This window comes from Burkholderia sp. BCC1988 (genome assembly GCF_905339895.1).
GTDB lineage: Bacteria > Pseudomonadota > Gammaproteobacteria > Burkholderiales > Burkholderiaceae > Burkholderia.
On record NZ_CAJPHA010000002.1, the window covers coordinates 338,574 to 393,691 of the forward strand.

The window sequence follows — 55,118 nt, forward strand, 5'->3', positions numbered from 1 at the left end:
GCGCAACTGGTAGTGCGGCGCGTGCGCGCCGTCGGGCAGTGCGGCGAGCGCGGCCGGCACGAGCGTGGCCGCGAGTGAAGGCGTGGCCGCGATGCGCACGGGTTCGGCGGTTTCTTCGCCGAGTGCGCGCGCCCGCGCTTCGATCGCGCGCAGGCCGACGAGCGAGCGTTCGACTTCCTCGTAGAGCAGGAATGCACGGCGCGTCGGCGTGACGCGCGGGCCGTGCCGGTCGAACAGCGCATAGCCGAGATCGGCTTCGAGCTCCTGGATCTGCCGCGTGACGGCCGGCTGCGAGCGGCCGAGCAGTTCGCCCGCGCCGGTCACGCTGCCGGCCGACATGACCGCGGAAAAGGCTTCGAGTTGATGCAACTCCATGACGCGTTCCGATGATGCGATTTGCGCATTGTAGGAGTGCGAGCATGCACGATTCATATAATGATTTTTGCTATCGACAGTGCCAAACATGCGAAGCGCACGCGCGCCGGGACGACGCGCCGTGCATGCATGCGCGTCGGCCGGCAGCGATGCTCAACGGCAAACGTCAATCGAATCAATGCGCTGCAACGCATGCCGATGCGTCGCGCGAGGCGCGCCGTGCAGGAGACCGTGGCAGTGACGTTGCGCTTCGCGTCGCGCACGATATCGATATGCGCAAAACTTCGTTGGAACGCCCTGAACCGGATGGTTACATGCCCTCACTCTTTTCGACTGACTGAAGCTGGGGGGACGCATGAACGTTTCGGGGAACGACGCACGCGGCGCATGGCGGCGCGTGCTGGGCACGGTGGCGGCACTGGCTGCCGCATGGGGCTTGTCGACGGGCGGCGCGCTCGCGGCGGGCGTGTCCGGCGAGCCGGTGGTGATCGGCGTGAGCGGGCCGCTCACCGGGCAGGACGCGCAATACGGCGAACAATGGAAGCGCGGCTTCGATCTCGCGCTCGACGAGATCAACGGCGGCGGCGGCATCCATGGCCGGCCGCTCGCGGTCGACTTCCAGGACAGCCGCAGCGATCCGCGTCAGGCGGTGGCGATCGCGCAGAAATTCGTCGCGGACCCGCGCATCGTGATCGAGCTCGGCGACTTTTCCAGCGCGACGTCGATGGCCGCGTCGCCGATCTACCAGCGCGGGCAGCTGATCCAGTTCGGCTTCACGAACTCCCATCCGGATTTCACGAAGGGCGGCGACTACCTGTGGAGCACCGCGCTGAGCCAGGCCGAGGAGCAGCCGCTGCTCGCGCGCTACGCGGTGAAGGAACTCGGCTTCAAGCGGATCGCGGTGCTGTACCTGAACACCGACTGGGGCCGCACCAGCAAGGACATCTTCGCGAAGGCGGTGACGGGGCTCGGCGCGCAGGTCGTCGCGGCCGAAGGCTACCAGCCGGCGGAGAAGGATTTCCGCTCGACGCTCGTGCGGATCGGCGCGTCGAAGCCCGATTCCATCGTGCTGATTTCCTACTACGCGGACGGCGCGCAGATCGTGCGGCAGGCGCGCACGTCGGGGCTCACGCTGCCGATCGCGGCGGTCGGCTCCGTGTATTCGCCGAAGTTCCTCGAACTCGGCGGCACGGCCGTCGAAGGCGTCTATACGGAATCGAACTTCTTCCCGGCCGAACCGCGCCCGGAGGTGCAGGCGTTCGTGCAGCGCTATCGCGCGAAATTCCATGCTGATCCCGATTCGTTCGTCGCGCGTGCATACGATGCGCTGATCCTGTCGGCCGAGGTGCTGCGCCGCTACGGCGTGACGCGCCAGGCCGCGCACGACGGCTTCGAGAAAGTGAGCGACGTGCCGAGCGTGATCTTCGGCAAGGTGCGTTTCGATCCGCAGACGCGCCGCGTCGCGGGCGCACGCACCGTGTATCTCGTCGTGAAGCAGGGGCAGTGGGCGCTGTGGGACGGCGCGAAGCCGCAGCTCGCGGCGCGCTGACCCCGATCCGGAACCGCATGCAAATGACGGACGCATCGTGATGGCTTCCTGGCTCGACTACACGCTCAACGGCCTCATCGTCGGCAACATCTACGCGCTGCTCGCGGTGGGGCTCGCGCTGATCTTCGGCGTGTCGCACCTGATCAACTTCGCGCACGGCTCGGTCTACATGGTCGGCGCCTTCATCGGCTGGCTGTGCCTGACGCGCTTCGGCTTGCCGCTGCCGGCCGCGCTCGCGGCGGTCGTCGTCGGCTGCGGCGCGCTCGGCATCGCGATCGAGCGGGTCGGGCTGCGGCCGTTGCGCCACGCCGCGCGCATCGCGCCGCTGCTCGCGACGATCGGCATCAGCTTCATCCTCGACCAGCTCGCGCAACTCGCGTTCGGCGCGGACCCGCGTGCGGTGCCGACGCCGCTGCCCGACTGGCACCTGCGGATCGCCGGCGCGACGCTCGGTGCGCTCGACCTGCTGATCGCCGGCATCGGCCTCGCGGCGGCCGCGCTGCTGTACGGCTTCCTGCGCTTCACGCGGCTCGGCTGGGCCGTGCGCGCGACCGCGCAGGATCGCGACGCGGCGCTGCAGATGGGCGTCGACGTCGACCGCGTGAACCAGACGGTGTTCGCGATCGCGTGCGCGCTCGGCGGTGTCAGCGGACTGCTGGTCGGCATGTACTACAACAGCATCGATCCGGCGATGGGCTTCCAGGCGACGCTGAAGGGCGTCGTCGCGCTGCTGATCGGCGGGCTCGGCAACGTGCCCGGCGCGATCGCCGGCAGCCTGCTGCTCGGCCTCGTCGAAAGCTACGGCGTCGCGCTGTTCGGCACCAGCTATCGCGACCTGTTCGCGTTCGGGCTGCTGATCGTGTTCCTCGTGTGGCGGCCGAACGGCCTGTTCAGCGGGAAGCGCGCGCTGCCGCCGGAGCCGATGACGGGCACCTTCCTCGCGGCCGCGAAAGCCGTGCGCGTGCCACGCCCGGTGCTCGTCGTGCTGATCGTGGCGGCGGCCGTGCTGCCGTGGTTCGGTGCATCGCCTTATGTGCTGCAGACGCTGACCAACGCGTGGCTGTACGGGCTGCTCGCGCTGAGCCTCACGCTCGTCGCGGGCACGGTCGGGCAGATCTCGCTCGGCCACGCCGCGCTGCTCGTGATCGGTGCGTATGCGTCGGCGCTGCTGTCGTCGGATCTCGGCTGGTCGCCGGCCGTGACGATTCCGTGCGCGGGCGCGATCACCGCCGTGCTCGGCACGTTGCTCGTCTATCCGGCGTTCCGGCTGCGCGGGCACTACGTATCGATCGCGACACTCGGGATCGGCGAAGTGGTGAGCCTCGTGATCCTGAACTGGGACGGCCTCACGCGCGGCCCGCTCGGCATCACCGGCATCGCGCCGCTGCCGTGGGCGACGACCGCGCGCGCCGCGTACTGGTTCACGCTCGCCGTGCTCGTCGCGTTCGCGCTCGTGCAGGTGCGGCTGCTGCGCTCGCATCTCGGCCGCACGCTGCGCGCGGTGCGCGAGGACGACGTCGCCGCGCGCGCGCACGGCATCGCGCCGAACCGCTACAAGGCGATCGCGTTCGCGGTCGGCGGCGTCGCGGCCGGCGTGAGCGGCGGCATCGCCGCGCACCTGTACAGCTACATCAATCACCAGACCTTCGATTCGCAGGTGTCGATCCTCGCGCTGACGATGGTGATCCTCGGCGGGCTCGGCAACGTGCTCGGCGGCGTCGTCGGCGCGATCGCGCTGATCGGGCTGCCCGAGCTGTTCCGCTGGGCGGCCGACTACCGGATGCTGATCTACGGCCTCGTGCTGCTGCTGCTCGTCCGGTTCCGGCCGCAGGGCCTGCTCGGTACGGTATGAGGAGGATTGCGATGACCACCACTCGACCCTTGCTCGACGTACGGGGTTTGACGCGCCGCTTCGACGGCGTGACCGCGCTCGACGCGGCAAGCCTGACGCTCGCCGACGGCGAGCTGCTGAGCGTGATCGGCCCGAACGGCGCGGGCAAGTCGACGCTGTTCAACCTGATCGCGGGCGCGGACCGCCCCGATGCCGGCAGCGTGACGTTCGACGGCCGCGACATCACCGGCACGCCGCCGGAACGGCTCGCGGCGCTCGGCATCGCGCGCACGTTCCAGCACGGCCGCGTGTTCGGCAACCTGAGCGTGCTCGACAACGTGCTGATCGGCGCGCACGCGCGGTTGCGCGCGGCGCGGCCGGGCTGGCCGGCGCTCGGCGCGGCGGCCGAGGTGTGGCGCGCGCTCGTGCGGCCCGCGTCGGTGCGGCGCGAGGAAGCGGCGCTGCGTGACGAGGCGCGCGACATCATCGCCGGGTTCGGCGAGCGGCTCACGCCGCGCATCGATCATCCGGCGCACAGCCTGTCGTATGCGAACCGGCGGCGCGTGGAGATCGGCCGCGCGCTCGCGCTGCATCCGCGCCTGCTGCTGCTCGACGAGCCGACCGCCGGGATGAACGAGACCGAGACCGCCGAGATGCTGCAACTGATCCAGTCGCTGAAGACGCGCGGCCTGACGATCCTGCTGATCGAGCACAAGCTCGAACTCGTGATGCGCGTGTCCGACCGCGTGATGGTGCTCGACAACGGCGTGAAGATCGCCGAAGGCGCGCCACGCGACGTGCGGCACGATCCGCGCGTGATCGAGGCTTATCTCGGTCGCCGCCATGCAGGCGGCACGACGGCCGAGCGCACCGTGCAGGCGGCCGCATGAGCGCACCTTCTTCCGGACCCGACACGACCATGACCGACGCGCTGCTGAAACTCGAACACCTCGACACGTTCTACGGCCCGGTGCAGGTGCATTTCGACGTGAACGTCGAAGTCGGCCGCGGGCAGATCGTCAGCCTGCTCGGCGGCAACGCGAGCGGCAAGTCCACGACGATGAAGCTGATTCTCGGGCTGATGCGGCCGCGTCGCGGCGTCGTGCGTTTCGATGGCGACGACGTGACCGCGCTCGCGACGCCGCAGCGCGTGCGGCGCGGGATCGCGGCCGTGCCCGAGGCGCGGCGGCTGTTCGGCGACATGAGCGTGCGCGAGAACCTGCTGATGGGCGCCTATACGCGCGGCGATCGTGCGGCAGTAGCCGACGACTACGCGCGCGTGCTCGAACTGTTTCCGCGCGTGCGCGAGCGGCTCGCGCAGCGCGCGGGCACGCTGTCGGGCGGCGAGCAGCAGATGCTCGCGATGGCGCGCGCGCTGATGGCGCGGCCGAAGCTGATCTGCATGGACGAGCCGACGATGGGGTTGTCGCCGCTCTACGTCGACAAGGTGCTGGAACTGATCGACACGATCAACCGGCAGGGCGTGACGGTGTTCATGGTCGAGCAGAACGCGAGCCTCGCGCTGGAGATCGCGCATTACGGATACGTGCTGCAGACGGGGCGCGTCGTGCTCGAAGGGCCCGCGAAAACGCTGCTCGACGACGAACGCGTGCGTGATGCGTATCTCGGCGGGGAGGCGGTCGCGGCGTAGTCGACGGAAGGGGCGCCGCGTCCCGCCGATTCATGCGTGACCGGCGTGCGCCGTTGCCGGCCGCGGAAACGTCAGCACCACCGCAAACCCGCCCGCATCGGGAAATGCGAACCCGACGCGCCCGCCGTGCGCCTTCATCACTTCCTGCACGATCGCGAGCCCGAGCCCCGACCCGGTGCGGCGTTCGCTGCCGTCCGGCGCGATCCGCACGAACGGCTGCAAGGCTGCGTCCCAATGCTCGCGCGGAATGCCGCGCCCGTTGTCGGTGACGGTCAGCGTCACCGCCCGATCCGCGTTGCCCGCGGTGGCGACCGACACGACGATATCGTCCGCATGCCCGTGCAGCAGCGCGTTGTGCAGCACGTTCGACAATGCCTCCTGCAGACTGATTGCATCGCCGTCGATCCACGCATGCGGCGCGTCGCTCGCGAACGCGACGGCCACGTCGCGCGCGTCCGCAAGCGGAATCGTGCGGCCGAGCACGTCCTTCGCGAGCGCGACGAGATCGACGGGCTGCAGCGGCACGACCTCGGTGCGATGAATCACCATCGCATGATTGAGCAACTGCCCGGTGAGCCGCCCGACGTCCGAGCAGGTCGCGCGCAACGCATCGAGCCGCGCCGCATGACGCGCGGGATCGGCTTCGCCGTCGAGCAGTTCGATCTGCGCGTCGAGCCGCGCGAGCGGCGTGCGCATCTGGTGCGCGGCGTCGGCGATGAAACGCTGCATCGCGTTGATCCGCTCGGCGAGCCGCCGCATCAGCCCGTTGATCGACCCGATGATCGCGTCGATCTCGCTCGGCGTGTCGACGGCCACCGGCCGCAGGTCGGCCGGGTCGCGCGCGGCGATGATCGTGCCGATCTGCGCGAGCGGGCGCAGCCCGCGCCGGATCGCGAGGCCGCTCGCGCCGATCGCGAGCACGCTCATCAGCAGGATCAGCGTCCACACCTTGATGCTCATGTCGTTCGTCAGCTGTTGCCGCGCATTGGTTGTCTGCGCAACCGTCACGAGCGCCCAGCCCGGCGTGCTTTCCTCCGGCATGTAGCGCGCGATGGTCGCGGTGCGGATCCGGTGCCCCTGGTAGACGGCGTTCGCGAACGACGGGCCCTGTTTCGCGGCCGCGAGCGTCGCGGGGCTCGCGAGATCGTTGTAGCCGGCCACGACGACGCCGCGCGAATCGACCACCTTGTAGTAGACGAGGTCGTAGCGCGACAGCGTCGACAGCGCGGCGACGGGCGGGTTCAGCGCGAGCACGCCGCCTTGCACGTACAGGTTCTCCGCGACCTGGATCGACGCGCCGGCGAGCAGCTGGTCGTACGCGCGCTCGGCCGCGACGCCCGCGTAATAGCGCGCGATCGCGGCCAGCGCGAGCGCGCCGGTCGCGACGACGAGCGCGATGAACAGCAGCGTGCGCCCGAACAGCGTCTTCGGAAACCAGTCAGTGCGCGGCAATCTGATACCCCATCCCGCGTGCGGTGCGAATCTCGACCGAGCTGCCCTGCAGCTTCCTGCGCACGCGCGTCACGTATTGCTCGACCGCGTTCGCGGTCGGCTCGTTGCCGAAGCTGAACAGCTGGTTCAGCAGTTCGTCCTTCGAGAAGATCCGCTGCGGACGGCTCGCGAGGATCTCCAGCAGCGCGAATTCCTGGCGCGACAGCGACAGCGGCCGGCCGTCGAGTTCGGCAAGCCGGCTGCTGCGGTCGATCACGAGACCGCCGAGCGTCAGCACGTCGTTCGCATGGCCGCTGTTGCGGCGCAGCAGCGCCTGGACGCGCGCATCGAGCTCGCGGTAGTCGAACGGCTTCACGAGATAGTCGTCGGCGCCGAGGCCGAGGCCGCTCACGCGGTCGTCGATCGCCGAGCGCGCGGTGACGAGCAGCACCGGCGTCGTGCTGCCCGACGCGCGCAGGTTGCGCAGCACCGCGAAGCCGTCGAGGCCGGGCAGGTTCGCATCGAGCACGACGAGGTCGAAGCGCTCGACGCGCAGCAGGCCGTTCGCGGTCGAGCCGTCGGTTTCGAGATCGACGGCATGCCCGAGCCGCGCGAGGCGGCTGCGGATCGCCGCGCCGATTTCGGCATCGTCCTCCACGACGAGAATGCGCATGGTGCCGTTTGCAGGGTGAGGGGTTAGGGGTTTTCCCGGGGGCGGGATGTCAGTATTTTCTCAGACTCGCTCGATAACCTGTGTTCAGCCGGAGCAAGCGACGACGGCATTAATACCAGAGGAGACGGCAACATGCAGCATGTCACGGGCACGACGAAGGCACGGCCGGATGCACGGCGTAGCCTGACGCCGGCTGCCGCGTTGCCGCTGGTCGCGCGCCGCATGGAGGCATGCGCATGAAGACGTCGCCGCGCCGCCGCGCGTTGCTCGCCGCCGGCCTCGGCATGCTTGCCGCACCGTCGCTGGTGCGCGCGAAGCCGCGCACGGTGCGGATCTCGAAAGGCTATGGCGTGTTGTACCTGCCGCTGCTCGTGATGGAGAAGCAGCGCCTGTTCGAGCGGCATGCGGCGCGGCATGGCCTGCGCGACGTCGCGGTCGACTGGGTGCTGCTCGACGGCGGCAATTCCGTCAACGACGCGATGATGGCCGGCACGCTCGATTTCGCGGGTGCCGGCGCGCCGGGCTTCATCGAGCTGTGGGCGCGGGCGCGCGGGATTCCGAACGTCGAGGTGATCGGCATCAGCGGATTGTCCACGACATCGCTGTCGCTCAATGCGAACCGTCCGGGCCTGACGTCGCTGCGCGACTTCACGCCGTCCGACCGGATCGCGGTGCCGGGCATCCGCACGTCGCTGTCGGCGGTCGTGCTGCAGATGGTCGCGAGCCGGCAGCTCGGCGCGCGGCATTTCGCGCAGCTCGACTCGATCACCGTGAACCTGCCGCATCCGCAGGCGATGCAGGCGCTGATCCGCCGCGAGAACGGCGTCACCGCGCACTTCACGTCGCCGCCGTTCTCGACCCTCGAATTGCGGCAACCGGGCATTCATCGCGTCGTGAATTCGGTCGACGTGCTCGGCCCGCTGACGCTCGACGTCGTGTTCGCGCCGAAGCGGCTCGTCGATACGGAGCCCGCGCTGGCCGCGGCGTTTCTCGGCGCGCTCGACGAAGCGAACCGCCTGATCGCGCAGGACCCGCGCGCGGCGGCCGCGCTGTATGCGGCGTCGTCGGGCGTCGCCGTGTCGCACGACGATGTGATGCAGATGCTCGCCGCGCCTGACACGCGTTTCTCGGTGCGGCCGAACCAGCTGATGGACTACGTCGAATTCCTGTATCTCGCCGGCACGATCAAGGCGAAGCCGCGCGCGTGGCACGAGATGTTCGCGCCGATGCTCGACGACTACCGGACCGGCTGACGACGGCGGCCATCCGTTCCCGGATCCCGATTTCACCGAACCCCACCGCGCCCGCGCGTTCGTCGCGCGCGGCGCCGATTCAACCGACAAGCAACCGCTTCACGGAGGAGCCCGCAGTGAATGCCACCGAAACCCTGGACCCCGCGTCCGCCGAAGAGCAGCGCATCATGTCGAAGATGGCGCGGCGTCTGATGCCCATCCTCGTCGTGATGTTCCTGATCGCGTTCATCGACCGGCAGAACGTCGGCTTCGCGAAACTGCAGATGGTGCACAGCCTCGGGATGACCGAGGCCGCGTTCGGTCTCGCGTCGTCGCTGTTCTTCATCGGCTACCTGCTGTTCGAGGTGCCGAGCACGCTCGCGCTGCATCGCTACGGCGCACGCGTGTGGCTCGCGCGGATCATGCTGACGTGGGGCCTCATCACCGTGCTGATGGGCTTCACGACATCGATGCCCGCGTTCTGTTCGCTGCGCTTCCTGCTCGGGATCGCCGAGGCCGGCTTCTATCCGGGCGTGATCTATTACCTGACGCTGTGGTTCCCGCAGAGCTATCGCGCGAAGGTGCTCGGCATCTTCACGCTCGGCAGCGCGCTCGCGAACATGCTCGGCTCGCTGGTCGGCGGCGTGCTGCTGAGCCTGAACGGCGTGTGGGGGCTCGCGGGCTGGCAGTGGGTGTTCGTGGCGACGGGCATCCCGGCCGTGATCGTCGCGATCGTCGTGTTCCGCGTGCTGCCGGCGTCGTTCCGCGAGGCGCCGTTCCTCGACGGACGCGAGAAGCAGATCGTCGCGGCCGCGCTGGAGCGCGAGAAGCCGGCGCAGGCCGAGCATGCGCAGCCGTGGAAGGCGCTGCTCGATCCGCGCGTGATGCTGTTCGCGGCGACCTACATGCTGATGTCGACGTCGCTGTACGGCGTCACGTACTGGCTGCCGACGCTCGTGAAATCGTTCGGTGTGTCGAGCAGTACGAACGGTTTTCTGAGCATGCTGCCGTGGGCGCTCGCGGTGGTGCTGCTGGTGTGGCTGCCGTCGAAGCTGCGTCGTGCGAAGAGCATCCTGCGCACGATCGCGATCGTCGCGGCGCTCGGCGCGCTCGGCTTCCTGCTGAGCCTCGTGCTGCCGTCGACGCCGCTGCGCTTCGTCGCGCTCGTGCTGGGCGGGGCGTGCATCCCGCTGCTGTATCCGTGCTTCTGGTCGATGCCGCCGCGTTACTTCACCGGCGCGCGTGCGGCGGCGAGCGTCGCGGCGATCAACTCGATCGGCAACCTCGGCGGCTTCTTCAGCCAGAACCTGATGCCGTTCGCGGGCAAGGTGACGGGCACGGCGTTCGGGCCGATGATCGTGCCGATCGTGTGCCTCGCGCTGCTCGGGATCGGCGCGCTCGTCGCGTGGACGCGCTCGGAGCGGGGGATGGTGGCGGCGCGGGTGTGATGGACGGCGGCGGCCGGGGGCTGCGGTATCGCGCAGTCCCTGCTGCCGATTGGGCCAACGGTCGAACAAGTCACGATCCTCACCGTTCGGCATCAGCGGGAAGAAGACTACCACTGACCCCCGCAGCAGCACACCGCCGCTACTGCTTCGCCTTTACCTCTTCCGCCCGCGACGTCCCCCGTCCGTCATGCGCGATCGCCACATGCGCCGACGCCACCGGAATATCCACTTCCACCGTCGTTCCTTCGCCGAGCGTCGTATCGATCCGCAGCGTGCCGCCGACGAGATACGCGCGCTCGCGCAGGCCGACCAGCCCGAACGATCCCGACTTGCGCGGCGCACCGGGATCGAAGCCCGCACCGTCGTCGCGAATCGTCAGCGCGATCGTCTCGTCACGGTAGACGAGCGCCACGGTCGCGCTCGACGCGGCCGCATGCCGCGCGACGTTCGCGAGCGCTTCCTGCGCGATACGGAACACGGCCGTCGCATACGGTTCGTCGAGCAGCAATTCGCCCGGCTCGACGTGCAGCGCGCACGCGATGCCGTGACGGTGCTGGAAATCCTCCACGAGCCATTGCATCGCGGCCGCGAACCCGAGGTCGTCGAGCATCAGCGGACGCAGGTCGGACGCGATGCGCCGCGTGGCCGTCACCGCGCCGCGCGCGAGCGCATGCATCGCCGCGATCTTGCGCGCCAGCGGCGCGTCGTCCTGCGGCACGCGGTCGAGCAGCCATTCGAGATCGTTCTTCAGCGCCGCGAGCGTCTGCGCGAGTTCGTCGTGCAGTTCGCGCGCGATGCGGCGCTGTTCGGCCTCGCGTGCGCTCGCGCTGATCGCCGCGATCTCGCGCAGTTCCTCGCGCGACGCCTGCAGCGCCCGCTCCGCGCGCACGCGCTCCTCGACTTCGCGCCGCAGGTCGCGGTTCGACGCGCTCAACTGCGCGGTGCGCGCCGCGACGCGCTGCTCGAGCCGTTCGTTCGCCTCGTTGAGCTGCGCGCTCTTCTGCACGACGAGCAGGTGCTGATAGCGCGCGCCGGCCAGCGCGCGCACCGTCTGCGCATGCAGCCGGCCGTTCTCGAACAGCAGCGCGAACAGCACGACGCACGATGCGACGAGGCCGTAGGTCCGCCCGGCGTAGAAGCCCAGGTCGAAGCGGCCGTGGTTCAGCATCGCCGACAGCGCGATGTCGAACAGCCAGGCGACGAGCACGATCATCACCCACAGATCGAGCACCGAATGACGGCGCCGCAGCCGCCACATCAACACGAGCGCGGCGAGGTTCAGTGCCCAGACGATCGTGATCGCGTGCGTCATCGTCGACGCCATCCGGTTGCCCTGCATGATGCGCGGCAGCAGGTCGTGGCCGGCGGTCGCGAGCAGCGCGAGCGCGACGGTCGCGCCCGCGGCCGACGCGATGCAAAGCAGGATCGGGATCGCCGCGCGACGCTGCTCGAGCGACGGCGGTCGCGCGCGCGCCGCCGCGCGCAGCAGCACGTACGCGATGACCGTCAGCGGAAAGCCGCCGTGCCAGAACAGATAAAGCCACGCGGTGGTCTGTTCGCCCGCGCCGAGCAGGCCCGTCGGCGAGAACAGCCCCGGAAAGGTCAGCATGTGCGTGCCGGCCATGAAGCCCGTGAACAGGTAGCCGCCCGCGAGCGCGAGCAGCGATTTCTCGCGCAGGATCGCGTACTGGCCGAGCAGCAGGCCGGCCGTCACCATGTCGTTGATCACGATCGCCGACTGGTACACGGGAATGAAGCCCAACACGCGCGCGAGCGGCACGCCCGCGAACGGCGCGAGGGCGGCGAAGATCACGGCCGACACGATCACCGTCGCGATCGCGAGCCGCCGCTCGCGCCGGTCGGGCGGCAGCGACGACATGAACAGGCGCGACGGATCCGACGCGTCGTCGTCGTCGGGGGCGGCGGAGCGGACGCGGAACGCGGGTATCATGCGTCGTCGACGCCGAGGTCGAGATCGTGGCGCATCGCGTAGCGCACCAGCGCGGCTTCGTGCGGCAGTTCCATCTTCTCGAGGATGCGGGTCTTGTAGGTGCTGACCGTCTTCGCGCTCAGCGTGAGTTCCGCCGCGATCCGCGTGACCGTCTGGCCCGCGACGATGCGGCGCATCACGTCGAGTTCGCGCGCGGACAGCCGCTCGTGCGGCAGCATGTCGGCCGGCGTGCGCAGCGTGCGCGCGAGGCTCTCGGCCGCCGACCGGCTCACGTACACGCCGCCCGCCGCGACCTTGGTGACGGCCTCGACGAGTTCGGCGGTCGCGCTGTCCTTCGTCAGGTAGCCGGTTGCGCCGGCCTTGAACGTGCGCGCCGCGTACTGCGCCTCCGCATGCATCGTCAGCACCAGCATGCGCAGCGACGGCGCATGCGTCCTGACCAGCCGGATCAGCTCGATACCGGTCGGCGCGGGCATCGACAGGTCGAGCAGCAGCACGTCGGCGGCGCGACGCTCGGCCAGCGCGAGCGTGGCCGCGCCGTCGCTCGCCTCGCCGACGATTTCGAAACCGCCGGCCGTTTCCAGGATGTGACGCAGTCCGTCCCGCATGACTGCGTGATCGTCAGCCAGCATTACCCTGATCATCTAGCGGTCCTCTTCGGGATGATGCCGGGGCTGCTCCGCCGGTAGCCGCCGCGGCCGTTCTTCTGACCAATATATTCCGCCGAAACCAAAAATGGTGCACCTGCGGGAAATTTTTGAGATACGAGAGTGTCGAATCTGTCTCGAAGCGAAATAATCGGCGTGAAATGGTACAGGCGATAGGGCCAGATGGGGCGGGTATTCCCGAAGAATGGTCGCCGTCGGGCGGGCGGCATGCCTCGCGGAGCGCCCTGATTCAGAGATAAACTGGTGCCCGATTGCACCGTCCCGACCCGAGGAGCCGCCACGATGATCGATCTCGCCGACATCCTGCCGTCCGCGTTGCCCGACGCCGTCGCGTGGGCTGACGCGCAGGCGGCCCACGGGCTCGCGCAGGGCGTGCCGCTGACGCCCGCGCAGGCCGACGACGCGCGCACGGTGGGCGTCGCCCGGCCGGAGCGGATCCGCGTCGTGGTCGCCGACCGGCTACCGTTCCCGGACACGCCGGCGCTGGGCGCGATCGCGCGCGACACCGGCCTGCTGTCGCCGGGGACGATCGGCCTCACGCTCGGCCATGCGGTGTTCGTGCTGCGCGGCCACGACACGCGACGCCTCCTTACGCACGAATTCCGCCATGTGCATCAGTACGAGGAAGCCGGGTCGATCGGCGCGTTTCTCGCGCGCTATCTGCACGAGATCGCGACCGTTGGCTACCACGACGCGCCGCTCGAGGCCGACGCGCGCCAACACGAGTTCGACTGACACCGCCCGCCGGCACGACCGCGCGCACACGCCGATGAACCTTCCCCACGCCACCGCCGGCCCGGTGCAGACACGCCGCGCCGCCACGCCGCGCGGCCTGCGATGAGCGACACCATCCACGCATGGCTCGGTGCGATCGGCGCGCATCCGGCGCTCGTGCTGGCGATCGTGTTCGCCGCCGCCTGTGCCGAGGCGATCGCGCTGATCGGCACGGTCGTGCCGGCCGGTGCCGTGCTGTTCGCGGCCGGCACGCTGATCGGCGCGGGCGCGCTCGACGGCTGGACGACGATCGGCGTCGCGGCCGCCGGCGCGATCCTCGGCGACGGGATCAGTTACGAGCTCGGACGCCGCTACCGCGGCGCGATTCGAAACGGGTGGGTCCGGCTGGGCTACGCGGATGCCTATGCGCGCGGCGAGCAGTTCGTGCTGCGCCACGGGACGAAGAGCATCGTGCTCGCGCGTTTCCTGGCGCCGGTGCGCGCGGTCGTGCCGGTCGTGGTCGGCTGCGCGACGCTGCCGCGCCGGTCGTTCTATCCGGTCAATGTCGTGTCGGCGCTGATCTGGGCGCCCGTGCACGTCGTGCCGGGCATCCTGTTCGGCGCGTCGGCGGTGCTGGCCGCCGCGATCAGCGTGCGGGTCGCCGCGATCCTGCTGGTGATCGCCGCGCTGGTCGCGCTCGTGTGGATCGGCGTGCGCGTCGCGCTGCGGCGCGGCTGGCCGTTGCTGCGCCGCGCGGCCGGCGCGGCCGTGCATGCATGCGCGCGCCGCTGGCCGCGCGTCGGCGGCTGGCTGCACGACGCGATCGAGAAGGGGCGCCGCCTGCCAGGCGTGGTGCCCATCTTCGCGCTGCTGTTCGTCGGCTGCGTGTGGCTGCTTGCCGGCATCGTGCGGGACGTCGTCGCGAACGATTCGCTGATGCACGCCGACATCATGGTGTATGCGTTCCTGCAGGACCTGCGCACGCCGCCGGTGGATGCCGCGATGCGCGCGCTCGCGGTGCTGCACGGACACGATACGGGGCTGATCGTCGCGGCCGCGTTCCTGGTCTGGCTGATGATCCATCGCTGCTGGGTGACGTCCGCGTGGTGGCTTGCGACGGTCGGCATCGCGGTCGTGCTCGTGCCGGCGTTCGGCACCGGCGTGCCCGGCATGACGCCCGCGAGCCTGCCGCCCGGCGCGCTGCACGTGCCGCTGCCCGACGCCGACGCGGCGTTCGCGATGCTCGCGAGCAGCGGCATCGGCTGGGTGATCACACGCGACCGGCCGGCGCTGTGGCGCATTCCGGTCGTGACCGCGGTCGTGTTGTGGATCGTGCTCGGCGGCTTCGCGCGGCTTTACGTCGGCGATACGTGGCTGTCGGGTCTGCTCGGCGGCTGGAGCCTCGGGCTCGCGTGGTTCGCGGTGCTGGCGGGCGCCTATGCGTACTGGCAGGTGCGCGAGCATGTGCAGCCGCGGGGCGCGCTCGTCGCGGTGCTCGTCGTGCTCGCGACGGCCGGCGTCTGGACCGTGCCCGCGCAATGGCAGCTCGATCGCGCGGCGCGTCCGCACGTGGGCGACGTCGTCGCGATGACCGTCGATCAATGGATGCGCGGCGGGTGGCCGCGCGTGCCGACGCGGCGCACGGAGATCGGCGGCGATCGCGAGGAATATCTGCCGCTGCAATGGTGCGCGACGTCGGACACGCTCGATCGCCATCTTTCGCTGGCCGGCTGGCAACGCGCGACGCCGTGGTCGGCCGCCGCCGCGCTGCGGTGGCTGCTGCCGCAGGGGCCGGCCGATGCGCTGCCCGTGCTGCCGCGCTATACGCACGGCGAGAGTACGCGCCGTGTGTTCGTGCGTGTCGATCCGGCCCGCCCGGACAGCCGCCTCGTGCTGCGGCTGTGGCGTTATCCGTACGCGCTGCAGGATGCGCTCGGCACGCGGCCGCTGTGGTACGGCGCGCTGTATCGCGAGACGCTGCATCGGCCCGCACGGCTGATGACGGTCGTGCGCACGACGACGATCGACGATGCGGCGACGATCGCGCAGGCGCTGCAGGTCGAGCCGACGCTCGCGCGGCCGCCGGCGGGGACGAGTGGGGCGCCGGCCGCGGTGCTGCTCGTGTGGATGGTGCAGCCTTGAAGCGCGTGCGCCGCGTTATGCGTGCGACGGTTGCGCGGGGACGACGGACAGGCGCAGGCCGACCGTCTTGAGCACCGCGAGCAGGGTTTTCAGCGTCGGGTTGCCGTTGGGCGACAGCGTGCGATACAGCGATTCGCGGCTGATGCCGGCGTCGGCCGCGACCGCGCCGAGCCCGCCATACGCTTCCGCGACCGTGCGCAGCGCGAGCAGCGCGGCCGCGCGGTTGTCGGGGTCGTCGAGCGATTCCATCGCGACGCGCAAATAGGCCACCGCGAGCTCGCGGTCGGCACCGAGTTCGGCGACTTCCGCGTCGTGGTGCGATACCGCGCCTTTGAGCTTGTTCATGCTTGCCTCCGTTTCCAGTCCAGCCAGTGTTCCTTCGCATGCCTGATGTCGTCGGACTGGCTGTGCTTGTCGCCGCCGTACAACAGCAGCACCAGCGCACTGCCGTACCGGCCGAAGTACACGCGATAGCCGGCACCGACGTGGATGCGCAGTTCGATCACACCTTCACCGACGGGCTCGCAATCGCCGAAATTTCCGGTCTGCACGCGACGCAGCCGCTCGCGAATCCGCGCCTGGGCGACTTTGTCGCGCACGGCGTTCAACCATTCGGTGAAAGGCTCGCGACCGTCGGCACGCTGATAGCGAAGCAGTTCGAACTTGGAGAGCATTGTAGCTTATAAGTTACATGAAGGGCATGGATATCGGCGTGATTGCGTTGTGGGCCCGATGAGGCGGATGACGTGAAATGCACGCGGGCCGACTGCCGAATCGAGACGAAGCACGACGCGAAGGCGCTGCGCGGGAATGCCTGCAGTGCCTTCGTGGCTCGGGGTGTCGGGCGGCGAGACCGGTTGCCCGAATGAAAATCATTCTTTCATTCGGGGCGTCGGATGACGATTCGGCCGAACGGCCGATCTCGTCGGCGCGTACGGGAAACGCGCCGTGCGGGGGAGGAACTGCGCGTTTCCCGGCCGGCCGCTGCCGCACGCGAACCCGCTGACCGTTTCGATGTGCGAGCAGATGTGCAGCCCGCTGGTCGACGTGCGGCGCGCGCGGGTCGGCACGTCGGAGCGGGTCCGGTAATATCGGACGGCGACGCCCGGCAACATGCCGTTCTCGCGCGAGGACATGGCGCGGCTGATCAGCTCACCCTGACGCAGGGTCGCGCCACGCGCGCATTCCCCAACCCCTTCACGAGAGTACCCGCATGATCACGCTTCGCCCGATGACCGAAGACGACTTCCCCCGCTTCTGGCCCACGTACCACGCGATCGTCGCCGCGCAGGAGACCTACGCATTCGATCCGGCGCCCACACGTGAAGCCGCCCGCGCGCTGTGGCTCGATGCGCCGCTTTGCACGTGGGTTGCCGAAGAGGATGGCGTGCTGCTCGGCTCGTACTTCCTGAAGGCGAACGCGGCCGGGCCCGGCAATCACGTGTGCAACTGCGGTTACATGGTCAGCGAGGCCGCGCGCGGCAAGGGCGTCGCGCGCCTGATGTGCGAGCACTCGCAGCAGGTGGCGCGCGAACGCGGCTTCCTCGCGATGCAATTCAATTCGGTGGTGGCGACGAACGAGGTGGCGGTCGCGCTGTGGCAGAAGCTCGGCTTCGAGATCGTCGGCCGCCTGCCGCGCGCGTATCGTCATGCGCGGCTTGGCTTCGTCGACTGCTTCGTGATGTTCAAGTGGCTCGGCGACGCGGCGGCCGCCGACGCCTGATGCCAAGGTCAGACGGCGAACGCGCCGTCGAACACGATCCGCTCGTCGAACGCCAGCGTGCCGCGCGCGAAGATCAGGTCGAGGTGGTGGCTGCCGTTCGCGCCGCCGCCGAGGCCGAGATGCAGGCCCGGATGGCGTTCCTCGAAGCCGGCGTTGCGGCCGTATAGCCCGCGGATGCCCAGGTTCGTGCCGATGCCGAATTCCTCGATGCGCCGGTGATTGTCGTGCCGGTCGAGGTACGACGCGAAGTCGCGCCGGAAGCCCGCGTCGTCGCTTTCGAAATCGACGATCAGGCTGTCTTCGACATGCAGCGTCGCGAGCCGCTCCGTCACGCGGTACTTGATCGCGAACGGCACGGTGCCGAGGAACGTGCCGCTGAACACGATCGAGCCGTGCAGGTCGGTGACGTGCGTCGCGATCTCGCCGGGCACGACGTCGAGATTGCCCATCCCGTCCACGCTCGTCCATTTCTGGTCCGGCGCAAGCGAGCCGGTCAGCGTGTTGCCGGCTTCGTCGATGAAATGGATCTGCGATGCGCGCGCGGCCGCTTCGATCAGCCGGCCGTTGCGCGCGGCGATGTCGTCGAGCGATTCGGCGAACGCCTCGTCGAGATGCGGGCCGTAATCCTTGAACAGCACCGACTTGCTCCAGTGCCTGACGATCGCGGGACGGATCGCGGCCAGGAACGGCGGGCCGCTCGGCGACGGCGTCGGCAGGCACGACGAGTCGTACAGCAGCACGAACAGGTCCGCATGCGTGAGCGCGGCGGCGATGTCGGCGGGCGGGGTGGTGTCGAGGCAGAGGATCGTCGCGTCGAGCGAGTCGGGCAGGGCGGAAAACGCGCGCAACGCGGTGTCGCGGTTGCGGCTGTCGTAGCCGACCAGCAGTTTGCCCGTCTCGCCGCGTGCGAGCTTGTCGCGCAGCGCCGGGTGATACCCCAGCGCGCGGTGCAGGTTCAGCATGCGTGTCTCCGGAAGCGGCGGAAGGGCAGCGGCCCTTCCGCGGGAACGGGCTGGCCGCTCAGACCGGCCAGAGCGCGGTGCCGAACGGCACCACGGCATCCTCGACCATCATGTCGACGGCCTCGGGGTGCGTGTCTTCCTGCATCCAGTCAAGCAATTCGATCTGCCGGGTTTCCTGCATGTCAATTCTCCTGTGGTGAACATGAGCGATTCAACATGAAAGCGCGGTAACGGGATTACTGCGGCTCATCCGATGTTTTTTGAATACCGGACGAGTGGCGTCGATATTAGTCTGATGATTTGATGAATGCAATGCGTGGCGAGGTTTTTAGCCGCGGCGTGCTAAACATTCGGGTTCGCTGCATTTCGCGCGGTGAAGGCGTATGAATCCAATCGCAAAACCCGAGGATTTTTTTCGAATATCGGGGCCGCAATCGATTGATTGATTCATTCAAGCGATTTTTTGAATCGCGAGTTCAATCGCGTCGATCATTTCGATTTCCGCCATTCACGAACAATGCGCGCGGTTATCGTGGACGCGAACCGGCTTCAGCGGTTTTCTGGCACCATCTGACGACCTCGCGCGCGGGCCGCAGCCGCGCGCCTGCCGCCGTCCCGGCGGCACGATGCGAACCACGATGGAGACACCGCGATGCGCGCAGCGCCGCAACCGGAGCACGCCGGGCCAGCACGACAGGACGCCGGCGCCACCGAACCCGACCGCATGACCGCGTGGCGGCTCGCGATCTGCCTGTCGCTCGGCAGCGCGATCGCGCTCGGTCTCGCGCGTTTCTCGTATGCACTGCTGCTGCCGCCGATGAAGGCCGATCTCGGCTGGACCTTCGCGCAGGCGGGCGCCCTGAACACGGCCAACGCGGCCGGCTACCTGATCGGCGCGCTCGTCTTCCCGTTCCTGTCCCGCCGCTGGCGCACCGGCACGCTACTGGCGGCCGGCTGCGCGCTGACCGCGGTGCTGATGGCCGCATGCGGGCTCACGTCCGGAATGAACGCGCTGCTCGTCGAGCGGCTCGCGACCGGCGTCGGCAGCGCGCTGATCTTCATCAGCGGCGGCGTGCTGGCCGCGCGGCTCGCGTCCGCAGCGCCGCGCGACGCGGGGCTCCTGCTCGGGCTCTATTACGGCGGCACCGGGTGGGGCATCGTCGCGTCGTCGCTGCTCGTGCCCGCGACGCTCGTGGAGCGCGCGCACGGCTGGCAACCGGCATGGTTCGCGCTCGCGTTCGCATGCGTGCTGTGCTCGGCGATCGCCGTGTCGGCGGCGCGTCGCATCGAGCATGCGCATGCGGCACCGGCCGCGCGGCGTCACGGTGCCGCGCCGGCGGCGACCGCGAGCCCCGCGCGCTTCGCACTCGCGCTCGCCGGCTACGGCCTGTTCGGCGTCGGCTACATCGGCTACATGACGTTCATCGTCGCGCTGCTGCGCGGCGCGGGAATGAGCGGGACGGTCGTGTCCGCGTTCTACGTGATGCTCGGCGTCGCGACCGTCGTGTCGGCGCGGCTGTGGTCGGGGCTGCTCGACCGGATGCGTGGCGGCCAGGCGCTGGCCGTGCTCAACGCATTGCTCGGCGTGGCGACGCTGATGCCGGCGCTGTTCGTGCATCCGGCGGCCGCGTTCGCGTCGGGCGTGCTGTTCGGCGCGACGTTCCTGTCGGCGGTCGCGTCGACGACCGCGTTCGTGCGCCACAACCTGCCGCCGGAAGGCTGGGCGAAGGGCATCAGCGCGTTCACGACGATCTTCGCGTTCGGGCAGATCGCCGGGCCGGTCGCGATCGGCTGGGTGTCCGACAGCGCGGGCCTTGCGCGCGGGCTCGTCTATTCGGCGCTGACGCTGTTCGCGGGCGCGGCCCTCGCGGCCGGACAGCGTGCATTAAGGGCGTCGGCGTAGCCGATCGGGCCTGCAACGACCGGCGGGCGCGACAACGTGAGCGCGACCGTTACCGTTCCCGTTACCGTTCCCGCACGCAGGCCGTGCGCGACACGCGATGAAACGCGCGGCTGAAGTAGATGAGGCTGTCGCCGTCGTTGCGCACGCGAATCGACGTCGCCTCGATGAACATCACCGAATGCGAGCCGACTTCCTTCATCTCGGCGATCCTGCCCTGCAGGCTCGCGAGCGCATCGCGCAGCACGGGGACGTCCTGCTCGCCGCGATCCCACACCGGCAATTCGAAGCGGCGTTCCATCGGCAGCTCGGTCATTCCCGCGAAATGGCGCGCGAGCAGTTCGTGCTCGGCCGGCAGCACGTTGATGCACACGTGACGATTGCGCTCGAAGATCGCATGCATCGCGCTCGACCGGTTCAGGCACACGAGCAGCGTCGGCGGCGCGTCGGTGACGGAGCAGACGGCGCTCGCGGTGATGCCGCAGCGGCCGTGCGGCCCCGCGGTGGTGATCACGTTGACGGCCGCGCCGAGGTGGGCCATTGCCTGCCGGAAGGCCTGTTGCGCGTCGGTGGGGGCGGCGCGTGCCGGTTGCGGGGTATCGGTCGTTGCGGACATGGGCGCTCCTGGGTGAATGAGGGCGGCGATCGTGCGCGTTGTCGATGCGGCAGCGGATCGTCGACGATGAACCAAGCGTACGTCGCGAAAAAGCCGGCGAACATTCGCACGATTGACGATGAAGATGGCGTTCCCGCCAACGCATCTAAAGGTTCTACCTAGATGCGCGATACGACGCGCAAAAAAAAGTGCGATCGGGCGTTCGAGCGGTACGTAAAGGGGTATTCAGCGCATTTTCGGCTCGTTATGATGTGCCGCACACCCCCGACGAACGACGCTTGCCTCACCCGCGGCGCGTGCGATACCGATACCGATATCTTGCGAGACACCCCGATGACGTCACCCGCTCCGATCGTATACATCGTCGACGACGACAGCGGCATGCGGACCTCGCTCGCGTGGTTGCTCGAATCGGTCGGCATCGCGTCCGAGGGATTCGCGAATGCCGCCGATTTTCTCGCGCGCTTCGACGTGAACCTGCCCGCGTGCCTGGTGCTCGACGTGCGAATGCCGGAGAAAAGCGGATTCGACGTGCAGGCGGAACTGAACGCGCGCGGCGCGACGCTGCCGGTGATCTTCGTCAGCGGACACGGCGATATTCCGATGTCGGTGCGCGCGCTGCAGAACGGCGCGATCGACTTCGTCGAGAAGCCGTACAACTCGCAGCAGATGCTCGAGCGCGTGCAACGCGCGCTGCGGCTCGCGCAGCAGCGGCACGCGGTCGGCCAGCGTCACCGCGAGCTGCGCCAGCGGCTCGATGCGCTGACCGCGCGCGAGAAGGAGGTGCTGCGCGGTGTCGTCGACGGCAAGGGCAGCAAGCAGATCGCGTCGGACCTGTCGATCAGCGTGAAGACCGTCGACGTGCATCGCGCGAGCATCAAGGAGAAGCTCGGCGCGACGTCGATCGCCGCGCTGGTGCGCGACGTGATGGTCGTGTGGGGCGACGACGGGGAGTCGTCGCGCTAGCGCAGGGTGGTTCGCACGCGAATCGGGCCGTGCGTGTAAGCGCGGTGCCCGCCCGCACGCACCGCGCACACCGCGCACACCGCGCACACCGCATACACCGCATACACCGCATACACCGCATACACCGCATACACCGCGCGCGGTACCGGCCAGCACCGGCCGGCATCAGTCTGCACCGCACGCTCGACGCATGCCGCCGCTCAACGCATGTACAACCCGCCGTTGATGTCCCAGCACGCGCCGTTCGCGAAATGCGCGTCGCCCGACGCGAGCAGCACGGCCGCATCGGCGACGAAACCGGCCGACCCGAGCTTGCCGCCCGGCAGGTTCGCGAGCACCTGCCGCAGCTTGTCCGGCGCGACGCTCTCGTAGACGATCGGCAGATCGAGCGGCCCCGGCGAGATCGCGTTGACGGTCACGCCCTGCGCGGCGAGGTCGCGCGCGAACACCTTGGTCAGCGTCAGCGTGCCGCCTTTCGCGGCCGCGTAGTGCGCGCCCGTCGCCGAGCCGCCGTTCTGCCCGGCGAGCGACGCGATGTTGACGATGCGGCCCGCGCCGCGCGTCGCGAAGTACTGGCCGAACACCTGGCAGCCGAACAGCACACTGCGCAGGTTCACGTCGATCACCTGGTCGAACTGGTCGGCCGTGATCTCCATCGCGGGCACGACCTTCGATGCGCCGGCATTGTTGACGAGCACGTCGATCGCGCCCCAGCGCGCGACGAGCGCATCGCGCGCGGCCTCGAAATCGCGTTTCGACGTGACGTCGAGCGGCAGCGCGATCGCGCGTGCGCCGCTCGGGTCGAGGTCGCGCGCATGCGCGTGAATGGCGTCGACGGCGATGTCGGCCAGCGCGACGCGATAGCCGGCCGCATGAAAGCGTTCGGCGATGACGGTGCCAAGCCCGCGCGCGGCGCCGGTGACGAGGACGACTCGGTCTGACATGGTGCGTGATTCCGTTGGTTCGCGGAACGTGGCCACAGCCGCGCCCGCATCGTGGTTCATGCGGCGAGCGCCGCTTCGAAGTGCGCGGCGACCGCGCACACCTGTTCGTCCGCGCCCTTGCGTCCGACGATCTGCAGCCCGGCCTTCAGCGGCGTTTCCGCGAGCGGCAGCGGCAGGCTGAGCGCCGGATGGCCGCTCAGGTTGAACGGCCGGATCAGCGACGACATCGCGATGACCGATACGCCGTCGCGTGCCTGCCGAAGCGTGATCGGCAGCGCAGGCAAGGTCGGCAGCACCAGCACCTCCGCGCGCTCGAGCGCGGCATCGACCTGCGCCGCGAAGCGCTCGCGCACGCCTTCGGCTTGCGCGAGCGCGGCCGGTGTCGTTGTCGCGGCCATGCGCAGCCGCGCATCGAGATCCGCGCCGAGCTTGCCGGTTTCGACGAGATGACCGAATGCACGCGACGTTTCCGCGTTGATGACGGCAAGCCCCGCGGCGAACGCATCCTGCATCGCATCGAGCACGACGTCGTGCGTACGCAGGCCCGACGCGCCAATCGCCGCGTCGAGCGCGGCCGCGATGGCCGGCTCGGCCTCGACGATCACGCGTGCGATCGTGCAGCCGGCCACGGGTGCCGCCGCACGCGCCCGGTCGAAGCCCGGCGCGATGGCGGCCATCACGGCTGCGAGCGTGCGGACGTCGCGCGCGAGCGGCCCGACGCAGTCGAGCGTGGTGTCGGCCGGCGCGACGCCGCGTCGCGACACGCGGCCGAACGTCGGCTTGAGCCCGGCCACGCCGCAGCAGGCGGCCGGCCCGCGGATCGAGCCGCCGGTATCGGTGCCGAGCGCGGCGTCGACGGCGCCGAGCCCGACGAGCGATGCCGACCCGCTCGATGAGCCGCCCGGGATGCGCGTCGGATCCTGCGGATTGACCGGCGTGCCCGTGTAGTCGTTGATGCCGGTCATGCCGAACGCGAGCTCGTGCATGTTCGCCTTGCCGGCGATCTGCCAGCCGGCGTCGAGCAGCAGGCGGACCACGTCCGCGTGCTGCGCGGCGGGCGCTGCGTCGGCGAGCGCGCGGCTGGCCGCGCGGGTTGGGTGGCCGGCGATGTCGATCGTGTCCTTGATCGCGATCGTCGGGCCCGGGCCGCCCAGCGTGAAGGTGTCGATGAAGCCTGTCATGGTCGATGGCTCGTGAGTGCGGTGAAAGGGTTCACGCGTGCGGCACGGCGGCGAGCGGCCACGGGCCGTCGAGCACGCGCTCGGTGCGGAAATGGCGGATCAGCCAGGTCGCGCCGTCGGCGGCCGGCGCGAAATCGATGGTCAGCCGCGCGGCGATCAGCTCGGCGGTGCCGTCCGCGTAGCCCGACGCCTGCAGCATGATCCAGCGGCCGCGCGCGTTTGCATGGTCGGCGCCGACGTCGATCGACTCCGACGTCAGGAAGTGCAGGTTCGCCGAGAAATGCGGTTCGGGCGGCAGGTAGCGGCGCAGCATCGCGACGATCGCGTCCGTGCCTTCGAGGCGGCCGAACTTGCGCGCGTACTGCGGGCCGATGCCTTCCCACACCGCGTCGGCCGTGAACAGCGCGGCGAGCGCCGGGCCGTCGCCGGCATCCTCCGGCACGTCGCACAGCGCCATGTAGCGCGCGATCGTCGCGCGCACCGCGCGTTCGGCGTCGAGCGTGGCCACGCGCCGCGCGAGCGCGTCGAGCGCTTTGACGGCTTCGCGGGCATCGGGCGCTTCGAGCGCTTCGAGCGCGCGCGTCGAATCGGGTCCGGTCATCGCGCGCCTCACGCCGCGGGCTTCGCGGCCGGCGGCACGGTCAGCGCACGGCCGACCCGCGCCTCGATCTTGCCGTAGCGCCACAGGTTGTATTCGCCGACGGGCGTCGTGCGATACAGGTTGCATACCGCGACCGTCGTGTCGAAGTCGGCGACGTCGGCCATGATGTAGAACGTCCACGGCGCGCCGTCGGCCTGGCCGACGACGAGGCGGTCGTCATCCATCACGCCGAGCACGCGCACGCCGGGCATCGCCTCGACGGCGGCGAGCATCGCGCCGTACGCTTGCCACACTTCGCCGATCTTCTCGCGCGGCAGGTCGAAGAAGTTTTGCGACACGCCGCAGCAGAACAGCACGCGCAGCGGCAGCGGATTCGAATCGGACATGAAAGGTTCTCCTGAAGAATGCGTTGTGCGGCATCGAAGCGAATCGACGCGGATTACAGATAGCCGGGAAACGGCGTGACACCGGTGAACACCGCACCCGCGCCGTCGAAGTTGCCTTCGCCGAGAAACGCGTGCTGCGTGACGACCATCGCGTCGCGCAGCAGGCGCTGCAGCGGATGCGTGCGATAGATCGCGGCCGTGCCGCCGAGGCGGTACGCGCGCTCGACGACGCTCGCGCCTTCGCGGGCGATATGCGTGGCCGCGAGCCGCAGCAGGCTGACCTGCTCGGGCGTGACCGGGTCGCCGGCCAGGATCGATTGCCAGACCGAGTCGGTCGCGTCGTAGAAGAACGCGCGCGCCGAGCGCAGCTGCGCTTCGGCCTTCGCGAGCTCGATGCGGAAATACGCGCGATCGGCGAGGCGCGGGGCGCCGGTAGTCGTCTGGCGGCCGCCCGACATCCGGTTCGCGACGTCGAGCGCCGCGCGGGCCAGCCCGAGGTTGACCACGGCGAGCACCTGCGCCGCATACGCGACGGTCGGATAGCGGTACAGCGGCTCGTCGACGGTCGGCTCGCCGCCGCGCACGAAGGTCCACGCGTCGGGCACGAAGCGGTCGTCGACGCGCAGGTCGTGGCTGCCGGTGCCTTGCATGCCGACCACGCTCCAGTTCTCGACGATCTCGACGTCGGCGGCACGGAACACGGCCGTGCGCGGCTTGTTCGGTGCGGCGTCCTGCGCGCCGGGCACCGCGATGCCGACGCCGAGCCAGTCGGCGCCCTTGCAGCCGCTCGCGAATTTCCACGTGCCGTTCACGCGCCAGCCGCCGGGTGCCGCCTGCGCCGGCTGGACCGGGAACAGTCCGCCCGCGAATACCTGGTCGGGGCCGCTCGCGTACAGCTCGGCCTGCGTGGCGAGCGGCAGCGCGGCGAGATAGACGTTGGCCGAGCCGAAGCTCGCGACCCATGCGGCCGACCCGTCGGCGGTCGCGATCCGCTCGATCATGTCGAGGAACGCGGTGGGCGCGAGCGCATCGCCCCCGAAGCGGCGCGGCGTGCCCGCGCGATAAATGCCGGCCTCCTTGAACAGCGCGATCACGTCGCGCGGCACGTGCGACAGGCGGTCGAATTCGTCGCGGCGCGCGGCGACGGTCTCGATCACCGCGTCGAGCGGCGACACCCGCGCGGCCGCTTCGCGGACCGCATGCGGCGAGGGGGACGCGGCGTCGATGGCGAGGGCGGCGTTGGGCATGAGTGGCTCCTGGGAATGGGGTTCGAAAGACGATGCAATCAGTCTAGAAACGCCGAAAACACGCAGCAATTGGTGCGTAAGGCCGCACGACTGGTGTGGCTCCGTGCCGGACTAAAGAAATCTTCAGATGCGGGCCGTGCACGCCGGTGCTATGTTGGACATCCGGCTGCGCGACGCCGCGCGCCTTCAACCGAATCCGCTCATGAGCTTCCCCGACGAAGACGATTTCCACCGGCTGCTCGACGCATTGACGACCTGCGTGCTGCTGCATGACGCGCAGACCAAGGCGATCGTGTGGGCGAACCGCGCCGCGTGCATCGCGCTCGGCTTTTCCGTCGAGGAGCTGCTGCCGCTGAAGGCGCCGGACATGACGCGTCCAGAACCGAAATACCGGCGCGAGATCGGCGTGGGCGCGATGGATCGCGCGATCGCCGAAGGGCGGCCGCAGGTGTACGAGTGGTGCTATCGGTCGCGTACCGGCGTCGACATGCTGTCGGAGGCGATCGCGACGCACGTGCCGCTGCGCGGGCGCGACGTCGTCATGGTGCAGTTCCGCGACATCAGCGCGGAGGAGGCGATCCGTCAGCAGTTGCGCCGCTACGAGGCGCGGCTGCGCGAATTCATGCAGGACCTCGACGAAGGCATCGCGGTCGTGACGCCGAACGGCGGCGCGCAGTTCATCAGCGAGTCGGGGCGCCGCGTGCTCGGGCTCGCGCCTGACGATGCGCTCGGCGGCGTGCTCGACTACTGCACCGCGGCCGATCGCGACCGGCTCGTCGCGCAGCTGCGCGATGCGCCGTCGACGTGCCCGTCCGAGCCGCAGCGCTACCGCTTCGTGCGGCGCGACGGCTCGGCGTGCTGGCTGCGCATCACGTGCCGGCAAGTCGAGATCGAAGGCGACCTCGACGGTTTGCTCGTGCATTTCCGCGACGTCAGCGACGAGGTCGCGATCGAGGAGGCGCGCCGCGCCGAAGCGCGCATGCTCGAATACGCGGGCCGCTACAACGCGATGGGCGAGATGGCGACGGTGATCGCGCACGAGCTGAGCCAGCCGCTCGCGGCCGTGCGCAACTTCATCGAGGGTGCGGTGCAGCGGCTGAACACGCGCGGCGCCGTCGACGATGCGATCTGGGGGCTGCGCAGCGCGGACCGGCAGGCCGAGCATGCGGCGCTGATCATCAAGAGCGTGCGCGAGTTCATCGTGAAGCGCGAGCCGGTCGTCGCGCTCGCCGACCTGCGCGAGATCCTCGCCGACGTCGCGTATTTCATCGAGCTGCGTGCGAAGGAAGCGGGCGTGACGGTCGCGATCGTGCAGGCCGACAAGCCGCTGCCGATTCGCTGCGAGCGTGTGCTGATCGGGCAGGTGATCCTGAATCTGGCCTTCAACGCGATCGAGGCGTTCGCCGGCTGCGCGCGCGCGCCGTGCACGCTGACGCTCGGCACCGCCGACGTCGGCGGCCACGCGGAGCTGCGGGCGATCGACAACGGGCCCGGTATCGTCGAAGGGGCGCACGACCGGCTGTTCGACGGTTTCTCGTCGTCGAAGGCCGGCGGCAACGGGATCGGGCTGTCGCTGTGCAAGAGCATCGTCACGCGTCATGGCGGGCGCATCGGCGCGAGCCCGGCCGAAGGCGGCGGGCTCGACTGTCGCGTGACGCTGCCGCTTGTCGGTACGCAGGCGTAAGCGGTGCGTCGCGGCGCAAGCGTAACGGGCGCCATGCACGTCGCGCACGTCGCGCACGTCACGCACGTCACGCACGTCACGCACGTCACGCACATCACGCACGTCACGCACGTCACGCACATCACGCACATCACGCACATCACGCACATCGCAGCCAGATAGCGACGCGCGGCACACGATCAGCGCCCCAGCGCCCGCGCGGTTTGACCACCGATCCCGAAGTCGGTGTTCGGGATGTCCTTGATGATCACGCGCGTCGCCTGCAACGGCGCATCGAGCACGTTCGCGCCGGCGTCCGACAGCGCCGCGATCAACGCGCGTTTCTGCTCGTCGGTGCGGCCGGCGATCAGGATCGCGACGATCACCGGCAGCGACGGCGGTGCGCCATCGGCGGCCGTGCGGCCGCCAAGGCCGATGTGCGTGGCGGGCAATTCGGTGAGCAGTACGCGCACCGATTCGAGCGGTGCGCCGATCGCGTCGACGGTCGCGCCGCTGAGCCGCGCGATCAGCTCGGCCTTGCGCGCGTCGTCGTGGCCGGCCGGCAGGAAAACTTCGAGTGTGGGCATGGTCGTCCGGAAAGGTGAAGGTGGCCGGCTCACCGTTGCGCTGGCGATGGCGAACCGGCGGCCGCTTACAGCAGGAAGCCGATCGCGCTGAGTGCCTCGGTCGAGTCGATCAGCCGCACGACCTTCTCCGCGATCCGCATTTCGCCGTCCGCGTCGATGTGCAGCTTGTGCGTGACGTCGGCCGCGAACAGCGTCGCGACGCCGCGCTTGTACGCGACGACGACCTGCGCGGATTTCAGCTCGACCATGCCGGCGCTGCTGCTCTCCAGCGTGAAGCGCGACACGGTCCGCACCGTGCGCGCCGCGTCGGTCGCCGACGCCGAGTAACCGGACAGCATCCGCTGCACGCGCTTCTCGCGCATGTCCTGGTCGTCGAACACGTAGTTGAGCGTCGCCGCGAAGTCGGTGGTGTCGGGATCGATCGGCACCACGTAGTGACCGGCCGGATCCCACAGGTCGAGCCATGCGCGATAGTCGCGGCGGTCGAGCAGCTCGGCTTCGCGCCACACGAATTCGACCGCGCGGGCGAAGGTCTGCTCGGAAAAGAGGGCGTTGCGGTCGTCCATTACTGTTGCTCCATCATCTTGCGCCATTGCTGGTAGGCCTCGCGCATGCCCGTCTCGTCGGTCGCATGCGCGGTCTTTTCGCCGTTCGCGGCGGTCGTCTCGCGGTTCAGCCCGCGGTTCACGAGGATCGGCACGTCCGGCCCCGCATGCGCGCCGCGCTGCACGCGCTCCCATGCTTCCGCGTCATCGGGGCTGCCGAAGCCGAACGGGCCCTGGAAATGCTCGTGAATCCGCAGCCGCTCGCGATTCGCTTCGTCCGGGCCGCCATCCATCGCGAGCGCGACGTGACGAATCTCGGTTTCGTTCGCGGAGATCGGCCGCAGCACGCGGAAGAACGCCATCGACAGCGCGAGGTTTGGAAACAGGTTCAGGTTGAAGCCAACCCCCATCAGCGAGCGCACGATGCGGCGCACTTCGTCCGGCGTATGGCGCTCGGCGAGCTTCGCCGCGAGCGGCGCGAAGCGTTCGGGCAGCGGCGCGCCGTCGTCCTGGTCGAGATCGATCAGCTCGGGCATCAGCACCGCGAGGCTGTGACCGTTGCCGAGCCCGCGGCAGAAGGCGTCCTCGCTCGTCATGAAGCTCGTGATCGCGGCCGCCGTTTCGTCGTCGATCGACTTCATCCACGACTTGTGCACGACGGGGAAGTGATAGAGGTCGGTCGTGTTCTCGAGCTGGATCTTCCAGTTGCCCTTGAACTTGAACTTGTGCTCGCCGTTCGCCTTGATCGGGTAGCCGGCACCCTGCTTCATGAACAGGTCGATCCACGGCTTCGCGCCGCCGAGGAAATCCTCGAGCGGTTCGATGGCGTCGTTGAAGCTCGCGAAGATCAGCCCCTGGTACACGCCCACGCGCAGCTTCACGAGCGGCAGGTCGCCTTTCTCGCACACGCCTTCGTAGCCGTCGCCGTACGGCAGCGCGCGCAGCGTGCCGTCGAGCGCGTACGACCAGCTGTGATACGGGCACGTGAAGCCCTTCGCGTTGCCCTTGTGCGATTCGCACACGGTCGCGCCGCGGTGGCGGCAGCGGTTCTGCAGCACGTTGATCTCGCCGGTCCTGTCGCGCACGACGATCACCGGCTGGCGGCCGATCGTCGTCGTGACGAAGTCGCCCGGGTTCGGCAGCTCGCTCTCGTGCGCGACCCAGATCCAGGTGCGGTAGAAGATGCGGTCGAGTTCGGCCTCGAACAGCGCGGGGTCGTGATACATCGCGGGCGCGATGCGGTCGGGCTGCGCGAAGCCGTGCAACGCGCGGGTGTCGATCGTCTGGGTGGGAATGTCGCTCATCGTCGTCGTGGGGAAAGAGTCGCGAAATCGGGCCGCGTCACGCGCGGCATCGGGTACCCAGTCTCGTCTTCTGCTACATATCCGTCAAATTGATCTAAAATTGCCAATCAAATAAATACGGCAAATGATGGAGGTCACGATGACATCGGTCGATCATCTCGATCTGAACCTGTTGCGGGTGTTCCAGGCGATCGTCGAGGAGCGCAGCCTGACCAAGGCCGGCGAGCGGCTCGCGCTGTCGCAGCCGGCCGTCAGCTATTCGCTCGGGCGGCTGCGCACGCTGTTCGACGATCCGCTGTTCGTGCGCACGCGCGCGGGGATGCAGCCGACGCCGGTCGCGCTCGAACTCGCGGGGATCGTCGGCAAGGCGCTCGACATGGTGCGCGTCGCGCTGCGCTATGCGGAGCGTTTCGATCCGGCGTCGAGCACGCGCACGTTCCGGCTGTCGCTGTCGGATGCGGGCGAGATGGCGTACCTGCCGGCGATCTGCCAGGCGCTGCGCGAGCGCGCGCCGCGCGTGACGCTCAGCGTGCAGCCGCTGCCGGTGGAGGAGATCGAGGAGGCGCTACGCGCGAGCCGGCTGGACTTCGCGATCGGCAACCTGCCGGAGCTGATGCCGCGCACGCGCCACCAGCTGCTGTTCGAGGAAACCTACGTGTGCATGACGGGGCGCCGGCGCGGGCTGCCGGCCGGTGCGGCGCTGAGCCTCGAGCAGTTCGTGCGCGCCGCGCACGTCAACGTGAAATCGGTCGAGCACAGCCACCACGCGCTCGACGACGCGTTGCGCGCGCAGGGCGTGGGCCGCAACATCGCGCTCGAAGTGCCGCACTTCGTCGCGCTGCCGAGCGTGCTGTCGGTGACCGATCTCTATGCGACGCTGCCGAAGCGGCTCGCGCGGATCCTGAACCGCGACAACGCGTTCCGGCTCTACGAGCTGCCGGTCACGCTGCCGCCCGCGCCGGTCACGATGCACTGGCACGAGCATTTTCACGAGGACGAGGGGATCGCGTGGATGCGCGCGCTGCTCGCTGAGATCGTCGAGCGGTTCGACGCGTGACGGCGGGGCGGCGTGCTGGGGCGGCTCTGCGAGTCGCCAGCGCATCGGCGCATTGGTCGATCAGTCGATCAGCGCCGCAGCACGTCAGCGCCCGCCGCGCCGCAGCACGTCAGCACCTCAGCACCTCAGCACCTCAGCACCTCAGCACCTCAGCACCTCAGCACCTCAGCACCTCAGCACCTCAGCGCCCGCCGTGCATCACAGATCGAGGACGAGCACCGCCGAGCGCGCCCGCGACACGCAGCAGCAGATCACCGTGTTGCTCGCGCGCTCGGCCTTGCTGAGGCAGTGGTCGCGATGATCGGGCTCGCCGTCGAGCACCGGCACCATGCAGGTGCCGCACACGCCTTCGCCGCATGACGTATCGACCTCGACGCCGATGCGCGCGAGCGCGTCGACGATCGACGTGCCGGGCGCGACGCGCACCGCTTGGCCGCTGCGCTGCAGGCGCACTTCGAAGCCTTCCGCCGGGGCGGCGTCGACAGCGGCGTCGGCCGCGACGGGTTCCGCCGCGAAGCGTTCGAGGTGAATCGCGTCTTCCGGAAGCCGCGTGGCCGCCGCCGCGACGACGGCATCCATGAACGGCCCCGGCCCGCACGTATAGACGTGCGCTTTCGCGTCGATCGACTCGACGCAGCGGCCCAGTTCGGCCGCGAGCGCATCGGGTGCGATCCCGTAATGGAAGGTCACGCGCGACGCGAACGGTTCGGCCGACAGTTCGTCGACGAAAGCCGCGTGTTCACGGCTGCGCGCGAAGTAGTGCAACCGGTAACGCGCGCCGCGCTGCGCGAGCGCGTACGCCATCGACAGCAGCGGCGTGATGCCGATCCCGGCCGCGACCAGCACATGCTCGCTCGCGTCGTCCGCCAGACGAAACAGGTTGCGCGGCGCGCCGATCGACAGCTCGGCACCGACGCGCACGTCGTCGTGCAGCGAGCGCGAGCCGCCGCGCGACTGCGCTTCCTTCTTCACCGCGAACAGGTAGCTGCCGCGCTCGTCGGGGCGGCCGCACAGCGAGTATTGCCGTGTGACGCCGGACGGCGCGGTGACGTCGATATGGGCACCCGGCTCGTACGCGTCGAACGGCTGGCCGTCGACGCGCGAGACCCGGAAACAGCGGATGTCCTGCGCCGCGTCGATCAGCGCGTCGATCCGGACCTGGTGGCGGTTCGCTTGCATGGGGTGTTCCGTGGGGTAGGGGAAACCGGCGCGGCTAGTGCAGCGCCGTCATGCAACCGAGAATAAGGACGGGCATCGCATAAATCAAATCGATAAAAAAGTGATGCCAGAATCAGTGAGGTGGATGATAGTCGGCGACCAGCATGGCGGCCGCGGCGTCGACGATCGCGCAGGCGGTGCGCCGAATACGCGATCGCTGAACAGCGCGACTTCAGCGTGCGGCCGCGGCGCGGCCACCGTCGACGGCCGCCTCAGCCGAAGCCGAAGCCGACGCCGACGCCGACCAGCGCGACTTCAGCGTGCGGCAATGGCGCTGCCGCCATCGACGGCCGCATCGGCCGAAGCCGACGCCGACGCATGGCCGCGTTCGCGCTCGAGGCTGCGTCGATACTGCCGGCAGCCGACGGCCAGCAACAACGCGGCGAGCGTGGCCGCTGCGACGTTCACGATCGACATCGAATGGCCGACGGCCGCCGGCGCGCCGAACACGCGATCGGTGAACAGCGCGACGACGGTCGTGCCGATCCCGAGCGCGATCAGGTTCGACACGAGCAGGAACAGCGCGGAGATCTGCGCGCGCATCTGGTTCGGCGCGAGCGTCTGCATCGCGGCGGTCGACGTCGGCATCGGGAACGACGCGAAGAACATCGCGACGACGAGCATCGCGAGCGATGCCGGCAGGCTGTCGAGCTGCGTGAACAGCGTCGCGGGGATCACCATGCACGCGGCGCCGATCGCGCCGGCGCGCATCGGCGCATCGCTGCGGCCGCGGCGCAGCAGCCAGTCGTTGAGCCAGCCGCCGCAGAACACGCCGGCGGTATTCGCGACGAGCAGCACGATGCCGAGCGTGTAGCCGGCTTCGACGGCCGTCATCCCGAAGCGGCGGATATAGAACGCGGGCGTCCAGCTCAGCAGGCAGTACAGCGTCATCGCGTAGAACGAGAAGCCGAGGTAGTGGCACGCGAAGGTCGCGCGATGCGTGCCGACGAAGCGCAGCGAATCGCGCATCGACACGCGCCGCACGGCGCCCGAGCGGTCCTGCGCGAGCCCCTTGCGCTGCGGGTCGCGCACGGTCGCGACGAACAGGAGCGCGACGAGAATCCCCGGCAGCCCAACGATCAGGAACGTGACCTGCCACGCATGCACCTGCCCGACGACCGGCAGCGTGAACGCGCTCGCATGCTTGAGCAGCGCGATCACGTAGCCGCCGATCAGGAATGCGACGCCGCCGCCGATGAACGAGCCGAGCGAATACACGGCGATCGCGCGGCCGAGCTTCTCCTTCGGGAAGTAGTCGGCGAGCATCGAATACGCGCCGGGCGACAGTGCGGCCTCGCCGACGCCGACTCCCATGCGCGCGACGAACATCTGCACGAATTGCTGGCTGAGCCCGCACGCGGCGGTCGCGACGCTCCACAGCGCGATGCCGAGCGCGATGATGCGCGGGCGCGCGTAGCGATCGGCGAGATACGCGACGGGCAGGCCCATCATCGCGTAGAACAGCGAGAACGCGAAGCCGTTGAGCAGGCTGAACTGTGTGTCGGTCAGGTGCAGGTCGCGCTTGATCGGTTCGATCATCAGGACGAGCACCTGGCGATCGACGAACGAAAAGACATACGCGAGCATGCAGATGACGACGACATACCATTCGTACGTATAGCGCTTGCCGTCGGCAGCGCGGGCCGTGGGTGCGGACATGCGGATTCTCCAGGAGCGGGCGGTGGAAAAGCGCGGCGCGGGCCTCGCGGGCCGGGTGCCGTCGCGGTGCGAAAGCGTGCGGGTGACACGATCGGAGACGCAGCGTAGTCGGCCAAATTCGGCCGCCATAGCCGGAGTGACAGCCGCGCCACACGGACATTTACCGACGCGGATAAAGAAAACACCGAGGCCGTGCGCGCGGGCCGCCGCGCGGCGCACGTGCGGCGGCGCGTGCGCGCATCATGCGGCGCGTCTATAAGCGTTATAGAGCGCATTGCGTCGACGTCCGAAATTGTCGTTCCTAGACTCGGCCCGTTTTTGATCGGCAGCGTTCGCATCCGAATGCGAATGCGCTTCATGTCAAACGGCGCGTTGCCGACAAGCGCCGGCATTTCCACGGGACGACGAAGATGAAACATTTGAACGGGCGAGCCGACCGGCTTGCCGTACCGCTTGCCACGCTGGCGGCCGCGCTCCTTGCGTGCGCATCGCTGCCGGCTGTCGCGCAATCGAGCGTGACGCTCTACGGCCGCATCGACACCGCGATCGAATATGCGAATGCCGGGCCGAACCACGTGACGCGCATGGGCAGCGGCAACCTGTGGGCGTCGCAGTGGGGGCTGAAGGGTGTCGAGGATCTCGGCGGCGGCTACGCGACGATCTTCAAGCTCGAGGACGGCTTCAACGCGGCGAGCGGCGCGCTGTCGAACAGCAGCGCGCTGTTCGGCCGCGAGGCGTGGGTCGGCATCACCGGGCCGTTCGGCGGCGTGCAGTTCGGCGAGCTCTACACGATCGTGCACACGACGCTCGTCACGTACAGCCTGCCCGGGCTCGGCGCGGGCCTCGCATGGGGCAACGCGACGAACAACTTCGTCGGCCCCGCGTTCCTGCGCGTGCGCAACTCGCTGCGCTACACGTCGCCGCGTTACGCGGGCTTCATGCTGCGCGCGATGGCCGCGCGCGGCACCAACGGCGCGGCCGGCCAGCCGGCGACGCTCGGCGACACGTACGGCGCGGGCCTCAACTACGTGCGCGGCGGGTTGTCGGTCGACGTCGACTACATGCAGCAGAAGTTCAGCCCGGTGGCGGCATCCGCGCTCGGCGTCACCAGTTCGGCCGCGAACGGCAACTACACGGTCGGCGCGATCTCGTACGACTTCAACGTCGTGAAGGTCGCCGCGCTGTACATGCGGCATCGCGGCGGCCCCGACGTCGCGACCGCGATCGACAGCCAGAGCGCGTATCCGCACAGCGACACGATGGAACTCAGCGCGACGGTGCCGATCGGGCGCGCGTCGCTGCTGCTGAGCATCGGCCACTACCGGAAGGTCGCCGACAGCGACGGCAACGCCGATTCGTACGGCATCCGCTTCGACTATCCGCTGTCGAAGCGCACGGTGCTGTACACGGGGGCCGCGATGGTGCGCAACGGCGCGCACGCACGCTTCGTCGTCAATGGCGCGGCGGGCGGCGGCGTCGCGGTCGCGAAACCCGGCGCGACCGCCAGCTCGATCGTCGCGGGCATCCTCACGGCGTTCTGACCGCCGAGGTCGGTCTGCGCCCGCCCGCGCCGCTATGCGCAGGCGGGCGGTTGCGGCGCGAGCCATGCGTCGAACGGCGCCTGCCGGCCGATATCGAACAGCTCCAGCAGCAGCGCGCGCAGCCACCGATGGCCCGGGTCCGCATCGAAGCGCCGGTGCCAGTACGCGTTGACGGCCCATTCGCCGGCGCCCGCGATCTCGTAGAGCGTGCACGGCTGGCGCGCCGCGAACGTGAGCGCGACGGTCTCCGGCAGGATCAGCGCGTAATCGCCGTGTTCGAGCAGCGCCGGCACCACCAGGAAGTCGGGCAGCGCCGCCCGCACGCGCGGCATCAGGCCGTGCCGCTCCAGCAGCTGCATCGATTGCGGATGCGCGGTCACCGCGACGAAGCGCAGCGCGTCCGGCGCGTCGCCGTCGAGCACGAAACCGCCGGGCAGCGCGAGGCGCTGCGCGGTGCGGCGCGGCATCAGCAGCACGCAGCGTTCGTGCAGCAGCGCGGTCCGCTGGAAATGGCTCGATGCATCCGCGAAATGACCGAGCGCGAAGTCGATGCGGCCCGATTCGAGCGCTCGTTGAGCTGGCATTCGTCGACGTGCAGCGTCTCGATCACCGCGCCCGGCGCGCGCCGGTCGAATGCCGCGAGCAGCGTCGGCAGGAACGCGCTCGCCGCGAAGTCGCTCATGTGCAGCCGGAACACGCGCTGGGTGCTGTCCGGCGCGAAGCGTGAGCCTTCGTCGAGCACGTCCTGCAGGATCGCGAGCGCCTTGTCGACCGATAGTGCGAGCCGTTGCGCGCGCGGCGTCGGCTCGACGCCGGTGCCGGTGCGCACGAACAGCGCGTCGCGAAACATCAGGCGCAGCCGGCCGAGCGCGTAGCTCACCGACGGCTGCGTGACGCCCAGCCGCAACCCTGCGCGGCCGACGTGCCGTTCTTCGTACACCGCGCGAAACGTCTTCAACAGGTTCAGGTCGAGGTCCTGCACGCGCAGGCCGTCGGGCGCGTCCGCGTCGTGCGCCGCGGGCTCGGGGCGGGCCGGCGGCCGGCCGGTGGCGGAGTGCGTCATGGTGCTTGCCTCGCGGTGACGGAAGGCAGGTGGCCGTAACGCCGCGCATACGCCTTCGCAAAATGGCCGAAGCCGTGAATGCCGTGCGCGATCAGCACGTCGGTCACGCTGCGCGCGTCGCCGCGCTGCAGCGCGGCGTGCACCGCGGCCAGCCGGCGCTCGCGCACGTAGGCGGCCGGCGTGGTGTTCAGGAACGCGCGGAACGCATGCTGGAGCGTGCGCGGCGCGACGCCCGCGACCGCCGCCAGCGCGGCGAGCGCGAGCGGGTCGCCCAGGTGCGCGTCGACGTGGTCGCACGCGCGGCGCACGTGCGCCGGCAGCGGCGGCGTGCCGCGCGCGAGCGCGGCGCTGTACGAATGCGGCAGGTGCGTGAGCAGCAGCGCCATCAGCCACGCGGTGAGATCGGCGCCGAACGTCGTGATCGACGTGCCGATCCCCGGCTGCGCGCCGAGCCGGCACAGGTATTCGAAGGTCGGCAGCACGAGCGCCGCGCCCGCACCGTTGCCGCCGGCCGCGAGATCGAACTGCAGCGGCCGCGCGAGCGTCGTGTGCAGCATGTCCTGCAGCTTGCGCTCGAGTGCGCCGCGTTCGAGCCGCAGCACCAGGTTGCGGCAATCGGGGCTCGTGCTCAGGCGGCTCGCGAGCGCCGGCGACGACACCGTCAGCTGGCCCGGCCCGGCGCGTGCGACCACGTCGCCGGCCTGCAGCTCACATGCGCCCGACAGCGTCAGCCGGAACAGGAAATGCCCGGCATCGTCGCCGAACTCGATGCGCGTCTCGCGGCCGTAGCAGAGCTCGAGCAGTGCGCCGTGATGCAGCGGCACCTCGTACAGCTCCGCATGAAACGGATCGCGGCCGTGCGCGGCCATCCGGTGCGGCCCGAGCCGGTGCGCGACCGCGCGTTCGACTTCGTCGGGCGCATGCAGCGTGCCGAGCCGGTTCGGCGCATGTCGGGAAAGGGCGATATCCATGCGGTGGCCTCGTGTCGGACGGATGGATGCGACGTCGTGCGCATCGCCGCGATTGCGTTGCGCGAACGGGCGCGCCGTTGCGCGTTTTGAAGCGACGCGATGCGCGCCGCCGCGTAGTCTCGGCAACACTCACTCACCGGGAGACGACGATGAAGGTATGTGTACTGGGCGGCGGCCACGGCTGCCATGCGGCCGCGATCGACCTGTTCGAGAAGGGCCACGACGTGACGTGGTGGCGGCGCGACCGCGAACCGCATGCGCGGCTGCGCGAGCTCGGCGCGTTGCAGGTGACCGACTGTCGCGGCAGGCGTGCCGTGCCGCTCGGCGACGCGCGCGGTGCGATCCGCCTGAGCGATGATCTCGCGGCCGCGCTGCGCGGCGCGCGGCTCGTCGTGGTGCCGCTGCCGGCCGTCTCGCACGATGCGCTCGCCGCGCAGGTCGCGCCCCTGCTCGAGGACGACCAGGTCGTGTTCCTGCCGCCCGGCACGTTCGGCAGCGTCGTGTTCGCGCGTGCGGCGGCCGATGCCGGCAACCGCGCGCGCGTCGCTTTTGCCGAGACCGGCACGCTGCCGTACCTGGTACGCAAGCATGGCGACGACGCGGTCGTGATCAGCGCGTATGCGACGCGCCTGCCGACCGGCGTGTTTCCCGCGAACGCGGCGACCTGGGCGTTCGACGTGCTGCGCGCGGGCTACCCGTCGGTCGAGCCGGTCGAGGATGCGCTGTCCGGCGCGCTGATGAACGCGGGCCCGGTGATTCATCCGCCGCTGATCCTGATGAACGCCGGGCCGCTCGAACACTTCGACGCGTGGGACATCCACAACGAAGGCACGCAGCCGTCGATCCGCCGCGTGACGAATGCGCTCGATGCCGAACGCATCGCGGTGCGCGAGGCACTCGGCTACCGCGCGCCGCATTTCCCGCTGGCGGACCACTACGCGACCGACGGCGACGAATGGATGTACGGGCGCGGCGCGCACGGCAAGCTGACCGACAGCGGCGACTGGCGCGAGAAGATCGATTTGCGCACGCATCGCTACATGCTCGAGGACACCCGGCTCGGGCTGTCCTTCATCGTGTCGTGCGGGCGCTGGGCCGACGTGCCGACGCCCGTTGCGCAGGGGCTGCTGAGCGTCGCGTCGGCGGTGACCGGCCGCGACCTGTATGCGCAAGGGCGCACGCTGGAGGCGCTCGGCCTCGCCGCGCTGTCGCGTGACGCGATGCGCGCGCTGCTCGATGCGGGGTACGCCGCATGACGCCCGCCGCTGACGTGACGCGCGTGCACGTGCTCGGCGCGGGACGCATGGGGCAGGGGATCGCGCTCGTCTTTGCGTTCGCGGGCCTCGACGTGACGCTGATCGACTTCAAGCCGCGCGATGCGCAAGGCCGGCGCGTATTCGAGGATCGCACGCGCGGCGAGATCGCGCGGCCGCTGCATGCGCAGGAGGCACTCGGCCGGATCGATGGCGACCAGGCCGCGGCCGTCGTCGCCCGCATCGCGCTGGTCGCGCGTGAGGGCGCGGCGCCCGCGCTGCGCGACGCCGGCATCGTGTTCGAAGCGCTGCCCGAGGTACTCGACGCGAAGGCCGACGCGCTGCGCTGGCTCGACGCACATGTCGATGCGCGCGCAACGATTGCGTCGACGACGTCGACGTTCGTCGTCACCGAGTTGCAGCGCCATGTCGCGCACCCCGAACGGATGCTGAATGCGCACTGGCTGAACCCGGCGCTGCTGATGCCGCTCGTCGAGATCAGCCGCAGCGACGCGACCGATCAGCGGGTCGTAGACGCACTGGCCACGCTGCTCGAACGCGTCGGCAAGAAGCCGGTGATCTGCGGGCCGGCGCCCGGCTACATCGTGCCGCGCATCCAGGCGCTCGCGATGAACGAGGCGGCACGCATGGTGGAAGAGGGCGTCGCGAGCGCCGAGGACATCGACACGGCGATCCGCACCGGCTTCGGCCCGCGCTTCGCGGTGCTCGGGCTGCTCGAGTTCATCGACTGGGGCGGCTGCGACATCCTGTACTACGCGTCGACGTATCTCGCCGGCGAGATCGGCCCGCGCTTCGCGCCGGCCGACAGCGTCGTGCGCAACATGGCGGCCGGGCGCGACGGCGTGCGTAGCGGCGCCGGGTTCCACGATTATGCGCAGGTCGACGTGCCGGCCTACATGCGGCAGCGGCTCGGCGAATTCGCGCGGCTGCTCGACCACCTGGGACTGGCGCCCGAGTTCGGCGGCGTGCGGCGCAGCACCGACGCATAGCGCGGTCGTCGCGGCCGGGTGCGATCGTCGCGCCGCGCACGCGTGCATGCGGTACCGCAAACCGGTGTGTCGTTCGCCGGCCGGAAGCGTCGCGTGCGCGGCGGCTACGCTCATGCCGCGTCGCCGCGCGTGTCGGCAGCAGGCGCGCCGCGCGTCTCGCGCATCACGCACAGCGTCGCGACGGTCACGAGGCCGAGCGCCACGAGGAACAGCGACACGGGCCACGATGCGTGATAGCGCGCGAGCAGTGCGGTCGCGATCAGCGGCGACATGCCGCCCGCGAAGATCGACGCGACTTCATGGCCGAGCGCGACGCCCGAATAGCGCACCTCGGTGCTGAACAGTTCGCCGACCAGCGCGGGCAGCGTGCCGATCATCGCGCCGTGGCTCACCGCGGTGCCGACCGTCAGCGCGAGCCACACGAGCGGCGTCGCGCGCGTGTCGAGCAGCCAGAAGAACGGAAACGCGCACGCGACGAGGCTCAGCGCGCCGATCAGGTACACGGGCTTGCGGCCGATCCGGTCGGACAGCCGGCCCCACGCGAGCATCGCGCCCATTTCGACGATCATCGCGATCATCACGCCGGTCAGCATCACGCCGTTCGGGATGCCGACGTATTTGCCGTAGACGAGCGAGAACGCGAGGAAGATGTACGCACCGCCGTTTTCGGCGACGCGCAGCCCCATCGCGAGCAGGATTTCCTTCGGATGGCGGCGGATGCATTCGACGATCGGCAAGTGCGTGTGCGCGCCGCGCTTGCCGGCCTGCTCGTAGTCGCGGCTTTCCGGCAGGTGGCGGCGGATGTAGATGCCGATCGCGAAGATCGCGATGCTCGCGAGGAACGGCAGCCGCCAGCCCCACGTGCGGAACGCGTCGTCGGGCAGCGCCTGGGCGGCGAGAAACGCGGCCGACGACAGCACGAAGCCGCCGCCGACGCCGAGCTGGCTCCACGCCGCGTAGTAGCCGCGCTGCTCGGGCGGCGCGTTCTCGCTGATCATCAGCACGCCGCCGCCCCACTCGCCGCCGGACGCGATGCCTTGCAGCAGCCGCAGCACGACGAGCGCCGCTGGCGCCCACAGGCCGACCTGCGCATAGGTCGGCAGCAGGCCGATCGCGAACGTCGACGCGCCCATGATCAGCAGCGTCCACACGAGCGACGCCTTGCGGCCGTAGCGGTCGCCGACATGCCCGAACACGATCCCGCCGAGCGGCCGCGCGACGAAGCCGAGCGCGAACGCGGCGAACGCCGCGAGGCTGCCCGCGAGCGGCGACGCGCCGGGCGGAAAGAACACGTGGCCGAACACGAGCGCGGCGGCCGTGCCGTAGACGAAGAAGTCGTACCACTCCATCGCGTTGCCGGCGACGGAGGCGATGACGATGCGGCGAAGCTGCCGGTCGGCGAGCGGCCGGGCGGCGCTCGGGGATTGCATGGTGTCGGTCGGGTACATGGCGGACTCTGAAGGGGGCGGGTGCGTGCCGTCTCTCGAACGCATGCGGCACTGCGGGCTAGTGTTGTCGGCACCGCCGCCCCGGTCAAATCCGCAGAAAAAGGGGAGTGTCATCACTCCCGCAAATGATGGTCGCGGCGCGCACGGCCGTACCCGCGCACGCCGGTGCCCGTCACCGCTCGATCTGCCGGTTCCAGCGCGTGTCCCACTGCGCGCGGCGGGCGTTGATCGCCGTCCAGTCGACCACCGTCAACTTGCGCACCAGATCGTCGACGTTGCCAAGGCTTTGCTGCATCGCAGCGGGCATCTTCGCGAGGCGATTGGTCGGGATCTGCTTGCCGGCTTCGGCCGCCTTCGTCTGCGCGGGTGCGGACAGCAGGAACTGCGCGAGCTTCTGGGCCAGTTGCGGGTCCGGGTTGTTCGCGACCACGCACAGGTCGACGAGCAGCAGCACCGGGCCTTCCTTCGGGTTCGCATACGCGACCGGAATGCCCTTGTCCTGCAGGTCGCCGACGCCGGTCGGCGTCAGCGGGAACAGGCCGGCCTCGCCGGTCTGCACCATCTCGGAGATCTTCGCCGAGTTCGGGATGTACTCGACGACATTCGGCCCGACCGTGCTCGCCCACTTGCTGAAGCCGGGCTCGACGTTCTGTTCGCTGCCGCCGAGCAGCCGGTTGATCGCGAGAAATCCGTGCAGCCCGAACGTGCTGCTCGACGCGGACTGGAACACGACCTTGCCCTTGTATTTCGGGTCGGCGAAATCCATCCACGACGTCGGCGGCGCCCAGCCTTTCTCCGCGAACAGTTTCTTGTTGTACGCAATGCCGGTCATGCCGAGCTGCACGCCCGCGCCGACGTCGTCCTTCATTCGCGCGAACGGATACAGCTCCTTCAGCACCGGCGAATCGTCGAGCTTCTGGCACGCGCCGAGGCTGACCGCGCGCGCCATCACGCCGTCGTCGAGGAACGCGACGTGGATTTGCGGCTTGTTGCGGTTCGCGAGCAGCTTCGCGAGCACGTCCGACGACGTGCCGGGCACGACGGTGACCTTCACGTTGTTCGCCTTCTCGAAGTCGGGCAGCACCTGGCTCGTATAGGCCTTTTCCATCGGGCCGCCGTTCATGCCGACGTAGATCGTCTTGGTTTGCGCGAACGCCGGCGCGCCGGCGCCTGCGAGGCAGAGGGCGGCAGCCGCCGCGATCGTTCCGAGCAGTTTCATCGTTGGGTCTCCTCTTGACGGAAAGGGGCGGTCGGCGCGGCTTGGGGGAAGAAGCGGCCGATCGAGAATGCATCGAGTGGCGTGGCGGTTTCGCCGATTGTGACGAGCTCGGCGAGCACTTCGCCGACGCCCGGCGCGAGCAGGAAGCCACCGCCGGAAAAGCCGAACGCATGCAGCAGGTTCGGCGTGGTACGGCTAGCGCCGATGATCGGGTTGTGGTCGGGCGTGCAGCCTTCGACGCCGCTCCACGTGCGGATCAGCAGCGCGTCGCGCAATGCGGGCAGCAGCGCGCACGCATCGCGCATCACCGCGCGCGTCGTGTCGACCGACGGCTGGCCGAACTCGCCGTCGCCGCGGCCGCGCCCGCCGCCGATCACGCAGTTGCCGCGCGCGACCTGCCGGGCGTACACGCCGCCGCCGTACACGCCGAGGTTGTGCGTGATGAACGGCGGCAGCGGTTCGGTCACCCACATGTTCGGGTAGATCGGCTCCATCGGCACGGCTTCGCCGAAGCGCTCGGCGATCGTGTTCGCCCATGCGCCGGCCGAGTTGATCAGCCACGTCGAACTGAACGCACGGCCGCCCGCAACGACATGAAAACGCGTGCCGTCGTGCCGGGCGTCGTCGACCGGCGTGTGCTCGAACACGTCGGCACCCGCTGCGCGGGCCGCGCGTGCGAACGCGGGCGACACGACGCGCGGGTTCGCGTGCCCATCGGTCGCGCACAGCGAGCCGCCGACCGCCGCGCGGCCGAGCCACGGGTAGCGGCGGCGGAACGCGTCGCCGCGCATCACCTGCAACGGCACGCCGTGCTCGCCGGCAAGCGTCGCGTAGGCATCGAGCGCATCGAGATCGGCGTCGCTGCGCGCGAGCCGCAAATGACCCGACACGACGAATTCGCCGTCGATGCCGACCAGCTCGGGCAGGCGATCCCAGATGCGCCGCGCGCGCAGCGCGAGCGGCAGTTGTTCGGCGGGGCGGCCCTGGCAGCGCACGCCGCCGTAGTTCACGCCGCTTGCCTGCGCGCCGCAGTCGCGGCGCTCGAACAGCGCGACGCGCAAGCCGTGCCGCGTGAGCGCCAGCGCAGCCGAAGCGCCGACGAGCCCGCCGCCGACGATCGCGACGTCGTAGTGACGGCGTTCACTCATCGCGTGCCTCGTCGGGAATCGCCGCGACATCGTCGCCCGCGAGTGCGGCGGAGATCGGGAACGGTTTCACCGGCGGTTGCGCGCGCAACCGGCCGACGTCCGCGAGCGCGCGGCCGGTTTCCGCGGCGAGCACGAGTGCGGTCGCGTCGCCGCACATGCGGCCCTGGCAGCGGCCCATCCCGGCGCGTGTCAGCGCCTTCAGCCGGTTCAGCTCGGTCGCTTCGCCACCGCGGATGCAGCGTCGCAGCGTACCCGCGTCGATTTCCTCGCAGCGGCACACGATCGTGTCGTCCGGGCAGCGCGCGGCGAGTGCGGCGGGCGGCGCGAACGCCGCTTCGAGGCCGGCACGGAACGCGCCGAGTCGGGCGAGCGTGCGATCGAGCGTCGCTACATCGGGCTTGCCGGCCAGCGACGGCGACGACGACGGCATCGCGATTCCCGCATCCGCGAGCAGCGCGAGCGCCGCGCGTCGCCCGGACGCCTCGGCCGCGTCGGCGCCTGCGATGCCGGCACCGTCGCCCGCCACGTAGATGCCGCGCACCGACGTGCGGCCGGCCGCATCGCGTTCGGGCAGCCATGCGCGGTTGAGCGGATCGAAACGGAACCGGCAGCCGGCGAGATCCGCGAGCTGGGTCTCGGAACGCAGCCCGAAGCCGAGGCCGAGCGCATCGCAGTCGAGCATCCGCGGCGGCGCGTCGCCGCCGGCCGCGCGCCATGCGAGGCCCGTTACGTGCCGCTCGCCGAGCACGCGCTCGAGCGTGACGCCGGTTTCGATCGCGACGCCGTGCGCGCGCAGCCAGCCGATGTAGTACAGCCCCTTCGCGAATGTGGACGGCATGCGCAGCAGGGCGGGCGTCGCGGCAGCCTGCCGGCGCAGCGGGCTCGTGTCGAGCACGGCCGCGACCTGCGCGCCGGCCTTCGCGTACTGATAGGCGACGAGATACAGCAACGGCCCCGTGCCCGCGAACACGATGCGGCTGCCGATCGCACAGCCCTGCGCCTTCAGCGCGACCTGCGCGCCGCCGAGCGTATAGACGCCCGCGAGCGTCCACCCCGGTACCGGCAGCATGCGATCGGTCGCACCGCTCGCGATGATCAGATGCGAGAACGGTACGGTCGTTTCGCGGCCGTCCTGCAGCGTGTCGACGCGGCCCGCGCCGCACGCCCAGGCGAGCGTGTTCGGCCGATAGTCGATGTGCGGCAGCAACGCGGCCATCGTGCGGTGCACGGCATCGGCCTTCGCGGCCTCGAAGCCGTACAGCACGCGCTTGCCGCGCGCGAACGCGCCGTCGGCCGGCGGCTGGCGATAGATCTGCCCGCCCCAGCGCGCGTTCTCGTCGATCACGACGGGGCGCAGCCCCGCGTCGACCAGCGCCTCGGCCGCGCGCACGCCGGCCGGCCCCGCGCCGACGATCACCGGTCGCAGTGCGTCGCTCATGATGCGTCTCCGGCCGTGGCGGGCTGCGCGCCGGTGAGAATCCGCATGCCATCGGCGATCGGCGTCGAGCATGCGCGCACGCGGGCGCCGGCCTCGGTGCGGACCCAGCAGTCCTGGCACGCGCCGATCAGGCAGAAGCCCGCGCGCGGCTTGCCGCTGAATTCGCTCACGCGCACGCGGCGCTGCGCGACGAGGATCGCGGTGAGCACGGTGTCGCCGGCGAGCGCCTGCGCGGGGCGGCCGTCGAGCGTGAACGCGACGGCGGCGCGCTCGCGTTCGGCGACGCGCACGAATTGCGCGCCGTCGTCCGCGTTGTCGGTGGAGCGGGAAACGAAGGTCGTCATCAGTGTTGGCCGATCAGGATGCGGTTCAGGCCGTACACGCGATCGAGCAGCAGCATCGCGCCGGCGGTGGTGAAGATGACCAGCGCCGATACCGACGCCATCATCGGATCGATCGATTCGGTCGCATACATGTACATGCGCACCGGCAGCGTGACCGTCTGCGGCGACGTGACGAAGATCGACATCGTCAGCTCGTCGAAGCTGTTGATGAACGCGAGCAGCCAGCCACCGGTGATGCCAGGCAGGATCATCGGCAGCGTGATGCGGCGGAAAGTCGTCCACGGATCGGCGCCGAGCGAGCATGCGGCCTGTTCGATGCTGCGGTCGAGGCCCGCGACGGACGCGAGCACGAGCCGCATCACGAACGGCGTGATGACGATCATGTGTGCGAGCACCAGCCACGCGAACGAGCCGGTCGCGCCGATCAGCGCGAAGAAGCGCAGCAGCGCGATGCCGAGCACGAGGCCGGGAATCACGAGCGGCGACAGCAACAGGCCGTTCAGGAACGCGCGGCCGGGAAAGGTCGCGCGGCCGATCGCGAGCCCGGCGGGCAACGCGATCGCGAGCGACAGCGTCGCCGACGCGAACGCGAGCTTCACGCTGTTGACGAACGCGGTGACGAAGTCCGGATAGTCGAGGATCGCGCGGAACCAGCGCAGCGACAGGCCGTGCGTCGGCAGCGTCAGCGTTTCGTCGGGCGTGAACGCGACCAGCACAACGATCGCGAGCGGCGCGAGCACGAACAGGATCACGAGCGTATGGAACGCCAGCGCAATGGGGCCGTTCTTTCTCATCGGGAAGCGCCTCCGAGGCTGCGCGCGTAGCGGCGTTCGAGCACGCGGTAGTAGGTGAGCATCACGACGAGGTTCGCGACCAGCAACAGCACCGCGATCGTCGCGCCGAGCGGCCAGTTCAGCGAGCCGAGGAATTCGTCGTAGACGGCGGTCGCCGCGACCTTCAGGCGGCGTCCGCCGAGCAGGCCGGGAATCGCGAAGGCGCTCGCCGACAGCCCGAACACCATCAGGCTGCCCGACAGCACGCCGGGCATCAGCTGCGGCACGACGATGCGGCGCAGCGTCGTGAACGGCGACGCGCCGAGCGACAGCGCCGCGTGCTCGGTCTGCGGATCGAGCCGCTGCAGTGCCGTCCAGACGGGAATCACCATGAACGGCAGCATCACGTGGACGAGCGCGATCACGATCGCGAACGTCGTGTATTCCAGCTTGTACGGCCCGAGGCCGACGAGTCCGAGTGCCTGGTTCACGAGCCCGCTCGTGTTCAGCAGCATGCTCCAGCCGAACGCGCGCACGACGACCGACACGAGCAGCGGAGCAAGGATGACGAGCAGGAACAGCGAGCGCCACGGATCGCGCATCTTCGACAGCACGTACGCTTCGGGTGTGCCGATCGCGACGCAGATCGCGGTGGTCAGCGCGGCGATGCCGAACGTGCGCGCGAAGATCGTGTGGAAGTACGACGAGCCGAGCACCTCCGCGTAGTTGCCGAGCTGGAAGGCGGCGATCGGACCTGTGGCCGGGTCGTAACGGTAGAACGTGAGCGCGAAGGTCATCGCGAGCGGCACGAGCACGAGCGCCGCGAACAGTGCGAACGCGGGCGCGCACATCAGCCACAGCGGCGCGTGCGCACGCCACGTCGCGCGCAGCGCAACGCTGCCGGCGGTGCGGAGCGGCACGGCGTCGGCCGCGCCCGATGGCGCGAGCCCGGCCGGCGCGCCGTCGGTCGAAAGCGGACGGGTAGGCTGTCGCATTCAGGCCTCCCGGCGCATCACGCGCACCGCGTCGCTGTGCCAGTCGACGCCGACCGGCGCGCCTTCCGCGAGCGGCTCCGCGCCTTCGTTCTGGCAGCACACGAGCACTTCGCCGAGCGCGCTGTCGACGCGGTACAGCCACTGGCTGCCGAGGAAGAAGCGGCTCGTGACGGTCGCGGCGAAGCGGCCCGCGCCGGGTGCGCACAGTCGTAGCTTCTCGGGACGGATGCACACCGACACGGCATCGCCGATGCGCACGTCGCGCTCGCGCGCCGGCAGGTGCGCGGTGCGGCCGGTCTCCGCGAGATCGTGGCCGAGATCGATGCGGATCGCGTCGCCGTCGTGCGCGACGATCTTGCCGGGCAGCAGGTTCGCCTTGCCGATGAACTGCGACACGAAGTGGTTCTCCGGGCGTTCGTACGCGCGGTACGGCGTGTCCGTCTGCGTGATGCGGCCGGCTTCCATCACGACCACGCGATCGCTGATCGACAGCGCTTCCGATTGATCATGCGTGACCATGATCGTCGTCGTGCCGATCTTGCGCTGGATCGCGCGCAGTTCGAACTGCATCTCTTCGCGCAGCTTCGCGTCGAGGTTCGACATCGGCTCGTCGAGCAGAAGCACCGGCGGCTCGATCACCACCGCGCGCGCGATCGCGACGCGCTGCCGCTGCCCGCCGGACAATTCACGCGGAAAGCGGTGCGCGAGCGCATCGAGGCGCACGAGCGCGAGCGCCGCGCGGATGCGCTCGGCGCGCTCCGCCTTGTCGACGCCGCGCATGTCGAGCCCGAAGCCGACGTTCTCCGCGACGCTCATGTGCGGAAACAGCGCATAGCTCTGGAACACGATGCCGAGCCCGCGGCGGTTCGGCTTCATGTACGTGATGTCCTGCCCGTCGAGCGCGATGCGGCCGCGGGTGACGTCGACGAAGCCGGCGATCATCTGCAGCGTCGTGGTCTTGCCGCAGCCCGACGGCCCGAGCAGCGACACGAATTCGCCTTGTTCGACCGACAGGTTGACGTCGGCGACGGCGGTGAGCGCGCCGAACGATTTCGTCAGATCCGTAAGCGTGAGAAACGACATGGAGCACTCCGGGTTCGCACACCGCATGGCCGGTGCGTCATTGACGCGGACTCTAGCCAGCCATATTTCGGAGCGTCAATTTGGAATTCTGCTCAACGAGATGAATTTCAGAAAAATTCCAATGAACGGAATGCTTTGCCGAGTCGCCGGCAAATCGTTCCGTTGAATGAAGGGCGGGCAGGTGGTGAAAGACGCGCGTCAATCCCGTGCACACCCGGATGCCGCGCGCATTTTGGCGACACGACAATGGCAGCTGATGTATTCCGTTCAATGAAATCATCGAGGAGAATCCGCATGCAGGAACCGCATTCGCCCGGAACGTCGCGTGCCGTACGCATGCCGGCCGCGGACGAGGACGCCGCCGTCGATGCGGCCGGCGCGCCGGGCACCGGCATGCTGCAGCGTGCGTTCGCGATCCTGCGCGCGCTGGCCGGCATGCAGCAGGACGGCGTGCGCGTCACGCACCTCGCGAAGGCCGTCGGCCTCACGCAGGGCACCGCGCACCGGATCCTGCAATCGCTGATCGCCGAAGGGATGGTCGAGCAGGACGAACAGTCGAAGCTGTACCGGCTGAGCGTCGACTTCTTCGCGCTCGCCGCGCTGGCCGGCAACCCGAGCAGCATGCGCACGCTGTGCCGGCCTGCGCTGCTGCGGCTGTGCGCAAGCCTCGGCGAGACGATCTTCCTGCTCGTGAAGAGCGGCTTCGACGCGGTGTGTCTCGATCTGTGCGAAGGCCCGTTCCCGATCCGTTCGTTCACCGGGGACATCGGCGGGCGCATTGCGCTCGGCGTCGGGCAGGGCAGCCTCGCGATCCTCGCGTTCCTGCCGGAAGCCGAGCGCGAGGAAGTGATCCGCTTCAACGTACCGCGCATTCGCGGTTACGGCGTGCTCGACGAGGTCTACCTGCGCACCGAGATCGAGCGCGTGCGCGAGCTCGGCTACGCGGGCCGCAACAGCGGCGTGCTCGACGGGATGGCCGGCGTCGCGGTGCCGATCCTCGATCGCACCGGCTACCCGGTCGGCGCGCTGAGCGTTGGCACGCTGGCGTCGCGGCTCGGCGACGACCGGATGCCGATGGTCGTCGAGCTGCTCCGGCGCCAGGCCGATGCGATCGGCCCGCGCACGAATCCGTTCGACGCCGCGTTGCGGCGGCCGATGCACGGTCTATCCGGGAAAACCGCATAGGCGCGTCGCGCGTTACCGTTTCGTCAGCTTGCTTACGCGAGCCATTCATGTCTGAGCAGAATGCGCCGCGTCCGGCGGGCTTCCACGCTTTCTATCGGCTTGCAGACGCGCGCATTCGCCGCCCGTTTCCCCTTCGTTCGTCTCCATTCGATTTTCAACTGCCGCCCAGTTGAACATTTCATTTCTTGATGCGACTGCGGCTGGATACCATCCAGCCACTGTCTATACAAGCCGACCGGCGCGTATGGCCAGCATCAACAAAACACAACATCGACAAGACGGTTTGGAGAGGAGATGACGGAGATGGTGCGAACGATGAGCAGGAAGACGGGCGTCGCGTGCATGAGCGCGGCCATGGCGATGATGGTCGCCGGCGCCGCGCACGCGCAGTCGACGGTAACGCTGTACGGGATCGTCGACGCCGGCGTGACCTACACGAACAATTCGAAGGGTCATGCGCTGTGGCAGTTCACGGGCGGCAACGAATCGGGCCCGCGCTGGGGCTTGATCGGCAGCGAGGATCTCGGCGGCGGCCTGAAGGCGAACTTCCGGCTCGAGAACGGCTTCAACGTCGCGAACGGCGCGCTCGGGCAGGGCGGCCGGATGTTCGGCCGCTCCGCGTGGGTCGGCCTGAGCGGCGCGAACTGGGGCGCGGTGACGCTCGGCCGCCAGTACAACTCGACGCAGGACATTCTCGGCTCGCTGCAGATGAGCAGCTTCCTCGCGCAGTACTCGACGCACCCGTTCGACAACGACGACATCAACAATAGTTTCCGCACCAACAACGCGGTCAAGTACGTGTCGCCGACGATCGCGGGCCTGCAGGCGAACCTGATGTACGGGTTCTCGAATTCGACGGGCTTCTCGAACGACAACTCGTGGAGCGCCGGCATCACCTATACGCACGGGCCGCTCAACGCAGGCGCCGCCTATGCGCGCGTGAACCATCCGGCGGCCAGCGCGACGGGCGCCGTTGCGTCCGACAACTACTACCCGGGCTCGGCGTCGGTGTTCGGCGCCGGCCTGTCGAGCGCGGTGCGCCAGCAGATCTGGGGCGCGGGCGGCAATTACACGATCGGCGCGGCGACGCTCGGGCTGCTGTACACGGGCTCGAACTTCGGCCAGGCGACGGGCGGTGCGCTGCGCTTCAACAACTACGAAGGCAGCGTGCGCTACCTGATCACGCCCGCGCTGATGGCCGCGGCCGGCTACACCTATACGAAGGTCGCGCGCGGCGCCGACGACGGTCACTACCAGCAGGTGTCGGCCGGCCTGCAGTACCTGCTGTCGAAGCGCACCGACGTGTACGTGAACGGCTTCTACCAGAAGGCGTCGTCGGGCGTGGGCCACGCGTGGATCGACGGGACCGACGGGCCGTCGTCGACGACGTCGCAGGTGGCGGTGGTGGTCGGCATCCGCCAGAAGTTCTGATGCGCTGACGCGTTCGCGCGTCTTCCGGAGGAGACATAGATGAAATTCAGACTGTTGCTGGCGGCGCTGCCGTTCGTCGGGATGTACACCGGCGGCTCGATCGCCGAGGTGCGGCCGCTGCTGTTCGGCCTGCCGTTCCTGCTCGTGTGGAACCTGATCTGGATGGCGGCGACCGCCGCGATCCTCGCGATCCTGTTCCACCTCGACGAGCGCGACGCGGCCCGCGACGGCCGCACGGGAGACGCGCGATGAACGCCTCGATCATCATCATCGCGGCGTTCGCCGTGTTCGCGCTCGCGATCGGCGTGATGGCGCGGCGCGGCCGCAAGCTCACGCTCGAACAGTGGGCGGTCGGCGGGCGCGGCTTCGGCTCGCTGCTCACGTTCCTGCTGATGGCCGGCGAGGCGTTCTCGACGTTCTCGTTCCTCGGCGCGAGCGGCTGGACCTACAGCAAGGGCGTGCCCGCGTTCTACATCCTGTCGTACGGCTGCCTCGCGTTCGTGATCGGCTACTGGATGCTGCCCGCGGTGTGGCGCTACGCAAAGGAGCGCGGGCTCGTGTCGTTCGCCGACTACTTCGCGTCGAAGTACGACAGCCGCGCAATCGGCGTGCTGGTGTCGGTCGTGGCCGTGTTCGCGATGGTGTCGCTGCTGATGATCCAGCTGCGCGGCCTCGGCGTGATCGTGTCCGAGATGTCGTACGGGCTGATTCCGCAAGCGGCCGCGATCTGGATCGCCGCGACGCTGATGGCCGTGTACATGGTCGTGTCGGGCATCCACGGTTCGGCGAGCATCGCGATCTTCAAGGACGTGCTGATCCTCGCGATCGCGATCTTCCTCGGCCTGTACCTGCCGATGCACTACTACGGCGGCCTCGGCGAGATGTTCGCGAAGATCGACGCCGTGCATCCCGAACTGCTGCGCATGCCCGAGCACGGCTTCAACCTGAGCTGGTACAACTCGACGATCCTGCTCACGTCGCTCGGCTATTACCTGTATCCGCACGGCTTCACCGCGATCTACGTCGCGAAGGACGAACGCGCGCTGCGCCGCAACGTGATCCTGATGCCGCTGTACCAGGTGCTGATCGCGTTCCTGTTCCTCGTCGGCTTCGCGGCCGTGATGACGGTGCACGGGCTCGAAGGCGCGCAGACCGATCTCGCGCTGCTGCGTCTCGTGAAGCAGACGTTCCCCGCGTGGTTCGTCGGCATCGTCGGCGGCACGGGCCTGCTGACCGCGCTGGTGCCGGGCTCGCTGATCATGCTGAACGCCTCGACGACGATCGCGCGCAACATCTACCGCGAAGGCTTCGCGCCGAACGCGACCGACCGCGAGGTGACGCGCGTCGCGCGGATCGCGCTGCCGATCTTCACGCTGGTGGTCGTCTACTTCGTGCTGCGCGGCGGCGCCACCTTCGTCACGCTCGCGATCTTCTCGTCGAGCCTGCTCACGCAGCTCGTGCCGATGCTCGCGTTGAGCTTCCTGAAGCGACCGTTCGGCACGCGGGAAGGCGCGTTCGCGGGGATCGTCGCCGGTGCGATCGTGATCGCGCTGACGAACTACTACGGCGTGACGCTCGCGTCGCTGTTCCCCGGCGCATCCAGCACGCTGACGTCGATCAACCCCGGGCTCGTCGCACTCGCGGTGAACGCGGTGGTGTTCATCGCGATCAGCGCGGCGCAGCGCAAGCTGAAGGCGCGCGTGGCTGCGCCGGCCCGCTCCGCGTGACGACCCGATCGGCGTGCCGCCGCCGAACCGCCGGGCGACTGCCCGGCGGTTTTTCCGTGCGGCGGCGCCCGGCCCCTTCTAACTACAACAGGACACCGAAACGATGATGACCGAGGACAAGACCGACGACCGGCGTGAAGCGATCGACACCCTGATCGCGAACGGCTGCGTGATCACGATGGACCCGCAGCGGCGCGTGATCGAGAACGGCGCGGTTGCCGTGACGGGCGATCGCATCGTCGCCGTCGGCGACACCGCCGAATTGCAGGCGCGCTTCCGTGCCGCGCGCACGATCGACGCACGCCGCAAGGCCGTGCTGCCGGGCCTGATCGATGCGCATGCGCACGCGGGCCACGCGATGCTGCGCACGATCGGCGGCGCGGACGGCGATGCGTGGTCGGCCGCGGCCGAGACGATCTACACGCGTGCATCCGACGAGGCGTTCTGGGAAACCGAATCGCATCTCGCGGCGCTCGAACGGCTGAAGGCCGGCGTGACGACGGGCGTGTCGCTGCTCGGCGGCGGCAACTCGATCATGCGCGTCGACGATCCCGTCTACGCGCGGCGTCATTGCGATGCCGTGGTGCGCACCGGCACGCGCTCGATCGTGGCCGTCGGCCCGTCGCGCCCGCCCGCGCCGCGTGCATACACGCGCCACGCGCCGGACTGCAGCGACACGCGCGACATCGATTTCGACACGATGTACGACGTGTGCGAACGCATCGTCGACGAATGCCACGGCGACGCCGACGGTCGAATCCGGATCGCGATCACGCTGCCGGTGTACGGGCCCGAGCACGACCCGGAGCTCGTGCAGTACGAGCGGGATTTCCGCGATCAGGCCGCACGCTACGGCGCGCTTGCGCGCGAGCGCGGCCTGACGTTCACGCAGGACGGGCACCGCGCCGGCACGCTCGCGTTCGCGCATCGCGAGCTCGGACTGCTCGGCCCGACGTCGTTCATGTCGCACAGCATCGACCTGACCGACGCCGACATCGCCGCGTGCGTGGAAACCGGCACCGCGATCGTCCACAACCCGAGCGCGATCATGTCGATCATCGGCCGCTGCCCGGTGCCCGAGCTGATCGATGCGGGCGTGACGGTCGCGATCGCGTCGGACGGCGCGGCGCCAGATCGCGGCTACGACATGTTCCGTCACATGTGGCAGTGCATGCACTACCATCGCCGCCATTTCCGCGACCCCGACGTGCTGCCGCACGGCAAGGTGCTGGAGATGGTGACGATCGACGCGGCGAAGGCGCTGTCGCTCGATCACGAGATCGGCTCGCTCGAAGCCGGCAAGCTCGCCGACCTCATCCTCGTCGACCTGTTCCGCCCGCACATGATGCCGATGAACATGCCCGTGTATCGCGTCACGTGTTTCGCGAACGCGGCCGACGTGTGCATGACGATGGTCGGCGGCCGCGTGCTGATGGAGGATCGGCGCGTGCTGTCGGTCGACGAGAACGCGATTCTCGAGCGCGTGATGGAAGTCGCGGAGACGATGATCGAGCGCAGCGGGTTGCGTCGCCTGCTCGACGAACCGAAGACGCTGTGGGGGCGCAGTCACTACTGAGCGAGGCCGCGCGGGCAGGCATTTGCGCGGTGCGATGTCGGCGAGGCCGGTCCTTTCGGGGCCGGCTTTTTTTCTGGTTTCGCCGCCGACGGACATGCTAGGATTTCTCTCAAACAACTTCGGAGACAGCTATGCCGTTCATCTGCGAAAACGTTGAATGTCGTGCCGTGCTGGCGCGCGGGCAGGTCAAGTCTCGCCAGGATGATGCGGGATGGTGCTTCTACTGCCCGGACTGCAAGGCCAGGAACGAGTTGATGGCGATCGGCACGGCCGATGGCTCCGTCGAGCTGGTTCAGCCGGAGCGAGCGAGCCCGCCGCACAAGGTCGTCGCGACGGCCCGGCCACTGGACGACGGTAAATACGCGGCGCAGTTGCGCGTTCAGCGGGCGCTGGCGGTGAGGGGAACCTACGCGGCCGAAGAGCACTGGGAGCAGCTCGGTGTATTCCCCGATGCGCAGGAGGCTGTCGAGCATGCGAAGTCGTTCGCAACCGACCTGCTGGAGCGGGCGGTCTAGTCACACACAGCACACCGCACACCGGCGATCCACCTGTTTCCCGTCACGACACCGGGCTGCGGCCCGGGTGGCGTGACGGGCCGGCCAGCCCGCCACGGGCCGTTACATCACGCCGCCGCCGCTTCTCGCAGACGGAATTGCGCGACGGCATCGCTGAGCCGCGCGCCCTGATCC

54 protein-coding genes and 2 pseudogenes (2 of these 56 cut by a window edge) are annotated in these 55,118 nt (G+C 69.4%); 24 read left to right on the forward strand and 32 right to left on the reverse strand.

All coding sequences use genetic code 11. The annotated features are described in order from the left end of the window. Positions 1 to 375, reverse strand: partial view of a LysR family transcriptional regulator gene (locus U4012_RS04425; RefSeq protein WP_321796490.1) — the beginning only. Its footprint begins 648 nt before the window's first position; the window shows 375 of its 1,023 coding nt (coding positions 1-375); the start codon lies at positions 373 to 375; the stop codon falls past the left edge of the window. A 355-nt stretch (positions 376 to 730) separates the two neighbouring features. On the opposite strand from U4012_RS04425, the gene U4012_RS04430 reads away from it, so the two are divergent. From U4012_RS04430 to U4012_RS04445, 4 genes are read left to right on the forward strand one after another with little or no spacing between them, the layout of a single operon-like run. Beyond that, the gene (locus U4012_RS04430) at positions 731 to 1,924 is read left to right on the forward strand and encodes an ABC transporter substrate-binding protein (RefSeq protein WP_044845382.1); all 1,194 of its coding nucleotides are present in this window, start codon (positions 731 to 733) and stop codon (positions 1,922 to 1,924) included. Between the two features lie 40 nt (positions 1,925 to 1,964). Further along, on the forward strand, positions 1,965 to 3,776 hold the full coding sequence (locus tag U4012_RS04435; protein ID WP_321796658.1) for an ABC transporter permease: 1,812 nt from the start codon (positions 1,965 to 1,967) through the stop codon (positions 3,774 to 3,776). 11 nt (positions 3,777 to 3,787) lie between these two features. Beyond that, positions 3,788 to 4,645, forward strand: a complete 858-nt coding sequence (locus tag U4012_RS04440; RefSeq protein ID WP_321796492.1) for an ABC transporter ATP-binding protein — start codon at positions 3,788 to 3,790, stop codon at positions 4,643 to 4,645. Further along, entirely contained in the window at positions 4,642 to 5,406 is a 765-nt protein-coding gene (locus U4012_RS04445) for an ABC transporter ATP-binding protein (protein WP_321796494.1), read from the forward strand. Before U4012_RS04440 ends, U4012_RS04445 begins: the two co-directional genes overlap by 4 nt. A 30-nt stretch (positions 5,407 to 5,436) precedes the next feature. Here the strand turns inward: U4012_RS04445 and U4012_RS04450 are convergent, their stop codons facing one another. After that, positions 5,437 to 6,858: a sensor histidine kinase gene (locus U4012_RS04450; RefSeq protein ID WP_321796496.1), complete on the reverse strand. Its 1,422-nt coding sequence runs from the start codon at positions 6,856 to 6,858 to the stop codon at positions 5,437 to 5,439. Next, positions 6,845 to 7,510 carry a response regulator transcription factor gene (locus U4012_RS04455; protein WP_044845377.1) on the reverse strand — a complete coding sequence of 222 codons (666 nt, stop codon included), beginning with the start codon at positions 7,508 to 7,510 and terminating at the stop codon, positions 6,845 to 6,847. The genes U4012_RS04450 and U4012_RS04455 overlap by 14 nt, the downstream gene beginning before the upstream one ends. Positions 7,511 to 7,746: 236 nt before the next feature. On the opposite strand from U4012_RS04455, the gene U4012_RS04460 reads away from it, so the two are divergent. After that, positions 7,747 to 8,763 (forward strand): ABC transporter substrate-binding protein, encoded by a 1,017-nt coding sequence (locus tag U4012_RS04460; RefSeq protein ID WP_044845401.1) that lies wholly within the window; start codon positions 7,747 to 7,749, stop codon positions 8,761 to 8,763. Between the two features lie 116 nt (positions 8,764 to 8,879). Continuing rightward, positions 8,880 to 10,190 carry an MFS transporter gene (locus U4012_RS04465; protein WP_321796500.1) on the forward strand — a complete coding sequence of 437 codons (1,311 nt, stop codon included), beginning with the start codon at positions 8,880 to 8,882 and terminating at the stop codon, positions 10,188 to 10,190. Between the two features lie 139 nt (positions 10,191 to 10,329). Here the strand turns inward: U4012_RS04465 and U4012_RS04470 are convergent, their stop codons facing one another. Then, positions 10,330 to 12,141 carry a sensor histidine kinase gene (locus tag U4012_RS04470; protein WP_321796502.1) on the reverse strand — a complete coding sequence of 604 codons (1,812 nt, stop codon included), beginning with the start codon at positions 12,139 to 12,141 and terminating at the stop codon, positions 10,330 to 10,332. Continuing rightward, a complete protein-coding gene (locus U4012_RS04475; RefSeq protein ID WP_044845374.1) occupies positions 12,138 to 12,785 on the reverse strand; it encodes a response regulator transcription factor in 648 nt (215 codons plus the stop codon). Before U4012_RS04475 ends, U4012_RS04470 begins: the two co-directional genes overlap by 4 nt. A 306-nt stretch (positions 12,786 to 13,091) precedes the next feature. On the opposite strand from U4012_RS04475, the gene U4012_RS04480 reads away from it, so the two are divergent. Then, positions 13,092 to 13,544 carry a hypothetical protein gene (locus U4012_RS04480; protein ID WP_044845373.1) on the forward strand — a complete coding sequence of 151 codons (453 nt, stop codon included), beginning with the start codon at positions 13,092 to 13,094 and terminating at the stop codon, positions 13,542 to 13,544. 102 nt (positions 13,545 to 13,646) lie between these two features. Beyond that, entirely contained in the window at positions 13,647 to 15,665 is a 2,019-nt protein-coding gene (locus U4012_RS04485) for a VTT domain-containing protein (protein WP_321796503.1), read from the forward strand. A 15-nt stretch (positions 15,666 to 15,680) separates the two neighbouring features. On the opposite strand, the gene U4012_RS04490 is transcribed toward U4012_RS04485, so the two are convergent. After that, entirely contained in the window at positions 15,681 to 16,010 is a 330-nt protein-coding gene (locus U4012_RS04490) for an addiction module antidote protein (protein WP_044845371.1), read from the reverse strand. Next, positions 16,007 to 16,339 carry a type II toxin-antitoxin system RelE/ParE family toxin gene (locus tag U4012_RS04495; protein ID WP_044845370.1) on the reverse strand — a complete coding sequence of 111 codons (333 nt, stop codon included), beginning with the start codon at positions 16,337 to 16,339 and terminating at the stop codon, positions 16,007 to 16,009. Before U4012_RS04495 ends, U4012_RS04490 begins: the two co-directional genes overlap by 4 nt. Before the next feature lie 292 nt (positions 16,340 to 16,631). On the opposite strand from U4012_RS04495, the pseudogene U4012_RS04500 reads away from it, so the two are divergent. Both U4012_RS04500 and U4012_RS04505 read left to right on the forward strand, forming a co-directional pair. Next, positions 16,632 to 16,820, forward strand: a pseudogene (locus U4012_RS04500) (AraC family transcriptional regulator); the annotation flags it as partial. Between the two features lie 58 nt (positions 16,821 to 16,878). After that, on the forward strand, positions 16,879 to 17,388 hold the full coding sequence (locus U4012_RS04505) for a GNAT family N-acetyltransferase (RefSeq protein WP_044845369.1): 510 nt from the start codon (positions 16,879 to 16,881) through the stop codon (positions 17,386 to 17,388). An 8-nt stretch (positions 17,389 to 17,396) separates the two neighbouring features. Here U4012_RS04505 and U4012_RS04510 read toward each other — a convergent pair whose 3' ends face one another. Together U4012_RS04510 and U4012_RS04515 are read right to left on the reverse strand one after the other, a co-directional pair. Further along, positions 17,397 to 18,350, reverse strand: coding sequence for a leucyl aminopeptidase (locus U4012_RS04510; RefSeq protein ID WP_321796504.1), 954 nt, complete (start codon positions 18,348 to 18,350; stop codon positions 17,397 to 17,399). 58 nt (positions 18,351 to 18,408) lie between these two features. Then, positions 18,409 to 18,531 carry a hypothetical protein gene (locus U4012_RS04515; protein WP_006752127.1) on the reverse strand — a complete coding sequence of 41 codons (123 nt, stop codon included), beginning with the start codon at positions 18,529 to 18,531 and terminating at the stop codon, positions 18,409 to 18,411. A gap of 471 nt (positions 18,532 to 19,002) precedes the next feature. Between U4012_RS04515 and U4012_RS04520 the strand changes: the two genes are divergently transcribed. Further along, on the forward strand, positions 19,003 to 20,253 hold the full coding sequence (locus tag U4012_RS04520) for a YbfB/YjiJ family MFS transporter (protein ID WP_321796505.1): 1,251 nt from the start codon (positions 19,003 to 19,005) through the stop codon (positions 20,251 to 20,253). A 61-nt stretch (positions 20,254 to 20,314) separates the two neighbouring features. On the opposite strand, the gene hpaC is transcribed toward U4012_RS04520, so the two are convergent. After that, positions 20,315 to 20,866, reverse strand: a complete 552-nt coding sequence (gene hpaC, locus U4012_RS04525) for a 4-hydroxyphenylacetate 3-monooxygenase, reductase component (protein WP_321796507.1) — start codon at positions 20,864 to 20,866, stop codon at positions 20,315 to 20,317. Between the two features lie 333 nt (positions 20,867 to 21,199). Here hpaC and U4012_RS04530 point away from each other — a divergent pair, with 333 nt between their 5' ends. Beyond that, positions 21,200 to 21,832, forward strand: a complete 633-nt coding sequence (locus tag U4012_RS04530; RefSeq protein WP_044845365.1) for a response regulator transcription factor — start codon at positions 21,200 to 21,202, stop codon at positions 21,830 to 21,832. On the opposite strand, the gene U4012_RS04535 is transcribed toward U4012_RS04530, so the two are convergent. The 6 genes from U4012_RS04535 to U4012_RS04560 are packed head-to-tail and all read right to left on the reverse strand — an operon-like array spanning position 21,829 to position 26,191. Then, the gene (locus U4012_RS04535) at positions 21,829 to 22,008 is read right to left on the reverse strand and encodes a hypothetical protein (RefSeq protein ID WP_321796508.1); all 180 of its coding nucleotides are present in this window, start codon (positions 22,006 to 22,008) and stop codon (positions 21,829 to 21,831) included. The two genes, U4012_RS04530 and U4012_RS04535, sit on opposite strands and share 4 nt — an antisense overlap. A 24-nt stretch (positions 22,009 to 22,032) precedes the next feature. Beyond that, positions 22,033 to 22,776, reverse strand: coding sequence for an SDR family NAD(P)-dependent oxidoreductase (locus U4012_RS04540; RefSeq protein ID WP_321796510.1), 744 nt, complete (start codon positions 22,774 to 22,776; stop codon positions 22,033 to 22,035). A gap of 56 nt (positions 22,777 to 22,832) precedes the next feature. Further along, positions 22,833 to 23,957 (reverse strand): amidase, encoded by a 1,125-nt coding sequence (locus tag U4012_RS04545; protein WP_321796512.1) that lies wholly within the window; start codon positions 23,955 to 23,957, stop codon positions 22,833 to 22,835. Between the two features lie 31 nt (positions 23,958 to 23,988). Continuing rightward, on the reverse strand, positions 23,989 to 24,558 hold the full coding sequence (locus tag U4012_RS04550; RefSeq protein WP_321796515.1) for a nuclear transport factor 2 family protein: 570 nt from the start codon (positions 24,556 to 24,558) through the stop codon (positions 23,989 to 23,991). Positions 24,559 to 24,566: 8 nt separating this feature from the next. Next, the gene (locus U4012_RS04555; RefSeq protein ID WP_011356094.1) at positions 24,567 to 24,944 is read right to left on the reverse strand and encodes a hypothetical protein; all 378 of its coding nucleotides are present in this window, start codon (positions 24,942 to 24,944) and stop codon (positions 24,567 to 24,569) included. 53 nt (positions 24,945 to 24,997) lie between these two features. After that, positions 24,998 to 26,191 (reverse strand): acyl-CoA dehydrogenase family protein, encoded by a 1,194-nt coding sequence (locus U4012_RS04560; RefSeq protein ID WP_321796516.1) that lies wholly within the window; start codon positions 26,189 to 26,191, stop codon positions 24,998 to 25,000. Positions 26,192 to 26,318: 127 nt separating this feature from the next. On the opposite strand from U4012_RS04560, the gene U4012_RS04565 reads away from it, so the two are divergent. Next, positions 26,319 to 27,875, forward strand: coding sequence for an ATP-binding protein (locus U4012_RS04565; protein WP_321796518.1), 1,557 nt, complete (start codon positions 26,319 to 26,321; stop codon positions 27,873 to 27,875). A gap of 33 nt (positions 27,876 to 27,908) precedes the next feature. After that, positions 27,909 to 28,037: a hypothetical protein gene (locus tag U4012_RS04570; RefSeq protein ID WP_321796520.1), complete on the forward strand. Its 129-nt coding sequence runs from the start codon at positions 27,909 to 27,911 to the stop codon at positions 28,035 to 28,037. A gap of 17 nt (positions 28,038 to 28,054) precedes the next feature. Here the strand turns inward: U4012_RS04570 and U4012_RS04575 are convergent, their stop codons facing one another. From U4012_RS04575 to U4012_RS04585, 3 genes are all read right to left on the reverse strand, one after another. Continuing rightward, positions 28,055 to 28,441 carry a 2-hydroxymuconate tautomerase family protein gene (locus tag U4012_RS04575; protein ID WP_044845361.1) on the reverse strand — a complete coding sequence of 129 codons (387 nt, stop codon included), beginning with the start codon at positions 28,439 to 28,441 and terminating at the stop codon, positions 28,055 to 28,057. 65 nt (positions 28,442 to 28,506) lie between these two features. After that, positions 28,507 to 29,007: an aromatic-ring-hydroxylating dioxygenase subunit beta gene (locus U4012_RS04580; protein WP_124487666.1), complete on the reverse strand. Its 501-nt coding sequence runs from the start codon at positions 29,005 to 29,007 to the stop codon at positions 28,507 to 28,509. Next, the gene (locus U4012_RS04585; RefSeq protein WP_044845359.1) at positions 29,007 to 30,290 is read right to left on the reverse strand and encodes an aromatic ring-hydroxylating oxygenase subunit alpha; all 1,284 of its coding nucleotides are present in this window, start codon (positions 30,288 to 30,290) and stop codon (positions 29,007 to 29,009) included. Before U4012_RS04585 ends, U4012_RS04580 begins: the two co-directional genes overlap by 1 nt. A 139-nt stretch (positions 30,291 to 30,429) precedes the next feature. Between U4012_RS04585 and U4012_RS04590 the strand changes: the two genes are divergently transcribed. After that, complete coding sequence (locus U4012_RS04590) at positions 30,430 to 31,347, forward strand: LysR family transcriptional regulator (protein ID WP_321796525.1); 918 nt, start codon at positions 30,430 to 30,432, stop codon at positions 31,345 to 31,347. A gap of 198 nt (positions 31,348 to 31,545) precedes the next feature. Here the strand turns inward: U4012_RS04590 and U4012_RS04595 are convergent, their stop codons facing one another. Both U4012_RS04595 and U4012_RS04600 read right to left on the reverse strand, forming a co-directional pair. Then, complete coding sequence (locus U4012_RS04595; RefSeq protein WP_124487662.1) at positions 31,546 to 32,526, reverse strand: PDR/VanB family oxidoreductase; 981 nt, start codon at positions 32,524 to 32,526, stop codon at positions 31,546 to 31,548. Positions 32,527 to 32,820: 294 nt separating this feature from the next. Continuing rightward, positions 32,821 to 34,224, reverse strand: a complete 1,404-nt coding sequence (locus tag U4012_RS04600; protein WP_321796529.1) for an MFS transporter — start codon at positions 34,222 to 34,224, stop codon at positions 32,821 to 32,823. 410 nt (positions 34,225 to 34,634) lie between these two features. On the opposite strand from U4012_RS04600, the gene U4012_RS04605 reads away from it, so the two are divergent. Further along, positions 34,635 to 35,765 carry a porin gene (locus U4012_RS04605; protein ID WP_321796531.1) on the forward strand — a complete coding sequence of 377 codons (1,131 nt, stop codon included), beginning with the start codon at positions 34,635 to 34,637 and terminating at the stop codon, positions 35,763 to 35,765. Between the two features lie 32 nt (positions 35,766 to 35,797). Here U4012_RS04605 and U4012_RS04610 read toward each other — a convergent pair. Next, positions 35,798 to 36,828: pseudogene (locus U4012_RS04610) on the reverse strand (LysR family transcriptional regulator). After that, positions 36,825 to 37,799: an AraC family transcriptional regulator gene (locus U4012_RS04615; protein ID WP_321796533.1), complete on the reverse strand. Its 975-nt coding sequence runs from the start codon at positions 37,797 to 37,799 to the stop codon at positions 36,825 to 36,827. The pseudogene U4012_RS04610 and the gene U4012_RS04615 overlap by 4 nt, the downstream one beginning before the upstream one ends. A gap of 149 nt (positions 37,800 to 37,948) precedes the next feature. Between U4012_RS04615 and U4012_RS04620 the strand changes: the two genes are divergently transcribed. Next, entirely contained in the window at positions 37,949 to 39,055 is a 1,107-nt protein-coding gene (locus U4012_RS04620; RefSeq protein ID WP_321796536.1) for an NAD/NADP-dependent octopine/nopaline dehydrogenase family protein, read from the forward strand. After that, positions 39,052 to 40,062, forward strand: coding sequence for a 3-hydroxybutyryl-CoA dehydrogenase (locus U4012_RS04625; RefSeq protein WP_321796538.1), 1,011 nt, complete (start codon positions 39,052 to 39,054; stop codon positions 40,060 to 40,062). The genes U4012_RS04620 and U4012_RS04625 overlap by 4 nt, the downstream gene beginning before the upstream one ends. Before the next feature lie 110 nt (positions 40,063 to 40,172). Here U4012_RS04625 and U4012_RS04630 read toward each other — a convergent pair whose 3' ends face one another. The 8 genes from U4012_RS04630 to U4012_RS04665 form a co-directional block, all read right to left on the reverse strand. Then, entirely contained in the window at positions 40,173 to 41,510 is a 1,338-nt protein-coding gene (locus U4012_RS04630) for an MFS transporter (protein WP_044845351.1), read from the reverse strand. Positions 41,511 to 41,682: 172 nt separating this feature from the next. After that, on the reverse strand, positions 41,683 to 42,729 hold the full coding sequence (locus U4012_RS04635; protein WP_321796542.1) for an ABC transporter substrate-binding protein: 1,047 nt from the start codon (positions 42,727 to 42,729) through the stop codon (positions 41,683 to 41,685). Then, entirely contained in the window at positions 42,726 to 43,877 is a 1,152-nt protein-coding gene (locus U4012_RS04640; RefSeq protein WP_321796544.1) for an FAD-dependent oxidoreductase, read from the reverse strand. Before U4012_RS04640 ends, U4012_RS04635 begins: the two co-directional genes overlap by 4 nt. Then, positions 43,870 to 45,315 (reverse strand): NAD(P)/FAD-dependent oxidoreductase, encoded by a 1,446-nt coding sequence (locus tag U4012_RS04645; RefSeq protein ID WP_321796546.1) that lies wholly within the window; start codon positions 45,313 to 45,315, stop codon positions 43,870 to 43,872. Before U4012_RS04645 ends, U4012_RS04640 begins: the two co-directional genes overlap by 8 nt. Then, entirely contained in the window at positions 45,312 to 45,659 is a 348-nt protein-coding gene (locus tag U4012_RS04650; protein ID WP_257770904.1) for a (2Fe-2S)-binding protein, read from the reverse strand. The genes U4012_RS04645 and U4012_RS04650 overlap by 4 nt, the downstream gene beginning before the upstream one ends. Continuing rightward, the gene (locus U4012_RS04655; RefSeq protein WP_321796551.1) at positions 45,659 to 46,453 is read right to left on the reverse strand and encodes an ABC transporter permease; all 795 of its coding nucleotides are present in this window, start codon (positions 46,451 to 46,453) and stop codon (positions 45,659 to 45,661) included. Before U4012_RS04655 ends, U4012_RS04650 begins: the two co-directional genes overlap by 1 nt. Next, entirely contained in the window at positions 46,450 to 47,427 is a 978-nt protein-coding gene (locus U4012_RS04660) for an ABC transporter permease (protein ID WP_321796554.1), read from the reverse strand. The genes U4012_RS04655 and U4012_RS04660 overlap by 4 nt, the downstream gene beginning before the upstream one ends. Then, positions 47,428 to 48,510 carry an ABC transporter ATP-binding protein gene (locus tag U4012_RS04665; protein WP_321796556.1) on the reverse strand — a complete coding sequence of 361 codons (1,083 nt, stop codon included), beginning with the start codon at positions 48,508 to 48,510 and terminating at the stop codon, positions 47,428 to 47,430. Positions 48,511 to 48,804: 294 nt separating this feature from the next. Here U4012_RS04665 and U4012_RS04670 point away from each other — a divergent pair, with 294 nt between their 5' ends. The 6 genes from U4012_RS04670 to U4012_RS04695 all read left to right on the forward strand — a co-directional run bounded on the left by U4012_RS04670 (position 48,805) and on the right by U4012_RS04695 (position 54,944). Continuing rightward, positions 48,805 to 49,695, forward strand: coding sequence for an IclR family transcriptional regulator (locus U4012_RS04670; RefSeq protein WP_044845343.1), 891 nt, complete (start codon positions 48,805 to 48,807; stop codon positions 49,693 to 49,695). A 342-nt stretch (positions 49,696 to 50,037) separates the two neighbouring features. Further along, positions 50,038 to 51,126 carry a porin gene (locus U4012_RS04675; protein ID WP_374692682.1) on the forward strand — a complete coding sequence of 363 codons (1,089 nt, stop codon included), beginning with the start codon at positions 50,038 to 50,040 and terminating at the stop codon, positions 51,124 to 51,126. A gap of 39 nt (positions 51,127 to 51,165) precedes the next feature. Next, positions 51,166 to 51,378: a DUF3311 domain-containing protein gene (locus U4012_RS04680; RefSeq protein WP_124528938.1), complete on the forward strand. Its 213-nt coding sequence runs from the start codon at positions 51,166 to 51,168 to the stop codon at positions 51,376 to 51,378. Beyond that, positions 51,375 to 52,853 carry a sodium:solute symporter gene (locus U4012_RS04685; protein ID WP_321796560.1) on the forward strand — a complete coding sequence of 493 codons (1,479 nt, stop codon included), beginning with the start codon at positions 51,375 to 51,377 and terminating at the stop codon, positions 52,851 to 52,853. The genes U4012_RS04680 and U4012_RS04685 overlap by 4 nt, the downstream gene beginning before the upstream one ends. A 103-nt stretch (positions 52,854 to 52,956) precedes the next feature. After that, positions 52,957 to 54,429, forward strand: a complete 1,473-nt coding sequence (locus tag U4012_RS04690; protein ID WP_321796562.1) for an amidohydrolase family protein — start codon at positions 52,957 to 52,959, stop codon at positions 54,427 to 54,429. A 131-nt stretch (positions 54,430 to 54,560) separates the two neighbouring features. Then, entirely contained in the window at positions 54,561 to 54,944 is a 384-nt protein-coding gene (locus tag U4012_RS04695; RefSeq protein WP_044845339.1) for a hypothetical protein, read from the forward strand. Between the two features lie 107 nt (positions 54,945 to 55,051). Here U4012_RS04695 and U4012_RS04700 read toward each other — a convergent pair whose 3' ends face one another. Then, positions 55,052 to 55,118 carry the final stretch of a methyl-accepting chemotaxis protein gene (locus tag U4012_RS04700; RefSeq protein WP_321796565.1) on the reverse strand. It continues 1,496 nt past the right edge of the window, so only the last 67 of its 1,563 coding nucleotides appear in the window; the start codon falls outside the window, past its right edge; it ends in the stop codon at positions 55,052 to 55,054.

Excerpts from the sequence above, each read along its gene's own strand:
- U4012_RS04670 (WP_044845343.1), top strand. The coding sequence starts at position 48,805 with ATGCAGGAACCGCATTCGCCCGGAACGTCGCGTGCCGTACGCATGCCG.
- U4012_RS04445 (WP_321796494.1), top strand. The coding sequence starts at position 4,642 with ATGAGCGCACCTTCTTCCGGACCCGACACGACCATGACCGACGCGCTG.
- U4012_RS04685 (WP_321796560.1), top strand. The coding sequence starts at position 51,375 with ATGAACGCCTCGATCATCATCATCGCGGCGTTCGCCGTGTTCGCGCTC.
- U4012_RS04620 (WP_321796536.1), top strand. The coding sequence starts at position 37,949 with ATGAAGGTATGTGTACTGGGCGGCGGCCACGGCTGCCATGCGGCCGCG.
- U4012_RS04680 (WP_124528938.1), top strand. The coding sequence starts at position 51,166 with ATGAAATTCAGACTGTTGCTGGCGGCGCTGCCGTTCGTCGGGATGTAC.
- U4012_RS04440 (WP_321796492.1), top strand. The coding sequence starts at position 3,788 with ATGACCACCACTCGACCCTTGCTCGACGTACGGGGTTTGACGCGCCGC.
- U4012_RS04530 (WP_044845365.1), top strand. The coding sequence starts at position 21,200 with ATGACGTCACCCGCTCCGATCGTATACATCGTCGACGACGACAGCGGC.
- U4012_RS04515 (WP_006752127.1), bottom strand. The coding sequence starts at position 18,531 with ATGCAGGAAACCCGGCAGATCGAATTGCTTGACTGGATGCAGGAAGAC.
- U4012_RS04470 (WP_321796502.1), bottom strand. The coding sequence starts at position 12,141 with ATGATACCCGCGTTCCGCGTCCGCTCCGCCGCCCCCGACGACGACGAC.
- U4012_RS04660 (WP_321796554.1), bottom strand. The coding sequence starts at position 47,427 with ATGCGACAGCCTACCCGTCCGCTTTCGACCGACGGCGCGCCGGCCGGG.
- U4012_RS04650 (WP_257770904.1), bottom strand. The coding sequence starts at position 45,659 with ATGACGACCTTCGTTTCCCGCTCCACCGACAACGCGGACGACGGCGCG.
- U4012_RS04590 (WP_321796525.1), top strand. The coding sequence starts at position 30,430 with ATGACATCGGTCGATCATCTCGATCTGAACCTGTTGCGGGTGTTCCAG.
- U4012_RS04665 (WP_321796556.1), bottom strand. The coding sequence starts at position 48,510 with ATGTCGTTTCTCACGCTTACGGATCTGACGAAATCGTTCGGCGCGCTC.
- U4012_RS04430 (WP_044845382.1), top strand. The coding sequence starts at position 731 with ATGAACGTTTCGGGGAACGACGCACGCGGCGCATGGCGGCGCGTGCTG.
- U4012_RS04550 (WP_321796515.1), bottom strand. The coding sequence starts at position 24,558 with ATGACCGGACCCGATTCGACGCGCGCGCTCGAAGCGCTCGAAGCGCCC.
- U4012_RS04540 (WP_321796510.1), bottom strand. The coding sequence starts at position 22,776 with ATGTCAGACCGAGTCGTCCTCGTCACCGGCGCCGCGCGCGGGCTTGGC.
- U4012_RS04695 (WP_044845339.1), top strand. The coding sequence starts at position 54,561 with ATGCCGTTCATCTGCGAAAACGTTGAATGTCGTGCCGTGCTGGCGCGC.
- U4012_RS04455 (WP_044845377.1), bottom strand. The coding sequence starts at position 7,510 with ATGCGCATTCTCGTCGTGGAGGACGATGCCGAAATCGGCGCGGCGATC.
- U4012_RS04490 (WP_044845371.1), bottom strand. The coding sequence starts at position 16,010 with ATGAACAAGCTCAAAGGCGCGGTATCGCACCACGACGCGGAAGTCGCC.
- U4012_RS04485 (WP_321796503.1), top strand. The coding sequence starts at position 13,647 with ATGAGCGACACCATCCACGCATGGCTCGGTGCGATCGGCGCGCATCCG.
- U4012_RS04555 (WP_011356094.1), bottom strand. The coding sequence starts at position 24,944 with ATGTCCGATTCGAATCCGCTGCCGCTGCGCGTGCTGTTCTGCTGCGGC.
- U4012_RS04615 (WP_321796533.1), bottom strand. The coding sequence starts at position 37,799 with ATGGATATCGCCCTTTCCCGACATGCGCCGAACCGGCTCGGCACGCTG.
- U4012_RS04585 (WP_044845359.1), bottom strand. The coding sequence starts at position 30,290 with ATGAGCGACATTCCCACCCAGACGATCGACACCCGCGCGTTGCACGGC.
- hpaC (WP_321796507.1), bottom strand. The coding sequence starts at position 20,866 with ATGTCCGCAACGACCGATACCCCGCAACCGGCACGCGCCGCCCCCACC.
- U4012_RS04595 (WP_124487662.1), bottom strand. The coding sequence starts at position 32,526 with ATGCAAGCGAACCGCCACCAGGTCCGGATCGACGCGCTGATCGACGCG.
- U4012_RS04545 (WP_321796512.1), bottom strand. The coding sequence starts at position 23,957 with ATGACAGGCTTCATCGACACCTTCACGCTGGGCGGCCCGGGCCCGACG.
- U4012_RS04460 (WP_044845401.1), top strand. The coding sequence starts at position 7,747 with ATGAAGACGTCGCCGCGCCGCCGCGCGTTGCTCGCCGCCGGCCTCGGC.
- U4012_RS04575 (WP_044845361.1), bottom strand. The coding sequence starts at position 28,441 with ATGCCCACACTCGAAGTTTTCCTGCCGGCCGGCCACGACGACGCGCGC.
- U4012_RS04565 (WP_321796518.1), top strand. The coding sequence starts at position 26,319 with ATGCGGGCCGTGCACGCCGGTGCTATGTTGGACATCCGGCTGCGCGAC.
- U4012_RS04655 (WP_321796551.1), bottom strand. The coding sequence starts at position 46,453 with ATGAGAAAGAACGGCCCCATTGCGCTGGCGTTCCATACGCTCGTGATC.
- U4012_RS04645 (WP_321796546.1), bottom strand. The coding sequence starts at position 45,315 with ATGAGCGACGCACTGCGACCGGTGATCGTCGGCGCGGGGCCGGCCGGC.
- U4012_RS04495 (WP_044845370.1), bottom strand. The coding sequence starts at position 16,339 with ATGCTCTCCAAGTTCGAACTGCTTCGCTATCAGCGTGCCGACGGTCGC.
- U4012_RS04580 (WP_124487666.1), bottom strand. The coding sequence starts at position 29,007 with ATGGACGACCGCAACGCCCTCTTTTCCGAGCAGACCTTCGCCCGCGCG.
- U4012_RS04675 (WP_374692682.1), top strand. The coding sequence starts at position 50,038 with ATGAGCGCGGCCATGGCGATGATGGTCGCCGGCGCCGCGCACGCGCAG.
- U4012_RS04475 (WP_044845374.1), bottom strand. The coding sequence starts at position 12,785 with ATGATCAGGGTAATGCTGGCTGACGATCACGCAGTCATGCGGGACGGA.
- U4012_RS04640 (WP_321796544.1), bottom strand. The coding sequence starts at position 43,877 with ATGAGTGAACGCCGTCACTACGACGTCGCGATCGTCGGCGGCGGGCTC.
- U4012_RS04435 (WP_321796658.1), top strand. The coding sequence starts at position 1,965 with ATGGCTTCCTGGCTCGACTACACGCTCAACGGCCTCATCGTCGGCAAC.
- U4012_RS04510 (WP_321796504.1), bottom strand. The coding sequence starts at position 18,350 with ATGCTGAACCTGCACCGCGCGCTGGGGTATCACCCGGCGCTGCGCGAC.
- U4012_RS04630 (WP_044845351.1), bottom strand. The coding sequence starts at position 41,510 with ATGTACCCGACCGACACCATGCAATCCCCGAGCGCCGCCCGGCCGCTC.
- U4012_RS04625 (WP_321796538.1), top strand. The coding sequence starts at position 39,052 with ATGACGCCCGCCGCTGACGTGACGCGCGTGCACGTGCTCGGCGCGGGA.
- U4012_RS04605 (WP_321796531.1), top strand. The coding sequence starts at position 34,635 with ATGAAACATTTGAACGGGCGAGCCGACCGGCTTGCCGTACCGCTTGCC.
- U4012_RS04505 (WP_044845369.1), top strand. The coding sequence starts at position 16,879 with ATGATCACGCTTCGCCCGATGACCGAAGACGACTTCCCCCGCTTCTGG.
- U4012_RS04520 (WP_321796505.1), top strand. The coding sequence starts at position 19,003 with ATGCGCGCAGCGCCGCAACCGGAGCACGCCGGGCCAGCACGACAGGAC.
- U4012_RS04570 (WP_321796520.1), top strand. The coding sequence starts at position 27,909 with ATGCACGTCGCGCACGTCGCGCACGTCACGCACGTCACGCACGTCACG.
- U4012_RS04690 (WP_321796562.1), top strand. The coding sequence starts at position 52,957 with ATGATGACCGAGGACAAGACCGACGACCGGCGTGAAGCGATCGACACC.
- U4012_RS04600 (WP_321796529.1), bottom strand. The coding sequence starts at position 34,224 with ATGTCCGCACCCACGGCCCGCGCTGCCGACGGCAAGCGCTATACGTAC.
- U4012_RS04480 (WP_044845373.1), top strand. The coding sequence starts at position 13,092 with ATGATCGATCTCGCCGACATCCTGCCGTCCGCGTTGCCCGACGCCGTC.
- U4012_RS04635 (WP_321796542.1), bottom strand. The coding sequence starts at position 42,729 with ATGAAACTGCTCGGAACGATCGCGGCGGCTGCCGCCCTCTGCCTCGCA.
- U4012_RS04560 (WP_321796516.1), bottom strand. The coding sequence starts at position 26,191 with ATGCCCAACGCCGCCCTCGCCATCGACGCCGCGTCCCCCTCGCCGCAT.